This is a genomic window from Shewanella sp. Shew256, from assembly GCF_002196695.1.
Taxonomy (GTDB): domain Bacteria; phylum Pseudomonadota; class Gammaproteobacteria; order Enterobacterales; family Shewanellaceae; genus Shewanella; species Shewanella mangrovisoli.
The window spans coordinates 115,344-173,014 of record NZ_NAJR01000004.1 but is presented as its reverse complement, the minus strand read 5'-3'; the positions used below and the strand labels follow the sequence as shown (position 1 = coordinate 173,014).

45 protein-coding genes (2 of these 45 cut by a window edge) are annotated in these 57,671 nt (G+C 48.6%); 26 read left to right on the top strand and 19 right to left on the bottom strand.

The genetic code is table 11. The features are described from left to right. The 6 genes from hypF to hyaA form a co-directional block, all read right to left on the bottom strand. Window positions 1–2,021, bottom strand: the 5' portion of a protein-coding gene (gene hypF / locus B5P39_RS08865; protein WP_088211237.1) for a carbamoyltransferase HypF. The gene continues 526 nt to the left of window position 1, outside the view; only the first 2,021 of its 2,547 coding nucleotides appear in the window; its start codon is at window positions 2,019–2,021; its stop codon lies beyond the left edge, outside the window. Window positions 2,022–2,092: 71 nt separating this feature from the next. Continuing rightward, window positions 2,093–3,943 carry a NiFe hydrogenase gene (locus B5P39_RS08860; protein WP_088211236.1) on the bottom strand — a complete coding sequence of 617 codons (1,851 nt, stop codon included), beginning with the start codon at window positions 3,941–3,943 and terminating at the stop codon, window positions 2,093–2,095. Next, the gene (locus B5P39_RS08855) at window positions 3,924–4,502 is read right to left on the bottom strand and encodes a HyaD/HybD family hydrogenase maturation endopeptidase (RefSeq protein WP_088211235.1); all 579 of its coding nucleotides are present in this window, start codon (window positions 4,500–4,502) and stop codon (window positions 3,924–3,926) included. The genes B5P39_RS08860 and B5P39_RS08855 overlap by 20 nt, the downstream gene beginning before the upstream one ends. A gap of 7 nt (window positions 4,503–4,509) precedes the next feature. After that, on the bottom strand, window positions 4,510–5,184 hold the full coding sequence (gene cybH, locus B5P39_RS08850; RefSeq protein ID WP_088211234.1) for a Ni/Fe-hydrogenase, b-type cytochrome subunit: 675 nt from the start codon (window positions 5,182–5,184) through the stop codon (window positions 4,510–4,512). 21 nt (window positions 5,185–5,205) lie between these two features. Continuing rightward, window positions 5,206–6,909: a nickel-dependent hydrogenase large subunit gene (gene hyaB / locus B5P39_RS08845; RefSeq protein WP_088211233.1), complete on the bottom strand. Its 1,704-nt coding sequence runs from the start codon at window positions 6,907–6,909 to the stop codon at window positions 5,206–5,208. A 3-nt stretch (window positions 6,910–6,912) separates the two neighbouring features. Continuing rightward, the gene (hyaA, locus tag B5P39_RS08840; RefSeq protein ID WP_088211232.1) at window positions 6,913–8,049 is read right to left on the bottom strand and encodes a nickel-dependent hydrogenase small subunit; all 1,137 of its coding nucleotides are present in this window, start codon (window positions 8,047–8,049) and stop codon (window positions 6,913–6,915) included. A gap of 349 nt (window positions 8,050–8,398) precedes the next feature. Here hyaA and B5P39_RS08835 point away from each other — a divergent pair, with 349 nt between their 5' ends. The 10 genes from B5P39_RS08835 to B5P39_RS08790 all read left to right on the top strand — a co-directional run bounded on the left by B5P39_RS08835 (window position 8,399) and on the right by B5P39_RS08790 (window position 20,566). Then, window positions 8,399–8,866 (top strand): TlpA disulfide reductase family protein, encoded by a 468-nt coding sequence (locus tag B5P39_RS08835; RefSeq protein ID WP_088211231.1) that lies wholly within the window; start codon window positions 8,399–8,401, stop codon window positions 8,864–8,866. A gap of 3 nt (window positions 8,867–8,869) precedes the next feature. Continuing rightward, window positions 8,870–9,091 (top strand): DUF4266 domain-containing protein, encoded by a 222-nt coding sequence (locus B5P39_RS08830; protein ID WP_011716884.1) that lies wholly within the window; start codon window positions 8,870–8,872, stop codon window positions 9,089–9,091. A 93-nt stretch (window positions 9,092–9,184) separates the two neighbouring features. Beyond that, entirely contained in the window at window positions 9,185–10,531 is a 1,347-nt protein-coding gene (locus B5P39_RS08825; RefSeq protein ID WP_088211230.1) for a DUF3570 domain-containing protein, read from the top strand. Between the two features lie 97 nt (window positions 10,532–10,628). Further along, window positions 10,629–11,531: an FAD:protein FMN transferase gene (locus B5P39_RS08820; protein WP_088211229.1), complete on the top strand. Its 903-nt coding sequence runs from the start codon at window positions 10,629–10,631 to the stop codon at window positions 11,529–11,531. A 10-nt stretch (window positions 11,532–11,541) separates the two neighbouring features. Then, complete coding sequence (locus B5P39_RS08815) at window positions 11,542–12,201, top strand: response regulator transcription factor (RefSeq protein ID WP_011716887.1); 660 nt, start codon at window positions 11,542–11,544, stop codon at window positions 12,199–12,201. Between the two features lie 115 nt (window positions 12,202–12,316). Further along, window positions 12,317–13,711: an ATP-binding protein gene (locus B5P39_RS08810; protein ID WP_088211228.1), complete on the top strand. Its 1,395-nt coding sequence runs from the start codon at window positions 12,317–12,319 to the stop codon at window positions 13,709–13,711. Between the two features lie 407 nt (window positions 13,712–14,118). After that, window positions 14,119–15,756: a glucan biosynthesis protein G gene (locus tag B5P39_RS08805; RefSeq protein ID WP_088211227.1), complete on the top strand. Its 1,638-nt coding sequence runs from the start codon at window positions 14,119–14,121 to the stop codon at window positions 15,754–15,756. 23 nt (window positions 15,757–15,779) lie between these two features. Then, complete coding sequence (mdoH, locus tag B5P39_RS08800) at window positions 15,780–17,963, top strand: glucans biosynthesis glucosyltransferase MdoH (RefSeq protein ID WP_088211226.1); 2,184 nt, start codon at window positions 15,780–15,782, stop codon at window positions 17,961–17,963. A gap of 230 nt (window positions 17,964–18,193) precedes the next feature. After that, entirely contained in the window at window positions 18,194–19,894 is a 1,701-nt protein-coding gene (locus B5P39_RS08795; RefSeq protein WP_088211225.1) for a L,D-transpeptidase family protein, read from the top strand. A gap of 123 nt (window positions 19,895–20,017) precedes the next feature. Then, window positions 20,018–20,566 carry a DUF882 domain-containing protein gene (locus B5P39_RS08790; protein WP_011622603.1) on the top strand — a complete coding sequence of 183 codons (549 nt, stop codon included), beginning with the start codon at window positions 20,018–20,020 and terminating at the stop codon, window positions 20,564–20,566. Here the strand turns inward: B5P39_RS08790 and B5P39_RS08785 are convergent. After that, window positions 20,517–20,951 carry a hypothetical protein gene (locus tag B5P39_RS08785; protein WP_011716892.1) on the bottom strand — a complete coding sequence of 145 codons (435 nt, stop codon included), beginning with the start codon at window positions 20,949–20,951 and terminating at the stop codon, window positions 20,517–20,519. The genes B5P39_RS08790 and B5P39_RS08785 overlap by 50 nt on opposite strands. A gap of 312 nt (window positions 20,952–21,263) precedes the next feature. Here B5P39_RS08785 and rplY point away from each other — a divergent pair, with 312 nt between their 5' ends. After that, on the top strand, window positions 21,264–21,551 hold the full coding sequence (gene rplY, locus B5P39_RS08780; protein ID WP_011622605.1) for a 50S ribosomal protein L25: 288 nt from the start codon (window positions 21,264–21,266) through the stop codon (window positions 21,549–21,551). 109 nt (window positions 21,552–21,660) lie between these two features. On the opposite strand, the gene B5P39_RS08775 is transcribed toward rplY, so the two are convergent. Beyond that, window positions 21,661–25,983 carry a translocation/assembly module TamB domain-containing protein gene (locus B5P39_RS08775; protein ID WP_088211224.1) on the bottom strand — a complete coding sequence of 1,441 codons (4,323 nt, stop codon included), beginning with the start codon at window positions 25,981–25,983 and terminating at the stop codon, window positions 21,661–21,663. Further along, entirely contained in the window at window positions 25,980–27,836 is a 1,857-nt protein-coding gene (locus tag B5P39_RS08770; RefSeq protein ID WP_088211223.1) for an autotransporter assembly complex protein TamA, read from the bottom strand. The genes B5P39_RS08775 and B5P39_RS08770 overlap by 4 nt, the downstream gene beginning before the upstream one ends. Window positions 27,837–27,956: 120 nt before the next feature. On the opposite strand from B5P39_RS08770, the gene B5P39_RS08765 reads away from it, so the two are divergent. The 11 genes from B5P39_RS08765 to B5P39_RS08715 all read left to right on the top strand — a co-directional run bounded on the left by B5P39_RS08765 (window position 27,957) and on the right by B5P39_RS08715 (window position 41,281). Beyond that, window positions 27,957–28,988: an isoaspartyl peptidase/L-asparaginase family protein gene (locus B5P39_RS08765; protein ID WP_086903498.1), complete on the top strand. Its 1,032-nt coding sequence runs from the start codon at window positions 27,957–27,959 to the stop codon at window positions 28,986–28,988. 251 nt (window positions 28,989–29,239) lie between these two features. Next, the gene (locus tag B5P39_RS08760) at window positions 29,240–29,656 is read left to right on the top strand and encodes a CBS domain-containing protein (RefSeq protein WP_011716896.1); all 417 of its coding nucleotides are present in this window, start codon (window positions 29,240–29,242) and stop codon (window positions 29,654–29,656) included. A 127-nt stretch (window positions 29,657–29,783) separates the two neighbouring features. Continuing rightward, window positions 29,784–33,665 (top strand): ATP-dependent RNA helicase HrpA, encoded by a 3,882-nt coding sequence (hrpA, locus tag B5P39_RS08755; protein WP_088211222.1) that lies wholly within the window; start codon window positions 29,784–29,786, stop codon window positions 33,663–33,665. 711 nt (window positions 33,666–34,376) lie between these two features. Then, complete coding sequence (locus tag B5P39_RS08750) at window positions 34,377–34,535, top strand: periplasmic nitrate reductase, NapE protein (RefSeq protein ID WP_011716898.1); 159 nt, start codon at window positions 34,377–34,379, stop codon at window positions 34,533–34,535. A gap of 44 nt (window positions 34,536–34,579) precedes the next feature. Continuing rightward, window positions 34,580–34,837: a chaperone NapD gene (locus B5P39_RS08745; RefSeq protein WP_011716899.1), complete on the top strand. Its 258-nt coding sequence runs from the start codon at window positions 34,580–34,582 to the stop codon at window positions 34,835–34,837. Between the two features lie 2 nt (window positions 34,838–34,839). Further along, window positions 34,840–37,329: a nitrate reductase catalytic subunit NapA gene (gene napA, locus B5P39_RS08740; RefSeq protein WP_088211447.1), complete on the top strand. Its 2,490-nt coding sequence runs from the start codon at window positions 34,840–34,842 to the stop codon at window positions 37,327–37,329. Window positions 37,330–37,339: 10 nt separating this feature from the next. After that, window positions 37,340–37,825 (top strand): nitrate reductase cytochrome c-type subunit, encoded by a 486-nt coding sequence (locus B5P39_RS08735; RefSeq protein WP_011716901.1) that lies wholly within the window; start codon window positions 37,340–37,342, stop codon window positions 37,823–37,825. An 8-nt stretch (window positions 37,826–37,833) separates the two neighbouring features. Beyond that, window positions 37,834–38,421 carry a cytochrome c3 family protein gene (locus tag B5P39_RS08730; protein WP_011626281.1) on the top strand — a complete coding sequence of 196 codons (588 nt, stop codon included), beginning with the start codon at window positions 37,834–37,836 and terminating at the stop codon, window positions 38,419–38,421. 802 nt (window positions 38,422–39,223) lie between these two features. Further along, window positions 39,224–39,691, top strand: a complete 468-nt coding sequence (locus tag B5P39_RS08725; RefSeq protein ID WP_088211221.1) for a hypothetical protein — start codon at window positions 39,224–39,226, stop codon at window positions 39,689–39,691. 97 nt (window positions 39,692–39,788) lie between these two features. Further along, a complete protein-coding gene (locus B5P39_RS08720; RefSeq protein ID WP_088211220.1) occupies window positions 39,789–40,727 on the top strand; it encodes an STM4504/CBY_0614 family protein in 939 nt (312 codons plus the stop codon). Between the two features lie 131 nt (window positions 40,728–40,858). After that, window positions 40,859–41,281: a GNAT family N-acetyltransferase gene (locus B5P39_RS08715; protein WP_088211446.1), complete on the top strand. Its 423-nt coding sequence runs from the start codon at window positions 40,859–40,861 to the stop codon at window positions 41,279–41,281. Window positions 41,282–41,654: 373 nt separating this feature from the next. Here B5P39_RS08715 and B5P39_RS08710 read toward each other — a convergent pair whose 3' ends face one another. The 9 genes from B5P39_RS08710 to B5P39_RS08670 all read right to left on the bottom strand — a co-directional run bounded on the left by B5P39_RS08710 (window position 41,655) and on the right by B5P39_RS08670 (window position 49,474). Beyond that, complete coding sequence (locus B5P39_RS08710) at window positions 41,655–41,891, bottom strand: DUF2897 family protein (protein WP_088211219.1); 237 nt, start codon at window positions 41,889–41,891, stop codon at window positions 41,655–41,657. Between the two features lie 28 nt (window positions 41,892–41,919). Next, window positions 41,920–42,657 (bottom strand): 8-amino-3,8-dideoxy-manno-octulosonate cytidylyltransferase KdsB, encoded by a 738-nt coding sequence (kdsB, locus tag B5P39_RS08705; protein WP_011622622.1) that lies wholly within the window; start codon window positions 42,655–42,657, stop codon window positions 41,920–41,922. A gap of 82 nt (window positions 42,658–42,739) precedes the next feature. Continuing rightward, window positions 42,740–43,810: a 3-deoxy-alpha-D-manno-octulosonate 8-oxidase KdnB gene (kdnB, locus tag B5P39_RS08700; protein WP_088211218.1), complete on the bottom strand. Its 1,071-nt coding sequence runs from the start codon at window positions 43,808–43,810 to the stop codon at window positions 42,740–42,742. Window positions 43,811–43,829: 19 nt separating this feature from the next. Beyond that, window positions 43,830–45,017 carry an 8-amino-3,8-dideoxy-alpha-D-manno-octulosonate transaminase KdnA gene (kdnA, locus tag B5P39_RS08695; protein WP_011716906.1) on the bottom strand — a complete coding sequence of 396 codons (1,188 nt, stop codon included), beginning with the start codon at window positions 45,015–45,017 and terminating at the stop codon, window positions 43,830–43,832. Between the two features lie 449 nt (window positions 45,018–45,466). Then, a complete protein-coding gene (gene can, locus B5P39_RS08690) occupies window positions 45,467–46,072 on the bottom strand; it encodes a carbonate dehydratase (RefSeq protein WP_011716907.1) in 606 nt (201 codons plus the stop codon). Between the two features lie 153 nt (window positions 46,073–46,225). Next, window positions 46,226–47,056: an alpha/beta fold hydrolase gene (locus B5P39_RS08685; protein ID WP_088211217.1), complete on the bottom strand. Its 831-nt coding sequence runs from the start codon at window positions 47,054–47,056 to the stop codon at window positions 46,226–46,228. A gap of 65 nt (window positions 47,057–47,121) precedes the next feature. Further along, window positions 47,122–47,934, bottom strand: a complete 813-nt coding sequence (locus B5P39_RS08680; protein WP_088211216.1) for a M15 family metallopeptidase — start codon at window positions 47,932–47,934, stop codon at window positions 47,122–47,124. Then, on the bottom strand, window positions 47,928–49,073 hold the full coding sequence (gene dapE / locus B5P39_RS08675) for a succinyl-diaminopimelate desuccinylase (protein ID WP_088211215.1): 1,146 nt from the start codon (window positions 49,071–49,073) through the stop codon (window positions 47,928–47,930). The genes B5P39_RS08680 and dapE overlap by 7 nt, the downstream gene beginning before the upstream one ends. Further along, window positions 49,070–49,474, bottom strand: a complete 405-nt coding sequence (locus B5P39_RS08670; protein ID WP_140418330.1) for an ArsC family reductase — start codon at window positions 49,472–49,474, stop codon at window positions 49,070–49,072. Before B5P39_RS08670 ends, dapE begins: the two co-directional genes overlap by 4 nt. A 186-nt stretch (window positions 49,475–49,660) precedes the next feature. On the opposite strand from B5P39_RS08670, the gene B5P39_RS24665 reads away from it, so the two are divergent. Continuing rightward, on the top strand, window positions 49,661–49,837 hold the full coding sequence (locus B5P39_RS24665; RefSeq protein ID WP_166485349.1) for a hypothetical protein: 177 nt from the start codon (window positions 49,661–49,663) through the stop codon (window positions 49,835–49,837). Window positions 49,838–49,922: 85 nt separating this feature from the next. Here the strand turns inward: B5P39_RS24665 and B5P39_RS08665 are convergent, their stop codons facing one another. Then, complete coding sequence (locus B5P39_RS08665) at window positions 49,923–52,595, bottom strand: TonB-dependent receptor plug domain-containing protein (protein WP_088211213.1); 2,673 nt, start codon at window positions 52,593–52,595, stop codon at window positions 49,923–49,925. A gap of 770 nt (window positions 52,596–53,365) precedes the next feature. On the opposite strand from B5P39_RS08665, the gene B5P39_RS08660 reads away from it, so the two are divergent. The 3 genes from B5P39_RS08660 to B5P39_RS08650 form a co-directional block, all read left to right on the top strand. After that, the gene (locus B5P39_RS08660; protein WP_088211445.1) at window positions 53,366–54,271 is read left to right on the top strand and encodes a LysR family transcriptional regulator; all 906 of its coding nucleotides are present in this window, start codon (window positions 53,366–53,368) and stop codon (window positions 54,269–54,271) included. 85 nt (window positions 54,272–54,356) lie between these two features. Then, entirely contained in the window at window positions 54,357–55,466 is a 1,110-nt protein-coding gene (locus tag B5P39_RS08655; protein WP_254915738.1) for an efflux RND transporter periplasmic adaptor subunit, read from the top strand. Continuing rightward, on the top strand, window positions 55,463–57,671 hold the 5' portion of the coding sequence (locus B5P39_RS08650; protein WP_088211211.1) for an efflux RND transporter permease subunit. 899 nt of this gene lie beyond the right edge of the window; the window shows 2,209 of its 3,108 coding nt (coding positions 1–2,209); it begins with the start codon at window positions 55,463–55,465; its stop codon lies off the right edge, out of view. Before B5P39_RS08655 ends, B5P39_RS08650 begins: the two co-directional genes overlap by 4 nt.

Sequence of the window (57,671 nt, the reverse complement as noted above, 5' to 3'; positions counted from 1 at the left end):
AGGGCATCGAACAAGCGCCCCACCGAGGAGCTGTTAATCCCATGGCCGTTTTGCCAGATCCGATGCAGATTGCTTAAGGTTAGTGGCGTCAGGCTTTTTAGGATGGGCAAATCTAAGGCTTGTACCGCCGCTAAACTCATTTGTTCAAATAGCAAAGCTAGCAGCAATCGTACAGGCTGCTTAATTGCCTGTTCTCCACCAAGCAAGGGAATGGCCTCGAAATGGGCAAGCCGCTCGGCACCGTTAAGGGTGGTGAGTAAGACTTCGCCGCCCCAGAGGCTGCCATCGTTCCCAAGCCCTGTACCATCGAAACTAAAACCTAACACTGCATCCTGATATTGATTGATGGCCATTACGCTTAATACATGGGCGTGGTGATGCTGCACACTGAAGGTTTGGATTGAACGAGAGTCTCCACGCAGCGTATCAAGGCTTTGCTGTTGCTGCGCCTCAGCCCAGCGCGATGGCGCGTAGTCTGGGTGCTTATCGTGGACAATCAGCTCGGGACTGAAATGATACAGCCGGGCAAAGGTCGCCAAAGTGCGCTCGAAGTACTGCTCGGCGCTCACACTAAAAAGATCGCCAATATGTGGGCTTAAAAACACATTTGAGCCGAAACCTAAGGCAATGGCATTTTTTTGTTGGGCACCCACGGCAAGTATGGTGCGACTCAGCGGCTTGGGTAACGGAAAACTTAAGGGCGCATATCCCCGCGCTAAACGCAGCACTTGCACCTGTGGCGCACAGCCATTTGGCGGTTGGATAAGTTGCACCACGCTGTCATCACAGCCATTGAGGATGGGCCGATTGTGATCGACGATGGCATCCACCACATGGCCGAGTTGACTGATAAGCTCATCGCAATGGGTGATAATCGGCTCGCCCGACAGATTCGCACTGGTCGCAACTAAGGGAGCATTAAATAGCCCGAGTAGTAAATGATGCAGGGGAGTGTAGGGCAAAAAGATCCCAAGTTTGGGAATGTTAGGCGCAATCTCAGGGCTTAGATCGTGCTTATGCTGTGCTTGCATTAGTACTATTGGGCGCTCCTGCGAGCTTAAGGTTTGCCACTCTGCCTGTGTACCCTTTACATAGCGTTTTGCCACTTCGATGTTCGGCATCATCACCGCCAGCGGCTTAGCCTTGCGTTGTTTACGTTCTCTTAATTGACTGACCGCCTGAGTGTTTCTTGCATCACAGACTAAATGGAAGCCGCCAAGGCCCTTAATCGCCAGAATTTGCCCTTGGGCAAGCTTTTCGGCCGCAGCCGACAATACCGCAAGGCTGTTATCTTGCGAAGCAGACGAGAAGTTAGGTGCGAGTAACTCGCCCTGAGGCGATTTTAAACTCAATTGAGGGCCACACTTAGGGCAACTCACTGGCTGGGCGTGGTATCTGCGATTTAGCGGATCTTGATAGGCTTTGGCGCAGTCGGGACACATGGCGAAATCCGCCATGGCCGTATGATGGCGATCGTAGGGTAAGGCATTGATAATAGTGTATCTTGGCCCGCAGTTGGTGCAATTGGTAAAGGCATAGCCATAGTGGCGATCCAGCGGATTGTGCATATCGACTAAGCAATCCTGACAGGTACTCTTGTCGGCCGATACGGCAACCAGCGCGGCTAAGTTATGCTCACCAGAGCCATTACTTTGGCTATCACTTTGGTTATCACTTTCGATAATACCGAAGCTGGCTTCTTCAAGCTTTACCGCTAACGGACTTTGGCTAATCTGATCGATACGCGCCAGTGGCGGCGGATTGGTGGTTAACTCGCGCACAAAGCAATCCAACTGTGCGGCGCTGCCTTGCAGCTCAATCATCACGCCCTTGGCATTATTCAGCACAGTGCCGGTTAATTTAAGCTCACTCGCCCAGCGGTAAACAAAGGGGCGAAAGCCCACGCCTTGGACTATGCCCGTGATATGCAGCTGGCGGCGCTCGAGTCGCTCGGTTTGATTGGCGGGTGAGGTGGCTTTTTTCAATCTCGGTCTTCTTCGCTTATCTGGCAGCATCTGCATGGAAGATAAAACATTTTATCCTCCATGCGTTAGCGCTATCTGAATTTAAGGCTAGCGATGAGCGGGTGTTGTTAAAGGCTATTTAACTGCCGCTGCTTCACATAGAGCGCGCCTACCGCTAAGTTGTCGCCCTCTAAATCCAGACTGCGATTGACTAATAACGGGAAGTTTTTCCCGAGTCGCAAGCTAATACGTTTGCAGAGGGTTTCGTTGGCTAACTCATTGCCTGCTAAGGCAATGTTGTGTACGCCGATATTTAAGTCTATGTGTTCCAGCCAATTGGCGAGGTAGTCGGCGAGGGAGTCTTGCATTGCAAAAGCCAGCTGACTCGGATCGCTGTGCCCCGCGACGCGAAAACTTAGCAAAGTGCCGAGGGTTTTACACCAATTTAGGCTGCGGTGCGCTTCTCCCTTGGTGAGGGGATAGTCGATGCGCGGCGCATTGGCACCATGGTGACGCATGGCCGCGGCGAGCAGGGCATCGCTCAAATAGGCTGACGACTGAGTTTCTTCCTGCGGATTTAATCCAATCAACACTGCGGCAATCGCCCACAGACTCTGAAGATTATCGCGTCTGCCATGCAGTTTTAGGCTCAGCAGCTTTAAGTAATCATCAGGAAACTGGCTTTTAAACTTTTGCGCGACGGCTTTTTGTGGACTGCTGTCGAGGCAATGGAAAATCTCATAACCATTATCGGGCAGGTCGGGCAGGGCAAAAAACAGCGAGGTTTCTCCTTTATTATCACAGGTGACGATTTGGCTAGGATGCGCGTGGCTTAAGTAAATTACCGCCGCATTTTTGGCCTGCTTATGAGTGGTAAACTTGCCATTGAGTAAGGTCGCAAACAGCGCCGCATCAGCAATAGTATGATCTTCCTCATCGCCCTGATATTCAGCTGTATTGTCTGTAGAAGCTAGCGCTTGGACGCTGAGTAAACCTTGGTGTGAGCGGGTTTTCTTATTGGCTTGCCACTTCGCTTTAAAGCCTAAAAAACGAACATCTTCCCGCAGGGGCTCAGGTGCATGGAAGTGTTTTACCTCTTGGTGTTGTGCATTGCCTAACGTTGGGCTAGAAAGCTTTGCCCAGCCACCTTCAACCCATGCCAGTTGTGGTCTATGGTGCTGCCCTTGCAGATAAACCCAGTCGATGCCTTTTTGCCTTAATACCTCGGCAAGTACCAGTACCACACGGCTATAACCAAAGCAGATATCGTACAGCGGCGCTGACAGTTTTTCGTGCGCTTGGGTGGGTCTTGCGCAAATCAGCGGTTTTTCGATACTGGATAGGGCGATGACTTGATGATCTTTCAGGCAAAAATGCGCGTTGAGGGTATTGGGATTACAAATAAGTAGCTGCGGTCTTGCCGATGTTGGATTGGTAAAAGGCGCTAAGCTTAATTGCACGCTTTCGCTGGTTAAATCAAGCGTTCCTTGGCTGATAAGTTGCGCGGCCATGGCCTTAAGATCGGAAAGTGTTAACGCCTTTTGCTCGCTGGTTAAGCGCATCTCACCGTGGCAGCAGGGGCAAGTTAAATCGAGCTGACCAAATTGCGCCGCCTGATTATCACCAAAGCGGGGGTAACACTGTTGGCAAAAGGCTGCGACGGATTTATCCGCTTGCGTCGCTTCTGTAGGCACAATCTCCAATAATGTCCGCTGGCCTTGTGGCTCATCGATCACTTTAATGCCTGAATCGACGAGCCAAACGGAGATTAAAAAGTCGGCGGCGATAGCATCGGCGAGCTGCTCAAGCTGTATTTGCTCGCCCTGCGCCTCAATAAAATAGGTCTGAGGGCCAAAGTCATTTTGGCTGTCGCAGCCGATGCTGATATTGAGCGCATCGTAATTTAGGTATTGATTACATAAATGCGCATACAAAGGCACCTGCCGTGAGCAGGTAAACTCAAATCTGATGTGTTTCATCTTCTATATTTTCACCAGTAGTGACGCCACGTTTGTAAGAATTGGGGATCAGCGAATCGATACTATGCTCGGCAATGCGTGTCGCGGTGAACCCGAGGGAGGCTAAGTGGGATAATAGGGTGCGTTCCATCAAGGGGACGGCTGCGGCCACCTTAGAAGTGAGCCCCAGTGTCATAGGTTCTAACACGGTTGGGGTGACGCCCAGCACAAAGGTTTTGGGTCTGTCGCCCACCATTTCCATCATATTGAGGGTTTGTAGCATTTCGACTTCATGGGCGCTGCCTTGCCAGTCGATTTCCTGTGGGGCCTTATCAAAATCGAAGAAATAGACTTCGCCAGCCTCGACGCCGTTGGCATTAACGGTATCGACTACGATCAAATAATCGTATTGGCAAATAATCGGAATGAGTCCCTGGGCCAAGGTGCCGCCATCGAGCATCTCTAGCTGGTGGGACTCGTGTGTGAACTGATAATTCTCAGTGATGTAATTGACAAAATGTACGCCGATGCCTTCATCGGCGTACAGGACATTGCCAATACCCAGTAGCAATATCTTCATTGGACTCCTAGTGGTGTGAGTCTGGTTTCGGGTAGTCGTAACCAGAGACAATTGAGTCGACAGAGTTATGTTTGAAGCGTATCCCTGACCAAACCGCCATATAGACGTGGATAACCACAAAGATAACGAATGCCCAAGTGAGGTAGTGGTGCCAAATTCTCACCTGTGCCAGTCCACCCATTTGCGCCGTGATCCAAGCTGCGCTGCTCCAAAGCATGCCACCTAAACCTTCATGGTAGACGTTGGCATACAGCACGAGTCCAGTAATACATATCACAAGTGCCACGAAGGAGATTGCTACGTAGGTCACAAATTGTAGCGGTCCATAAACACCGGCTTTATGCAAGTGTCCCATCCAAATGTAGGATTTCAGTTGGGTGATCCAGCTCTTAACGCTCATCACATCACGGAATGAGCGCCGCTCGATATCGCTTCGACTGAAAAAATACAGGTAGAAGCGGGCCAAGGTGACTGCGGTCAGCACAAAACCGCAGATCAAATGGGCAAAACGGATCCAGCCTTGTACCAATACATCCGTGCTGTCGGGCGCCACAAGAAACGGCCAAGCGATATAGAACCCGGTGATCACCAGCACTAAAATGGTCAGTGCCCGTAGCCAGTGGAAAATCCGTATCGCGGGACTAAAAACCAGTGTCCGAATGCGGGTTTCAGAATGGTTCATGTTGCGTTCCCTCCCTCGTTGTTATTGACCATTGGGGCTGACACGGAACTCGCTCAATGCTTGACCTTTGAAATCCATCACGTGTACTGAACACGCCATACAAGGGTCGAATGAGTGAATAATACGTATCACCTCAAGGGGTTTAGTGGGATCTTCCAGTTTTAAGCCAATCAGTGAGGCTTCATAGGGACCAATCTTGCCATTGGCATCCACAGGACCTGCGTTCCAGGTGGTGGGCACGACGGCTTGATAGTTCTCAATGACGCCGTTTTTGATGCGGATCCAGTGGCTTAACATGCCGCGTGGCGCTTCAATCATGGCGTGACCCACATATTCCTTACTCGGATCAATGTGAGGCTTCACATAGGTGGTTTCATCGGATTGAATATTGGTGAGCAGGGCATCGAAAGTTCTGAGGCCTTCCTGCGCCACGATAACCGTTTGCAGCATCCGCGCTGCGGTGCGGCCTAAGGTGGTGAACAGGGCTTCAACGGGCAAACCGGTACGGGCCAATAAGGCATTCACGGCATTGACCACGACTTTATTGCCACGGGCATAGCTCACCAGCAGGCAGGACAATGGACCCACTTCCACGGGTTCGCCCTGGTAACGTGGCGATTTCACCCAAGAGTATTTGCCATCGCCATCTAAGGTCGGCAGTTTGCCGTAAACCGTATCCCGCTCAACAAAGCCTGTGTAGTTAGGAATGGTAGTGCCATCGTAGGGATGCTGCGGCGCATCGGCGGTGTACCATGCATGGCTTACGTCTTCGGCGATAAGCTCAGGGTTAATGTCGCTCACACCCGCTAAGTCGCCCTTCATGATCACGCCTTGGTCGAACAGGTATTCACCATTGGCGAGCACAAAGTCATTGGTTGCCATGAAGTTTTTAACATTCACACCACCAAGTACGCTGGCTTCACCACCAAAGGCTTCCGCCGCCATCACGATATCGGCCTGATAGGCGCGCAGAATAAAGTCGGTCACTATCGCGTGTTTTTGTTTCCATTCCTGTAGGCGAGCAGGACTTAACATATCGCGCACTGAGGTCACACCGCCCACAACCAATGATTGTGGATGTGGCTGTTTACCCCCGAAAATCGCCAGCATTTCTGCGGCAACCCGTTGCACTTCAAGGGCCTTGAGATAGTGCGACAGGGCAATCAGGTTTTGCTCTGGGGTAAATTTATAGGTGCCATTGCCCCAGTAAGCGTTAGCGAAGGGGCCGAGTTTGCCTGTTTCGACAAAGCCTTTCACCCGCTCTTGCACTGCTCTTAATTCACCTTCGCCCGCAGCAATCGGCTTATCGGTATATTTCAGGGCGACCTGAGCCGCTTTTGCGGGATCGGCACTTAAGGCGGAGACCACATCGACCCAGTCTAAACCGTGTAGATGATAGAAATGCACTATATGGTCATGCATATAGAGCGAGGTTTGCATTAAGGAGCGCAGGTATTTAGCGTTTAACGGGATTTGAATGCCTAAGGCATTTTCCACCGCTTCGGTACCACAGCGATAGTGGGAATAGGTACAAACACCGCAGATCCGCTGCACGATAAGACCCACGTCCATTGGCGTGCGGCCCTTGAGGATGACTTCAATACCACGCCACAGGGTAGAGGATGACCATGCCTTGTTGATGACATTATTCTCATCAACTTCGACTTCAATACGTAAGTGACCCTCGATACGGGTGATAGGGTCGATAACAACGCGCTTGCTCATGGGTTATTCCTCCAGCGGCTTGGCAAAAATACTGGCAACGGCGTGGGCTCCAATGCCGACGACAGTCGCGCCTAAAATCACCGCACCGACGGTGTCTGCGGTCGCATCCAATCCATGGAGGAGTTGACGACCAAGGGGTTTCTCAAAATCGGCCATATCATCCCAGAAGTTAGGTTCTGAGCAGCCCATACAACCGTGGCCCGCTAACACTGGCCAGCTAGTGTGATGGTTAAAGCGTTCGGTGGGGCAGTTGTTATAGGTATAAGGTCCTTTACAGCCCACTTTGTAGAGGCAGTAACCCTCTTTTGCACCGTGATCGCCAAACTCTTCAACGAATTCACCAGCATCGAAGCGGCCGCGACGTTCACAGTTATCGTGTACCCGTGCGCCGTAGGCCCATTTTGGACGATTGAACATATCCAGCGCTGGCAATTTGCCGAACATAATGAAATACATCAGGGTGCCGACGATGTTTTTCTCACTCGGTGGACAGCCACCTAAGTTGATCACCGGCTTGCTCACCACTTCGTGTACACCTTTTGCCCCTGTAGGGTTGGGGTAGGCAGCTTGCACACCACCGAAGGAGGCGCAGGTACCCACAGAAATAATCGCCGCAGCGCCATCGGCGGCATGCTTGATGATTTCTAAGCCCGTATGGCCTTTACAGCCCACGGTTAAGAAGCTGCCGTTATTGGCGGTTGGAACCGCACCTTCAACGGCCAGTAGATAACGGCCTTTGTAAGTTTCCAGGGCATGCTCGAGGTTTTCCTCTGCTTGCCAACCCGCGGCGGCCATTAAGGTTTCGTGATATTCCAACGAGATATGATCGAAGATCAGCGAATCTAAGTTCGGTGTATCGGCGCGGACTAAGGACTCGGAGCAGCCAGTACACTCGGCCATATGTAACCAGATTAAGGGTACACGGTCGGCCAGCTCGGCGGCTTCGGCGACTAAATTACTAAATGGCAACGGCAGGGCAAGCATGCCCGTCACCATGGCGCTCCATTTCATGAAATCACGGCGGGTGATTCCATGTTGTTGCATTTTTTCGACAAGAGAGAGCTGTTGACGGGGAGCGAGTTGGCGCAACGCATCTAAGCGCGCCTTTCCCTGTTCATAGAGGGCTGCATGTGTGTCCATGGGTCAACCTTTTTTGTTATTTAAATGTAAATTGGTAAGGGTTTACATAATTGACATAGCCAGTTTAGGCCCTAGGAGATTGATAATTCTTGATGCATATCAAGAATTTTCAAGAGATGTGATGAAACTGATTTTGACATTTAATTAACATGACACAGATCTAATTTCGAATTTGCTAATGGGACAAAATGTCGCACTTTTAACATTTTTGCCGCTAGAGTTCACTTTGTAATCAATTGATGTCGTAGGAATAAGTGGAACAGCAGACTTAATTTATTCTTCTACAGTTTAAGAAAACCTTAAGATTCAGTTAATAGATTCAAACGCAATTGTGATGGGTGGAAGACGTATGAAAAAACTCTTGTTGTTACTCGGATTATTCAGTGTGGGAGCCTATGCCGCTCCGTCGCTCGATCACCAAGTTTTCGATGCGCAAAACCAAGCGGTTTCCTTAACCGAGTTTAAGGGCAAAGTGGTCTATGTGGATTTTTGGGCCTCTTGGTGCGGGCCATGCCGTAAGTCATTTCCTTGGATGAATGCGATTGCACAAAAATATCGTGATCAAGGTTTAGCCGTGGTGGCGATTAACCTCGACACCGATAAGGCGCTTGCCGATGAATTTTTAAAGCAGGTTCCTGCAACCTTTGATGTGCGTTTCAACCCCGAGGGAGATGTAGCACGAAGCTTTGATTTATTGGGGATGCCCAGCAGCTTTATGTTCAATCGCCAGGGGCAACTAGTTAAAAGCCATGTGGGCTTTTACCAAGACAATGCCGCCGATTATGAGCAAGAACTCGTCAGTCTGTTGAAGGAGTAGTGTATGCGTAAAATCGCCTTGATTGCCGTTTCGTTGATGATAGTGGGGTTAACTGGTTGCTCAAGCTTAGGGGTGCAGCCGTGGGAGAAGGGGCAATTCGCCCGCGCCGATATGGCGCTCGATAGTGAAAAGTTAGACCAAGCATTAGACGATCATATCTATTTTAGTAAGGAAGGCAGTAGCGGCGGCCGTGCGTTTGCGGGTGGCGGTTGTGGCTGTAACTAGCCAGGATTGCTTGAACAGGTAGTGCCATAGATTTTCATTTTTATTCGGTTTTTAGTCTAAATAAGCTTCAGTGACATAAAGGTGTTGTCAGCCATGACAAATAATAACAATAAGTTAGACTCAATAGCCCCACAAGTTATCCAAGCTAAACCGCAGACCAAGCACATTGCCAGCGCCTTGGCCTTAGCCAGTTGTGGCTTGTTTGTCTCTAATGGTCACGCCACTGAGCTTGCAAAAAATGCCGATGATTGGAAAGTCGATGCCGCGCTCATGTATTACGGTGAGCAAGACAGGGTGCAGGCAATCGAAGCCATTGGGACGGCGCAAAAAAACTTTGGCGACGATAGTGTGTTGGATTTAAAACTAGTGGTCGACAGTTTAACCGGTGCTTCGGCTTCAGGCGCGGTTGCCCAAAGCGACAGCCAAACCTTTACCCGTCCTTCCGGTAATGGCCAGTATAAAGTGGCGGCGGGTGAGACACCGCTCGATGATACCTTCCACGATACCCGAGTACAGGGCAGTGCTAACTGGTCACAGGCGCTTAATTCCGATTGGAAAGTCAACGGCGGCGTCTATGGCTCTAAGGAATTCGACTATATGTCGATGGGCGTGAATGCAGGGCTTGAGCGTGGCTTTAACAAGGACAACACCACGCTGTTTTTAGGGACATCTTACAGCTTCGATGTGGTCGATCCCGTGGGTGGCAGACCCGTGGCCTTATCCTCTATGGCTATTCGCGACAATTTTACCAGTGATGAAGCTTACCGCACTGCATTCGACGCGACTCGTCAAACGAGCAGCGATGATAAACAAACCGTCGATTTGATGTTAGGTATTACCCAAATATTGAACCAGCGTTGGTTATTGCAGGCGAACTATGGTTTATCCAGTGTCAGCGGCTATTTAACCGATCCCTATAAAGTGTTGAGCGTGGTGGACAATAACGGCACCACTGAGGACATAATCTACGAGAATCGCCCCGATTCGCGCCTGAAACACAGTTTTTATGTGATGACCAAAGGCGCACTCGATGCTGGTGTTGTGGACTTTTCCTACCGCTATAGCACCGACGATTGGGATTTAACTTCGCATACCTTAGAGACCCACTATCGCTATTACTTTAGTGGCAATTTCTACGGACAATTGCACTTACGTTATTACCAACAGTCGGCGGTTAATTTCTATCAGCCGTTCCTGCTTGCCGATACCCCGCTACCCGAGTTTGCCAGTGCGGATTACCGCATTGGTGATATGAGTGCTTATACGATAGGGGTTAAGTTTGGCCACCGTCTGTCTGGCGGCCATGAGATGACGTATCGCTTGGAATATTACCAACAGGATCCGAAAAACAATGGCACAACGATCCCGGGCGAGCTGCAAAACTACGACTTGTTCCCAACCCAAAAGGCGATAACGGCGCAGTTTAGTTATTCATTTTAAAGGTATACTCTGTTACTGAGCCGTAGACAAAGCGCATCAATATGGGGCGTGTTGCCCATATTGAGCGTTACGCGAAGTACAGAATAAGGATACGAAGATGCCAGCAGTTTCCCCTAATGCGCCTTATCGACTCGTGCGCCGTGATTGGGGATTTTTGGGCGAGTTTAGGGCCATGGCGAGTCCCTGTGAGCTATTGATTGCCAGCCATGATGAAGATATCGCCTACGATATGCTCGATATGGCGGCTCGCGAGGCGCAAAGAATCGAGCAAAAGTACAGCCGTTTTATTGAAGGCAATTATCTATGGCGTTTGAATCATGCCGATGGCAAACGTCAGTCAATTGATGAAGAAACCTGGCAACTGTTGGCTTTTGCGAAACAATGCTTTGAGTTAAGTGGCGGACTATTTGATATTTCGGCTTGCCCGTTAATGCAAGTGTGGCGTTTTACGCAGGACGCCAAGATGCCCGCTAAAGCGGATATTGAGGCTGCGCGAGCCTTAGTCGGCTTTGCGCGTATTGAGTTCAATTCCCAAGAGTTGCTGATGCCCCAAGGCATGCAGCTCGATGTTGGCGGTATCGCCAAAGAATATGCGGTCGACAGGGTCGCCTATGAACTTGCCGAGTCCTATGCGGGGATTTCGGTATTGGTTAATTTTGGCGGTGATATCGCCTGTCCGGTGGCCAATGCTGTGCCTTGGCAAGTGGGGATTGAAGATCCACATCAGCTTGACCATGCCGCTAAAGTGCTTGCCATCACCCAAGGCGCCTTAGCTACCAGTGGTGATACTCGGCGGTTTATTGAGGTCGAGGGTAAACGTTATGGGCATATTGTCGATCCGCGTACAGGCTATCCAGTGAGCGGGGCACCGCGCTCGGTGACGGTACTCGGGCCAAACTGTGTCACTGCGGGCATGTTGGCCACCATGGCCATGTTACAGGGTGAGCAGGCCGAAGCCTTTTTAGCCGAGCAATCGGTTCAGTGTAGTATTTTTCGATAGGGCATTATCAATGCGTATCATGTTAGTGGAAGACAACGAGTTATTAGCCCAAGGGATTTGCTTGAGCCTTGCAAAAATGGGGATGCAGGTCGATCACCTAAGTAGCTATCAGCAAGCATTGGTGGGCATTAAGAATGAGACCTTTAGCGCCATAGTGCTCGATTTAGGCTTACCCGACGGTAATGGTAAGGAGCTACTCAAAGCGTGGCGCGCCGAAGGCGTTTCGATCCCAACGATTGTGCTCACGGCCAACACGGATTTTGATACCAAACTCGAGTGCCTCGATATCGGCGCCGATGATTATTTAGGTAAGCCCTTCGATGTGCGCGAGTTAGCTGCGCGTATTCGCGCGATCGTCCGTCGGCAATATGGTTTAGATAATAACAGCTTGAATATCGGTGCGTTAAGCATCGACCTCAACACCCGCGAAGTGAGTTTTCGCGATCAAAATGTGCCTCTGTCACGCCGGGAGTTTCAGCTATTGCTGGAACTGGCGCAATCCGCAGGTCGTGTATTGACCCGTAATCAGTTAGAGCAGTTAACCTACGGTTGGGATGAGGTTGGCAGCAACTCGATTGAGGTCCACATCCACCATTTACGTAAAAAATTAGCCAACGACTTGATTAAGACGGTACGCGGCATTGGCTACACCCTAACCGAAGTCAATTAACCCATTAAAATTAACACTCGTGCAAGGATTTAAGTGACAAACCCGGCGTTTATCGGTATTTAGTAACTGCCTTTTAGGCATGTCTACTCTCACCATAAACGACGGGGACCACAGGGTGAATCGACTCAAGGTGCTGGATGTGTACTCATTACGTTTGTTATTAACCTTGCTGATGCTCTCGGGGATTTCAGTTTCCGTGGGGATTTCAAGCTGGTTCAGCACCCGAGACTCTAAGCATCAAATCGAAGAGTTATTCGATGCGCAGATGCTGCAAAGCGCGAAAATGCTTGAACTGTTCTATCACGACGAGGAAGATTTCAAAGCGCCGCAAGAGTTGCCGCAAGTTCTCCATGTGCCCGACAGTCAAGTGAGCACATTTGCCGAAAAAGCCGATGCGTTAAAACTCGCCTATGAGCATAAACTTGCCTTCCAGATCTGGAGTGAGGCGGGGCAAGCACTGGTCTTTTCAGACAATATTGGCCGCCAACCCATCACTAAGTTTGTCCAAGGCTACAGCAAAAAAGTGTTCGAAGGGGAACTCTGGCATGTGTTTAGCTTTTTTTCGGTCAAACACAAAGTCTGGATTATCACCGCCCAGCAGGATGAAGTGCGCCAAGAGTTGGTCTCACAAATTATGCACAATGCCGTGATAGTGCCGTTGATCGTGGTGCCATTAACCTTGCTTATCGTCAGCTTGCTGTTTTACATCTTGTTCCGTCCGTTGAAGTCCTTCGAGCGCGAGTTAATGGCGCGCTCGCCTAACGATCTTACGCCGCTCACTATGTCACTCCCCAAGGAACTCGTGCCCGTGCGCCGCGCGCTAAACCAATATATCAGCAGCATTGCACACTTTATTGCACGGGAACGCCGCTTTAGTGCCGATGCGGCCCATGAGTTAAAAACCCCCTTATCCGTGATTAAATTACATCAACAGGGTTTAGAAGGCTTAGTGGGAGAGGGGGATGCGGAGCGGATCCACCTCGCCGCCATCGATGCGGGTGTGAAGCATATGAGTCACACAGTGGAGCAGCTCTTGCTGCTTGCACGGATCGATTCGATTGCCGAACTCAATGTGCAGCCTCATGCGTTATTGCCGATGGTGGAGGATGCGCTGAACCAGCTAATGCCACTGATCACCGACTATGAATGGAATATCGAAGTAGACGCAGCATTAACACTCAACTGCGATCGCTTTTACCTGTTGATCGTGCTGAAAAATATCATCGAAAATGCCTGTAAATACAGTCCTGCTGAAACGCAAATTTGCATTAGTGCAGCGCTAACTGACGCTTATGTAGAGATCAACATCGCCGACCGTGGTCAGGGCATGACCCATGAGCAAATCGCCAGCGCGACGGAGCGCTTTTACCGCGTCAATGAAAATGAGGGGATAGGTGCGGGATTAGGGCTCTCCATCTGCCACCACATTATTGATTTGCACCAAGGGCAATTGACGATAACGCCCCGCGAAAATGGCGGTTTAGTGGTTACCCTTTTATTACCTCAATAGTATCATTTGTTTTGTTGGTACGCGCTTGATGCAATAAATTTTGTTGCAACAGGCTCGCGTATTGGCAGGCATCACCTAAGATTATTGTCAGCAGTCAGTTTGCAAAAGAGGCTGATTTTGTTTCTATAATGCGAACTAGATAGCACTTTACTCACATACGTTACTTTTAAAGATCAAATCCGTATGTTAATTCGAATTTGATATTCTTTATTGGTATAAGTATATTGCTAAATAGTATCGTGCAAAAGGAGTTAACTGCATCTTTATTTATGAGTTTTTTACTCCTTCTGATATCTTTCGCGATATGTAACAGCCTGTGTTTTTTTACCATCAAACCGCGGTAAAAAAATTTCACTGTGCAGACAAAAAACGTTGATTTCTTAGTTTATTTTTAGGTTACCTATCCTATGGTTAGCTTGTTGCGTTGCCAATCGTTTAAACCTTCTTCTTCACTCATTTGCTCACTGGCGCTTAGCGCAGCATTTGCGCTGTCGAGCACGGCATTTGCTGAAGAGACAAAGCCTGCTGAAAACAAACCCGCCACACCTGTGGTGAGTCCACCTAAGGCGACGGCTCAGCCGGCGAACAAAAATCAAGTGAGATTTACAAAAACGGGCACCTTTGATGGCGATTCTGTAATGAAACTGGCGCGTAAGCTGGCTTCTAAGCCCTATGTGGCGTTAAAGGATCCGCTGCCAGCAGGACTTGCCAAGTTAACCTACGATGAATACCGCGACATTCGCTTTAACCCGATTTCGTCCATTTGGCGCGATCAAGGTTTACCATTTCAAATGCAAATGTTTCACCGTGGCTTCTATTTCCAAGATTTGATCGAAATTGCCATCGTTGAAGCTAACCAATCGACTCACTTAGCCTACGAGCCTAAGTATTTCACTGCGGGTGAAGTTATCAGCCAAGCGTTGCCAAATGATGACATTGGTTACTCAGGCTTTCGCATCCATAACCAGTTAAACACCAACGGCGTGTATGACGAGTTGATGGTGTTCCAAGGTGCGAGTTATTTCCGTGCCTTAGGTAAAGGTAACTCCTATGGCTTATCTGCCCGTGGTTTAGCCTTGAAAACCGCGGACCCTGAAGGGGAAGAATTCCCGATTTTCCGCGCATTTTGGGTTGAACGTCCTTCCTACGACAGCAACCTAATTGTGGTGCATGCACTGCTGGATAGCCCAAGTGTTGCGGGCGCGTATCGCTTCTCAGTGCGTCCAGGTGATAACACTCAAATCGACGTTGAAGCGACCTTATTCCCTCGCGTCGAACTTAGCAAAGTCGGACTTGCGCCAAGCACCAGTATGTTTTTACATTCACTCAATGGCCGCCACGATACCGACGACTTTAGACCCGAAGTCCACGATTCAGACGGTTTGTTGATGTTTAACGGCCGCGGTGAGCACCTATGGCGCCCACTGGCTAACCCACGCCAATTACAGGTAAGTGCGTTTTCTGACAACTCGCCACAGGGTTTTGGGTTAATTCAACGTGAACGCAATTATGCCTCTTATCAAGATCTCGAAGCCCACTATGAGCGTCGTCCAAGTTTGTGGATTGAACCTGTGGGTAACTGGGGACAAGGTGCGGTCGTTCTGACAGAAATTCCAACAGAATCAGAAATTCATGATAATATCGTGAGCTTCTGGAAGCCGCGTCAGCCTATTCCTGCGGGCAGTGAATATCATTTTGCTTACCGTATGAGCTGGGGCGAGGAGCCAGTGGCGAAAACCAATTCTGTCGTGGTGAGTCGTACTGCCAGTGGTCGTGCTGACATCGCAAAAGCGACCCCAAGACGTTTGTTTGTCGTGGATTATCATCTTAACGGCGCCATGCCCGATGAATTACCGCTCGCGAAGGTTGAGTCTTCCGGTGGGGTGATTTCAAATGTGGTTATTGCGCGTAACGCGGCTAACAATGGTTATCGCCTCGCGTTTGAGTTGGAGCCAGAAGATAAGGAACTTATCGAATTACGTGCCGAACTCAAGTTCTCAACACCGCGTCAGGTTGAAACCTGGCTCTATCGCTGGACGCTTTAAGGTCCATGACGGAGCGACATAATATGACTGTATCCGAGAATTCGGTTCTTGAGACTGAAGTGCTCGTGGGTGGTAGCGCCATGCCTAATGAAAGGCCTGGCGCAATGGAACCCCAAAGCTTAAACCAAATGCCTGAAGGATTTCCGCGCCGTAGCACCGTTGCCAATGGTGTACGTTCTAAGGTATCCCGTCGATTCTTTGTCGTGGGCGGAGCTCTGGCGCTGTCTGCTTTTGCTATCTACGAAATGGGCGCCGTATTCAGTATCGGAGGGATCACCCCCCTCGAATATCTGATGTTGGTGCTGTTTGCGATTAACTTCTGCTGGATTGCCTTGGCGTTTTGTAGTGGTATCGCAGGCTTCTTCATGTTGCTGAAAAAGCCCAAGCCAAACGAGCTTGAGCAGACTGAGCTACATACCCGCACCGCGATTTTGATGCCAACCTATAACGAGTCGCCTGATCGGGTGTTCTCTGCGGTATCTGTGATGGCTGAAGCTTTGTCCCAAACGGGGCATGGTCATGCGTTCGATTGGTTTATCTTAAGTGATACCACAGATCCTGAAATCGCCCTGTTAGAAGAACAGGCGTTTTTAGTGTTACGCCAAGAAACCCATAAACATTCTCGCGTGTATTACCGCCGCCGTCGTAAGAACGTGGCGCGTAAAGCGGGTAACGTGGCGGATTTCTGTCGCCGTTGGGGTTCTCGTTACGATCACTTACTGGTGCTCGACGCCGACAGTTTGATGGAATCATCGACCATCACAGGCTTAGCACAACGTATGCAGGCCGATCCTGATGCCGGACTTATCCAAACCATTCCTTCGCTCATCAATGGCACCACCTTAATGGCGCGTTTGCAGCAGTTTGCGGCGCGTATTTATGGTCCTGTGATTGGTACGGGGCTTGGTTGGTGGGTACAAAAAGAAGGTAACTTCTGGGGCCATAACGCCATTATTCGTACCGAAGCCTTTATGGGCGCGGCGGGTCTGCCAAACCTTAAGGGTAAACCGCCATTTGGTGGCCATATTCTAAGCCATGACTTTGTCGAAGCGGCGCTTATTCGCCGTGCGGGTTGGAGTGTGGTGATTGCTTACGACTTACCGGGCTCTTATGAAGAATGTCCGCCATCGATTGTCGATTTAGCCGTGCGCGATCGCCGTTGGTGTCAAGGTAACTTGCAGCATTCCCGTATCCTGCCGACCAAAGGCTTACACTGGGTCAGCCGTTTACACTTAATGACGGGCATTATGGCGTATTTGTCATCGCCATTCTGGTTGTTATTGATTTTAACTGGTTTGATGCTCGCCTTGCAGGCACACTTTATTCGTCCTGAGTATTTTACCGACCAATTCTCCCTGTTCCCGACATGGCCTATCATGGACTCGGATAGGGCATTAAGATTGTTCTATATCACCATGGGCGTGTTGTTTGGACCTAAGATTTTCGGCGTATTATTGCTGCTAAAAGATGGCAATTTTGCCCGCAGTGTCGGTGGTCGCATCAAAGCGATTTTAAGCGTGATATTTGAGGTAATCCTCTCTGCACTAATCGCACCTATCATGATGTTCATCCACTGCGGTGCGGTGATGTCGATTCTGATGGGACGTGACAGTGGTTGGTCTCCACAGCGCCGCGACGATGGCAGCATGCCTTGGTTAACCCTGATCTATCGCCACCGTTGGCATATGCTGGCGGGCGTGATGTTAGGTTACGCGGCCATTTTGGACTCCTTAACATTGCTTGCGTGGATGAGCCCCGCCTTGATTGGTCTTTGGTTAGCCGTGCCTATTTCGGCGTGGACGGGTTCTATCAAGATTGGTGAGTTCTTCAAACGCATTGGCATTTTGGCCACGCCAGAGGAGCGTAATCCTGCGCCTATCTGTATTCGTGCTCAAGAGGCGCGTGCTGCTTATCAGGCACATATCGAGCAGCCTTGGACATTAGCGCAAGTGTTAAAAGATCCAGCGTTAATGGAGCTGCATTTAGCTATGGTTGATAAGCAGCCACTGCGTGCGGCGGGTACACCCATTGAACCGGTTGAAGCCATTGTGCACGTAAAAGTGCATGAAGCGCAGTGCCAACAGAGTGCCTTGGCGTTATTTAACCGTCAGGAGATGGCGCTGGTGCTAGCCAATCCGCTGATGCTGCGAAGTTTACAAAAACTGCCCGAGCAGTTTGTGCCAGAAGACTTGGTCTCTTTCTGCTAGCTAACACGTTTTTAGGGTAGCAATTCGCCCCGCTTAATGGGCTTAATTGTTGTCAAATAATTGAAATGCCACTGACGTCTGTCAGTGGCATTTTTGTTTTATCCCTTTGCTCGCCTGCATTTCGTCAACGGCTTCAGCTATAGTGAACACAGATTACTGCTGAATTGAGTGCCAATGTTAGCACTTGCGGTAATTTTACGGTCAAGAATCTGCTGTGACAGGGGACGTGTATGATGCCTGTGAGTCGATTAACGCTAAATCCTAATACATCCAACCGCAGCTTTAGTTCACTTAAGCGCTGGCCACTCGGTGCATTGTTGATGGGACTTTCGCTTGCAGTCATAGAATCCTATGCCGCCGAACCATTCGTAACAGCACCTTTAACCGTTGAACCACAAACGGTTGAGCTGCCCGTGCTGACGACCTCCGCTGAAGTCGCTGACCCAGATACTGCAGTTGAGCAAATCCTAGGGCAAACCTTACTCTTGAGTCTTGCCGATGTTAGCCCGGTTTTTAGCGCCAATTATCAACAGTTGATCCAGTGGCAACATAGGGCGCTGAATAACGAGGAGCAATTGAAGCTTCGCCAAATGCAGCTGCAATTGGATAACTATTGGCAGTATCTTGATGCCCCAGCTGAATGCACGACGCCATGCTCATCGGCAGCACTGATCCCTAAGGATACGTATTTTCGCGCTGTGGTCCTCAAGTTGAAGCAATTGATGGCGTTAGCGGAATCTTCTTCGTGGGAGACACTCATCCTTGAAGATAAGCTCAGTCCAGGGCAAGAGAGCCGGCTCATTGCGCCGATTGCGCTGCGCCTTTTCCTATTAGGTTTTCTAGCAGAGATGCCTAGCACGGCTTCCGAGTCTGTAGCCGATAACGTATTGGCGCCAGTATCTGAACTAGGATCTAAGCCAGTCATTAAGTCAGACATTGATCCAAACATTGAGTCAGACCGAATTTCACCAAACGCAACAACTTATGCTGGAACAGTTGCACGGACTGAGCAGGCTGCAACTGATAACAATTCCATGCCTTATGATGATGAACTGGTTCGCGCGATCAAAAACTTTCAAACCCAGCATGGCTTACAGGCAGATGGAGTGATAGGTAAACAAACCCTGTATTGGCTTAATCAATCTCCCTATGCTCGGGCAAAGCTGCTGGCGAAAAATACCCTTAGGCAGCAGCTTTTTACTCGCACCTTACCTGCAAGCTATCTGGTGATAAACATCCCTGCATTTGAGCTGCAATTCGTCGAAGCGGGGAAGGTGATCCTTAATTCAAAAGTAATAGTGGGCAAAGCATCGCGGCCAACACCGTTGCTAAGTAGTCATATCTCCAGCGTGGTGCTCAATCCACAGTGGCGCGTGCCACGCACCATAGTGCGGCGCGATATCTTGCCCCATATACGCCAAGATGGTCATTACCTACAGGACCGTGGGTTTGATGTTTACGACTATGACGGCGCGCGAGTCGAACATTCGCCGCAGGAGTGGCAAGAGTTGGCGTCCAGCCATTTTCCCTATCGATTAGTGCAACGCCCTGGGACGAAAAACGCCTTAGGTCGATATAAATTTCATTTCGACAACAGTTTTAGCGTGTATTTGCACGGAACTTCTGAGCCAAGTCTCTTTAAAAAGACCGATAGGGCCTTATCATCGGGTTGCATTCGGGTTGAAAAGGTCGAGGAGCTGGCCCGCTGGTTTCAAACTCACTTAGTTAAAGATACGCGCCTTTGGGACAAATTAACGCCTAATACCACTCAATCCCAATGGTTTGCGCTGTCAGATACCATGCCTGTCTACACGGTTTATTGGACAGCATGGCTTGATGATGCTGGGCAAATTCAATATCGCAATGATATTTATCACTTGGAAGCTGAGTTTAGCCAGGCGGTGCCTGCATCAATTTTTTACATTCTATAACGACCTGAACTTTTAAGAGATTTTGAAATCTGAAATCTTGTGAGCCAGTCAAGGCTTGATCTGAATGGCGATTCAGTATAATTTGCGGTTTTAGTGTCCAAAAAACGAACAAAAGGTGATGATGTGACGTTACTTTGTCCTGCCCGTAGGCAGTTGTTGTTAGGCCTCAGTGGTGTGGCATTGTGTTCTTTAATTCCTTCTAAAGCGTTTGCAAGTCGGTCAACCAAAGGGGTTCGCGATCTCAGCCTCTACAATCGCCACACGGGCGAGCATAACAATGGTAGTTATTGGATTGACGGCCATTATCAGAGCGAAGTGTTGAATGATTTTAGTCATTTGCTGCGGGATCATCGCCAGAATGTGGCGGCGCCCATGGATAAACGCTTATTCGATCTGCTTTACACCCTCAAGAGTACCCTCAATACGGAGAATGAGATCCATGTGATTTCTGGCTATCGTTCGCCCAAGACCAACGCCATGTTGGCGGGTAAGAGCAGTGGGGTGGCAAAGAAAAGTTATCATATGCAAGGCATGGCAATGGACATCGCTATCCCGGGTGTGAACCTAAAGACCCTTCGTGATGCGGCGTTATCGCTTAAATTAGGAGGAGTGGGTTATTACCCTAAGTCAGGTTTTGTGCATGTTGACTGTGGCCCAGTCCGCCACTGGTAGTCTTATCGTTTTGCACTGAGAGCTGCTGATAAAACTGCAGCTCGAGTGCTTGAATATCCTGCAAATAATGTTTTAACAGCGGCAAAAAGAGTTGCCCAAGCTTGTTCATTTCCCGGTGTTGTTGCCAGTCGTTCACATGCTGATTGAGGCACTGTGAAAACTTAAATTGCCTGAGTCGTTGGCCTTCAACGGCGGATGATTCACAAAGCTGCATCAACATCAGTAAGCTACGATTTTTTTGTTGAGTGCAGGCGAGCAGCTCTAACAGTTTCAATTCGATCGTGGTCTGCTGATAGGGTACAGTTTCGATAAGTGAGACGAGTTCACGGGCTAATTGGCATGAAAGACGATTTTCTTGTTGCAATAAATACAGCTCGTGACGCATGTTTGACAAGACTAAAGTGACAAAATTTGCCCGAGCTTAGCAGGCATCGACTGGCTTAAGTGTGATCAAGATCGCGGGTTTTTTGATTCAGATCAAAGCCGCTTCGGCTATTTAACAGGCTACAAACAAGTTTTCCAATTCAATAAATACTCTTTGTGATTTATAACGATAGCCGCTCGGTATCATTCAGGTTTAAGAGTGGGGCTGTTCTTGTACCTGCCGAGTAACTGTGTTAGTATGCGCGCGCTTTATATGAGTCACCATTGGTCGAAAATGGTGACGGTTTTTACTCTAAATTTAAGTGAGAAACACATGTCTTACACTATCCAAGCACAAACCCGCACTGAAATAGGGAAAGGTTCGAGCCGCCGCCTACGTCATGCAGGTAAAGTTCCTGCTGTTATCTACGGCGCAGGCAAAGAGCCAGTTTCTATTGTTTTTGATCACAAAGACATCATCAACATTCAAACTAACGAAGACTTCTACACTTCTGTTGTGACTATCGTTTTAGATGGCAAAGAAGTAGGTGTTCGTGCACAAGCTATGCAACGTCACGCGTTCAAGCCAATGATCGAGCACGTTGACTTCGTTTACGCTTAATCGCGTGATTGAAGCAAAAAAGCGCCTATAGGGCGCTTTTTTTGTGACTGTTTTTTAACGAACAAGAACATAAAAGTATCCCCGCGCAACCTAGCTACGCGGGGGAGTATTACTTGATATTGAAGTTGTAATAGATATCAAGGGATTGGCCTAAGGTGCCTGATACCGTTTCCAGATAGAGTTGCGATAACAGGTAGTATCTGACCGTCATCTCATACCCTGGGTTAAATACCCCAACACCATATTTCACCATCAGGTTATCACCGATAAAGCCACTGATCGCCACTCGGCCCTCATCGTTGGTGTCCAGTTGTACGTTCGAGAAGCCAAACTCTTCAATAATCCCCGTGGCGGTACTGCCAATGTTATTGATGGCGCCACCGCCGCCGACTTGTGAACCTAAGCCCAGCGCCGCCCCCATCATCAACGAATTGTTCTGCTCGTTATTACTGCTGTTAAAGCCGCTGCCTTTGATAATGTAAGACAGGATCTCTGCTTGCTCCTTAGCAGGGTTAGAGAACAGGGTTACCACTGGGCGGGCGGGCGTGCCCGTGACACGGACACCCGCGACTAGATCTTCACTCTTAATTTCACGAATAGCTTCGATATTTAAGTTAGGCACGGATGTTGGGCCGACAAACTGCACTTCACCTGTGCGGATTTTCAGGGTTTGTCCCATAAACTTATAGCTACCTTGTTTGACTTTAATATCGCCAAACAGCAATGGTGGGCGGAACGCCTGTTGCTGCAGTTTTAAGGTTCCTTGCAGTTTACCTTTAAGGCCCATGCCATCTACTTTTAAGTCGTTACCGACATTAATGTTCAGGTCCGCCACAATGGCATTGGGGCTGGCTTTAGGCTGCGCCGCGGCAATCGAGTCATCGAAGACCACATCTTCCGACAGGGCAACACCGCCTTCGGCGAGTTGGACTATCTTAATATTACCCGAAGGCACATCGACAACCCCTTTGACTTCGAGTTGTTGGCTGCTAAAGGCGATGGTGAGATCGGGCGAGACATCAAGTAGCGCAAGTGGCGGTTGGATCACGGCTAATTTGTCGCCCTTAATCGCAAGCTCGCCACTGAATTGTCCCTGAGGCCAGCGCATATCACCCGTAACACGGCCCAAACCATTGCCCATCATCCAGCGGCCTTTGAGGGATGCCTGTTGGCCGCCCAAGTCCATCGACATGTCTATTTTATTGATAAGCGTTGGGTTGACAGTCAACGCGAGGGCGCCTTGGGTTAAGGACACATTGCCCGACACTTCTGGCGCATCCAAGGTGCCAGCAAAGTTTAATCTGCTGGTGAGCAAGCCTTCGAGAGTATTGAGCTGCGGGAAAAACTCACCTAAAGGTTGCAGGTTAATTTGCTTGATATTGGCGTAACCCGACAAGGTTCTGTCCGGCGTTACGTTGACCGTGACCTCACTCTGCCAACTGGCGACATCTTCCGATTCAAAGCTAATTGACGAGAGGAGTCGTTTAGCGTCTAAGTTAGCTTTGAAATCAAGTTGTTGATAATTAATGGTGACTTCACGGTTTTTGGCTCGTTTAAGCTTGATGCTACCGGGAGTAAAATTAAAGTCGACATTGGCCGTGGGTTTACGTCCCGCCGCCCAAGCAAAGTTTGCCAACAGTGAAGAACTGCCATCCCACTGCATATTGTTGGGTAATACAGGCACTAATAGCTTGCCTAGATTGCCCGCATAACTGAGCTGAGCCTCGCCAGTTTTGCCAATAGTCACTTGATTATCGAGGCAAACCTTACTGTTGGGATTCACTAGACAGAAGGGGCTGATATTGCCTTTGGACTTATTTTGATCCCAGCCGACAAGAATATCCTTATCTATCTCCCAACGTCCGACGGGGGTTGCCAAGTTGATTTTATTCACCTGCGCCTGCAGTTGGGATTTTTTCATATCGTATTGGCTAGTGACGCCAAGCTCGAGCACAAGATCCCCTGTGGCGCTGAGAGTCAGTTTTTGGTTTTGAATATCGCCTTTACTGCCCAAGGTCACGGTATCTAAACTCTGTGAGCCAAGTTGCAGCGCCTTTGACTTGAGTGATAGGGCAAACTCATGGGCATCCAAAGGCTTATAGTAAGCCTTGAGTGTGGACTCCCTGAGCTTAATATTTTGATGCACCAGATCGACCAGTTGCGCGGTTAACTCGACTTGTGGATGTTTCTCTTCCCCAGTGACATTGATGTCGGCCTGCAATTGACCACTGGCCTGGGGCAACCATAAACCGAAATCGGGGACTTGCAGTTTACCCTCAAGGTTCCAGGTTTTGTTGGTTTCGCCCGCTAAGGTTAAGGTGGAACCCAATACCTTGGCATTGACACCTTTTGCGCTGATATACATTTTATCGTTGATGCTGACATCGGCTGTGATATCAAACGGATAACCCTGCATTGTGCCTGACAGTTGGGTGTCCGTTAGAGCCACTTGCCACTGTTTATCTAACAGGCGCCCGGTGGTCTGCAATTGGCCTGAGATTAAACTGTTTGGCAAGCTGCTCGTTGCACTTGCACTTGCACTTGCACTTGTAGTTGCTTTTGCATTTGTAGTTGCAGCTGCAGTTTTTGTCGCAGGAGCAGGAGTTGGAGCATTTGCTGTGACAGGCGCCGACTTATCGGTATTTGTGCTCCGTGCTTTAGAGTCTTTTTTGGGTGTCGATTCTGGAGTCTGTGCAGTTTCCGGCAGAGTGATTTCCTGTAATTTCAGGTTATCGAGCAGTACCTTGGCTTTCCAAGTGATCGCCTTAGCGTAATCTAGCTCACCAGTTACATCGACTGAACCTAGTTCGCCCTTCGCAGTAAACTGCTTAATATCGAGCTTTGCATCCTGATGATGAAGCTCACTGCTAATCGTTAACACTTTATGGAAAGGTGTGATGACATTTCCATTGAGCGTCGCGGTCTGTTGAGTGAGGGAGCCTTGGCTGTCGAGATTGAGGTCGCTCACAAGATACTCGGCATGTTGCAGCGGCCACTGTGCGCGCACTTTTTCCAGTTTGACCTTGTAGGGCAGCGTGGGATCTTTGAGGGTCAATTGTCCATTGAGACTAAAATCAACATCCCCTTTGGCAAGGGCGTGGATCCCCAGCTGTCCGATACTTTGGCTAAGGGTTAGGCTTAATTGTTGATGGGTCAGTTCTGGCAACTCGGCAACCTGAGTGACATTGGCCTGAACCTCAAGCGCGAGCGGATAGTCCTGTTCGAGGGCGAGTTGACCCACCACAGACACTTCGCCATAACTATGGGCAAGCAGCAGTTTTTCTAGAGTTAACTGATACTTGGCAAATTGACCTTGAAGCTCAATATGACTAAATAGATCTTCGCGCGAACCAATCTGTAAACGGCTGTTGTCTAAACTGAGGTGCTTGACATCCACCGGGAAAGGCATAAAAACCTGTGGTAAATGGGCAAGTGCCCATTCCTCTGTAGATGCTTGCTTATCGGCGTTTTCATCCGTTTGTTTATCCGCTTGAGGATTTACGGCAATTTCCGTAGAAGGTTGCTTTTCGACACTGGGCTTGTCCGCTGAAGCTTTAGCACTTGCTGTCGCCACTGAGGTTGCTGATTTTTCGGTCTCAGGCTGAGTTGTCGCCGCTGCGGTCGTGGTTTTTGCCGCTGCAGTTGCAGCTGTCTCGGCTGCCTTGGTGTCAGTGGCTTGAGTACCTGTAGCTTGAGTGCCTGCGCCTTGAGGATCTGTGCCCTGAGTGTCTGGCGCAGGGCTATCGTCGGTTGGAATTAATACAGCCAAGCCTTCACTGCTAAGCTGCTCGACCGTCAGTCCTTCGGCAAACCAAGTGGCAGCGGTCTGAATATGATTTGCCGAAAAGCGCATCTTATCGACCGCAATATTGATGTTGTTCAGTTCGGCGCTGTCGAGCTTTATGCCAAAGGGCAGAACCAGTTCACTCGGCTCATCATTTTCGGGGGTAACGTCGGCTTCAGCGCCGCCTGAGCTTAAGGCCTCGGTATCGATATTGACATCGATTTGGCTCGCCGTTAAGGCATTCACGCACAGCTGCTTTTGTAGCAGACAAGTGGGTTGCCATGCCAAATGTAAATCCTTGAGCTTGACCTTAATCCCATCCATCGACCAACTGGCGTGGGCTAAGGTGAGATCTTTATTTAACGAGCCCGAAGTGTAGGTGAGCGCCAGATCGGGCACAAACTTATCGGCTAAACCCACAGTTATCCGCGAGCCAATTTCAGTCCCGAGCAGTAATGCAGTTAACACCAAAAGACTTAAGGGAACGTAAACAATAATCCGCGTGCAGAGTTTAAATATTTGCCAAATGCGCAGCTTAAGTGTTTTGGGCTGCACGCACGTTGGATTTTGTTCCAAAGACAATTGCTCTGGGGGTTGATTCTCTTGTTGGGCCGTTGCATTAGGCTCATGAATAGGGGGCTTGCTCATAGCTCTGTCCCCATGGTTAAGTGAATGCGCCATGAACGGTCAATGGTGTCTGTCTCTTTCAAACCAACCCCTAAATCTAACTTAATTGGGCCAATGGGGGAGATCCAATGGATACCGCCACCCACTGAGACTACGGGTTCAAACTGATTGTTATCAAAGGCGTTACCCGCATCCACAAAGGTAGCAACACGCCAAGTCGGGGTGACGTAATATTGATATTCCAAACTGCCGACCATGAGATAACGACCACCGATAACTTCACGATTGACTTTGCCATCGGCATCGATGTAATCGAGATAAGGCCCAAGTTCTTGATAGCCATAACCACGTATGGTTTGGTCGCCACCGGCAAAATAGCGCAGTGATGGTGGGATAAAGGCCAGCTCATTTTCATTGGCTAGGTTGGCGGCGAGATCCATACGCGCCACGATTCTGTGGTTATCAAAAAAGGTGTCAATCCACTTAAACTTGGCCTGTAAGCGGGCAAGGCGTGTCTCGGAGCCAAGATAAGGATCGGCATAATCTAGGCTATACATTTGCCTGAAACCAGACTTGGGATCGAGTGAGTTATCCCCACGGGTCGTTTTAGAAAAGTTAATCCCCGCAAGATAAAAACTGGGGCTGTAATCGGTATCGGACTGAGTATATTCCTCGCGAATTGCATCGAGGGAATAGGTCATCAGCCATTGATTATCTAAGCGTTGCTGCCTGAGTAGCCCGAGCAAATACTTAGTCGACTCCAATTGGCCTGTGTTACGAAAATCGCGGTTCTCGGGCTCGTAAATCTGGGTTACTCCGTATTTATCCCGCAGCAAGCCTAGGCGAATTTTCAGTTGATCGTCTAAGGGATGAGTCAGCGGAATCGTATAAGTGGTTAAAAACTTAGGTCTGTCAGGCGACCACTCCAAACTGGTTTCTTGGGAGTGACCGTATTTATTGATTTGTGGCGTACGCCAAGTAACCCGTACTCGCGGATCGAAGGTTTTATCTGCGCTTTGACCTATGTCGCCACCGAGACCTAATTCAATCGAGTGGCTGGCCTTATTGGTGAGCTCAACCTTGACGGGCAACTGGTTATCCTTTGCCTGATCGATCTGCGGTATGACCTTGATATTGGCGAAATAACCCGTATCCAACAATTGGCGGTTTAGAGCGCTGACCCGACGGGTCGAATAGGCGGCATCTTCCTTGAAGGGGATAAGCTTAGTGAGAATATCCGGTTCTAAGGTGTGGCCTTCAAAGCTCACTTGTCCAAAATGGTAACGTGCGCCTGAGTTAAAATGCAGGCTAATTTGCGCCGTGTTTAAATCGCGGTTGATTTTGATTTGCGACTCGGTGAATTCACCATCGAAATACCCCCTTGCCAAGGCAAGCGTCACCAGTTGGGATTTCACATCGGAATACACCCCATGGTTGAGCGTATCCCCAGGCTTGATATTGACCTCCGCAAGCCACTTATCGAAGGCGCGATCGTCGAGCATCTCACCAGAGAAATTAATATCAACCCATTGGATCTTTACCGGTTCGCCCGCTTTGACCGTGAGCTTTAATTCCCATGGGCCTTTTTCTTTTTCGACTAACTGTTCTTCCACTTCGCCATGGTAATAGCCCATGGACTCGAGGGCGGTGGAGACATTGTCTTCCACGTTAAATAAGAAGGCTCGGCGCTGCACTTCGGAGTCGGGCATAGCACCTAAGTGGGCGAGAATATTACGCTTTAGGGCTTCGTCGACCCCGTTCACTGAAAGCGTTAAAAAGTTATCGGCGGCCATCGCCCCCGATGTCACTAAACTCAGGCCAAGTAGCAAATGAAGACGAAAAGATAATGACGTTATTTGCAAGTATCGCTGCACTTTATAATCCCTGTGATGTGAGTTCATTGTCGCCAGAATAGGCGCAACAGGCAAGGAGATGATTGAAATTAGTCATTGAAATGGTTACAAAGGACGTTACTGTTTAAGGGGATGTAAATAATGAAAATAAAATTAGCCACCTTTAGTTTAATTCTCTCGAGTGCACTTTTTATGTCACAAAATACCCAAGCGAATGAAAAACCTTTTGCCATTGCGATCCACGGTGGCGCTGGCACTATTTCTAAGGCTAACCTCACGCCAGAGCTGCGTCAGGCCTACAAAGACAAGCTCAAAGAAGCCGTCGATAAAGGCTCAAAAGTGCTTGAGCAGGGCGGTGATAGCTTAGTTGCGGTGCAAACCGCTATCAATGTATTAGAAAACAGCCCGCTGTTTAACGCCGGTGTCGGTTCGGTTTACACCTATGATGGCGGCCACGAGTTAGATGCGTCCATTATGGATGGTAAAACCATGAATGCGGGCGCCGTAGCAGGCGTGCGCCATATCGCTAATCCCATCGATTTGGCCTTAGCCGTGATGAATAAGTCCGAGCATGTCATGCTGTCGGGCGCAGGCGCCGAGGAGTTTGCCTTAACCCAAGGTTTTAAACTGGTACCTAACAGCCATTTCGATAGCGATGCCCGTTATCAACAATTACTCGATGCCAGACAAAAACTGCAGGCGGCTGAAAAATCAGATCAAATTGCGGGTATTGAGATGAAAGATCTCGATTATAAATTTGGTACCGTTGGAGCTGTCGCCTTAGATAAAAACGGCAACTTGGCGGCCGGTACTTCGACTGGCGGTATGACGGCCAAGCGTTTTGGGCGCATTGGTGACTCGCCCGTGATTGGGGCAGGCACCTATGCTGAAAACGGCGTTTGCGCTGTGTCGGCCACGGGCCACGGCGAGTTTTTTATTCGCTACCAAGTGGCGGGCGATATCTGCGCTAAGGTGAAATACCAGCAAAAATCCATTATTCAAGCGGCAGATGAAGTGATTAATCAACGCCTTATCACCGCTGGCGGCTCTGGTGGTGTGATAGCGGTCGACCACAGGGGCAATATTGCCACGCCATTTAATACCGAAGGCATGTACCGCGCCACCCGTAGTAATGGTGAGCCTGCCCAAGTGATGATTTGGCAGGACCAATAAGGATACCGCCTATTGCCTTAGCGCATGCTTAACATGCGCTAAGGCAATACCTCTAAGCCATCCCTTTCAAAATGGGGTTTGTAGGCCCAATGTTATCCCTCTAAATCACCGCTTTTATCCGCCCAATTTCCTTTCCGCTGAGTAAATAGATAACTCCAATCGATATTAATCGCTTACCACTTGCGAGATTTTGACTAGACTCAAAGCGTAAGCCGAGTTGAGTTGGTAAAGGATAGATTGGGGAGATTGCTATGGATTCAATAAAAATACGCGACCATATGGATCGTCAACCCGTATTGCTACGCGCCAATATGTCGCTGGCCACTGCGGTTGAAAAACTGTTAGACAATAACAAGATGGGTGCCGCTGTCGTGGATGATAACGGCGATTTAGTGGGCTTTTTATCCCAGCAAGATTGTTTAGCCGTGATGCTAAAGAGCAGTTATCACTGTGATATGACCTCAGTGGTAAAAGATTGTATGCGCACCGAAGTCTTGTATGTCGGTCCCGATGACAGTATTTTGCAATTAGCAGAGCAAATGCTTGGCTCTAAACCTAAGATTTATCCCGTGGTCGAGCAGGGCAAAGTCGTCGGCACCATTAACCGCACGAACGTGCTGCGCGCCATGAATGTGTATATGCAGCAATGTTACTTAGCACCCGCCTAAGCTCTAAGCGCTAAGCCCTTCAAAGGTGATTAATTTGCCTATTTTTCATCCTTTTGAGGCCAAATTAGTCGTACCAATACGTCCCGTTCCTTGCTAGGATCGCTGTTTTCGATGCTAGCAATGGAATTTGGTTTTGAACTCTGACAAACATCCGCTATCGAGCGACTTTCTCAAGCAGTGCTTTCAAAGTGATGCCTCGCGGATCCGCCGCCGTTTATTTAAGCTCAATAAAGAAGCCGATTCTGATAAGAAAACCCAAGAGTTAGCCAAACTTGCAGAGCAGGCGCAAGCAGCGTTCGAAAAGGTCGAGCAGCGTCTTAAGGCGCGCCCGAAAATCCAATATCCAGATAATCTGCCCGTTAGCGGCATGCGCGAAGAGATCGCTAAAGCCATCGGTGAAAACCAAGTGGTGATCATTGCGGGTGAAACCGGTTCGGGTAAAACCACTCAGCTCCCGAAAATCTGTTTAGAACTGGGCCTTGGTAGTCGCGGCTTTATTGGCCATACCCAGCCGCGCCGTTTAGCGGCGCGCAGCGTGGCGACACGTGTTGCTGAAGAATTACAAAGTCCGCTCGGTGAAGTGGTGGGCTTTAAGGTGCGTTTTGCCGATGCCTTAAAGAGTGAATCCTATATCAAGCTGATGACTGACGGGATTTTACTGGCGGAGCTCACCTCGGATCGCTATTTAGATCAATACGATACTATCATCATCGACGAGGCGCACGAGCGCAGCCTCAACATCGATTTTATCTTGGGTTACCTCAAGCAAATTTTAAAAAAACGCCCCGATCTTAAGATCATCATCACCTCGGCGACTATCGATGTTGAGCGTTTTTCTAAGCATTTCAATAATGCACCTATTATCGAAGTCTCTGGCCGGACGTATCCGGTGGAAACCCGTTATCGCCCGTTGGTGCAAGATACCGAAGCGGATCTCGACCAAATCGAAGGGATTTTTGCTGCCGTAGATGAGTTAGTCGCCGAAGGTTTGGGCGATATTCTGATCTTTATGAACGGCGAGCGCGAAATTCGTGATACTGCCGAGCAGCTTAATCGTCGCAATTACCGCGATACCGAGATTTTGCCGTTATATGCGCGCCTTTCCTACGGCGAGCAGTCCAAGGTATTCAGCAGCCATACAGGGCGTCGCATCGTGCTTGCCACTAACGTGGCGGAAACGTCGCTCACCGTCCCTGGTATTCGTTATGTTATTGACCCAGGGACTGCGCGGATCAGCCGTTACAGTTATCGCACTAAGGTGCAGCGCCTGCCCATCGAGCCCATTTCACAGGCCAGTGCCAATCAGCGTCAAGGCCGCTGCGGCCGTGTTGGCCCGGGTATTTGTATTCGTTTATACGATGAGGCGGATTTTAACAGTCGTCCCGCATTTACCGACCCCGAAATCCTACGCACAAACTTAGCCTCGGTGATTTTGCAGATGCTCGCCATCGGCCTTGGCGATATTGCGGCGTTCCCCTTTATTGAGCCGCCCGATCCGCGCCATATTCGCGATGGTTTCTTACTGCTTGAGGAATTGCAAGCCGTTAAGCAGCAGAAGGGTAATATTGTGTTAACGCCGCTTGGGCGTCAGTTATCGCAGATCCCGGTGGATCCGCGTTTAGCGCGTATGGTGGTGGAGAGTCATCAGCTGGGCTGTTTGCAGGAAGTGTTAGTGATTGCCGCGGGTCTGTCGATTCAAGATCCCCGCGAGCGTCCCATGGATAAAAAGCAGGCGTCCGATGAGGCCCATCGCCGTTTTGCCGATCCCCATTCTGATTTTGTCAGCTGGGTGAACCTATGGCAGCACATAAAAGAGCAGCAAAAGGAATTATCCGCCAGCCAGTTCCGTAAAAAATGCCGCGACGAGTACTTAGCCTATCTGCGTGTGCGTGAATGGCAGGATTTATATACTCAGCTAAAACAAGCGGTTCACGATTTAAAGTGGCGCTTAAACGAGACGCCAGCCAACTACGATGCGCTGCACCGTGCGTTGTTATCGGGTTTGCTGAGTCATATCGGCTTTAAGGATAATAACAACGAGTACTTAGGCGCGCGCAATCGTAAGTTTTTTGTGTTCCCAGGTTCACCGCTGGCGAAAAAAGGCCCGAAATGGATCATGGCGGCGGAGCTGACCGAAACCTCTAAGCTGTTTGCCCGCTGCTGCGCCAAAATTGAACCAGAGTGGCTCGAGCCGTTAGCGGCGCATCTGATTAAGAAGAATCACTTAGAGCCGCATTTTGAGGCAAAACAGGGCAGTGTAATTGCCTTTGAAAACCAAGTGCTTTACGGTTTGACCGTCGTACATCGCCGCCGCGTGCAATACGGGCCGATTAATCCTGTTGAAGCGCGCGAAATCTTTATCCGTAGCGCGCTTGCCGAAGGGCAATTACAAACCAAAGAAGCCTTCTTTATCGCTAACCAAAAGTTACTAGAGGATGTCGAAGCGCTCGAGCACAAGTCCCGTCGCCGCGATATTTTGGTCGATGAACAAGTGTTGATGGACTTTTACGAGCCGCGCATTCCCGAAGGGATCTATAACGCGCCTAAGTTCTTTAGCTGGTGGAAGGAAGCGCGCCGAACTCAACCCGATTTACTCGATTTTAATAAGTCACTATTGATGCAGCGCAGCGCCGATCACATATCGGCGCTCGATTTCCCCGACACTTGGCATAAGGGCAATATTCGCTTGCAACTGAGTTATCACTTTGATCCTGCGGCGAGTGATGATGGCGTTTCTGTGCATATTCCAGTGGCACTACTCAATCAAATCGATGATACGGATTTCGATTGGCTGGTGGCGGGAATGCGTGAGGAGAAATGCGTCGCCCTGATAAAGTCTTTACCTAAGGGACTAAGACGTAACTTTGTGCCTGCGCCCGATTATGCCCGAGCTTGCGTACAGGCGATGCAGCCCTTTAGCGCCAGTTTACTCGACGCTATGTGCAAACAGCTGCTGCGTATGAGTGGCACCCGCGTCAATCCCGAAGATTTTGATGTCACGCAGATGCCCGCGCATTTGCAGATGAACTTTAAGATTGAGGACGACAAGGGCAAGTTAGTCGCACAGGGGCGAGTACTCGATACCTTAAAGGCCGAGTTACAGGGCGTGGTCGCTAAGGCGATTCGTCAAGTGGCGGATAAGGGCATTGAGAAAGATGCGCTCACCGAGTGGTCCTTTGGCGACTTACCAAAACAATTTGAACAGCGTAAGGGCAACTATCAAGTGCGGGCATTCCCCGCGTTGATTGATAATAAAGACTCAGTTGCCATCAAATTATTTGATGATGAATTTGAGGCGCAGGCGGCGCATCGTCAAGGTCTACGCCGTCTGCTGTTACTTAATATTCCATCGCCGGTAAAACACCTGCAACAGGCACTGCCGAACAAGGCAAAATTAGCAATGTATTTCAATCCATTTGGCCAAGTGCAAATTCTGATTGATGACATCATTGCCGCAGCGGTGCAGCAATTGCTTGATGAAAAGGCGCTGGATGTACGAGATGCCGCTCAGTTCGAGCAAGCCAAGGATTGGGTGCGCCAAGAGCTGAACCCTACAGCCGAGCAAATTGCGCTTAAGGTGGAACAAATCCTGACGCTCTATCAAGGTATTAAAAAGCGGACTAAGGGTAAAATTAGCTTAGATATCGCTTTTGCGATGAGTGATATTCAAAGCCAATTAGACCAATTAGTGTTCAAGGGATTCGTCGAAGCCTGTGGTTGGAATCGCTTAGCGGATGTTGCGCGTTACTTAAAGGCGATTGAGACCCGTATCGATAAGTTGCCCGTGGATCCGACCCGTGACCGTTTGCATATGCAGAGTATCACTAAAGTGCAGGAGGCCTTAGCGGCGCAACTTGCCAAGGTGCCGCGCGCTCAGCCCGTGCCTGCGGCACTGATTGAAGCCCGTTGGATGATTGAAGAGTATCGGGTGTCTTGCTTTGCACAGGCGCTGGGAACGGCTTATCCCATCTCGGAGAAGCGCATCTTAAACCATATCCTGCTGAGTTAATGATGTTGATGCATTACTGATTGAATCTGTAGATTCAGTGAGTTGAGCGTAGCGTTATCTTTAGCACTAAAAGCCGAACCTTTGGGTTCGGCTTTTTTATTGCTCATTTTCACCTAACTACCATTAGCCGCGACAGACTTGCCCCTTACTGCATAGACTTTCGCTTTGGGCTATCACAGGCTAACCCCAAAGGACAAAGTCGGTGGCGAATGAATGGGTCTTAATGGCGATATTAAGAACCTCAAATTTGCGTGGTCAATTAGCCAATACGGTAGGGGATTTGGCTGTTTCTTGAGTGAGTTAACAAGTTGACGAAGAGGTTAAGCCAATTTCGCCGTGGATAATCGGTCATTCGCGCCTTCCTTTACCATCCCCTAATACTCCTTAAGGAATATTTTGTTTAAATCTTGTGCGCTTTACTTGCTGAACACCTATCTTTTTTCCATGCTTTAGCAATTGGTTAATAAAAAAACATAACCAATCAATCTATTTACAATCTAAAAAAACGCTTAAAAACCATGATCTAACTAAATCTATCGCCAAATTGATGATCTGGATCAAGCATCAAAGGGTTTACCGATTTGGAGGTATACAGTTTGTTAACACCTTAACGCTATGATCATTTCGTGGATCAAAGATGCAATTGAGATACCTATAAATCCTGCATTGGTCAGAGCAATCCATCACAGGAACGAACCTCTTGGAGGACGCATGAGTGCTAACAGCGCAGCAGAAAAATCCTTAGAACTGAAAATTTTTATCTTTTTAACCGTATTTCTCGCCCCCCTCTTATCCGTGTTGTTGGTGAGTGGATTGGGATTTGCCATATGGTTTAGCCAAATCTTCACCGGCCCACCGGGTGCAGGTTGAGGCCAAAAGAACAATAACAACAGCATGAATAAGCGGAGTGTCGGATGAGCAAAGAGCTTCATATCACGAGTCTAGTGGTGCAAGTCATGCCACAAAAAATGGCGGATGTTAGGCAACACATTATGGCGATTGAAAATGCCGAACTCTCTGTTAATAACGAAGTGAAACTCGTCGTCGTACTTGAAGGTGACTCCCAACGTGCCTTGATGGACGGTATCGAACAGATTAATGCCATTCCTGGCGTCTTGTCCGCCACTATGGTTTACCACCAGAGTGAAGAGCTCGAAGAGGGTGAAGAATGAACATGAATAGACGTGACTTTATCAAAGCCAATGCGGTGATTGCAGCAGCGGGCGCGGCAGGCTTAGCACTGCCGGCGTCGGCGAGCAATTTAATCACCAGCTCAGAACAAACTAAATTAGAGTGGAACAAAGCCCCATGCCGCTTCTGTGGTACGGGCTGCTCTGTGATTGTCGCGACCCGCGAGGGCAAAGTGGTTGCTACCCACGGCGATGCAAACAGTGAAGTGAACCGCGGCCTTAACTGTATTAAAGGTTACTTCCTGTCGAAAATTATGTACGGCAGCGATCGTTTGACTACGCCAATGCTGAGAATGACCGATGGCAAGTATGACAAGCACGGTGAGTTTACTCCCATCAGCTGGGACAGTGCCTTCGATATCATGGCGCAAAAATGGAAAGAAACCTTAAAAGCTAAAGGCCCGACCGCGGTTGGGATGTTTGGCTCGGGTCAGTGGACCGTTTGGGAAGGCTATGCCGCCGTTAAATTGATGAAGGCCGGTTTTGGCTCTAACAACATCGACCCGAATGCGCGTCACTGTATGGCGTCTGCCGTTGTCGGCTTTATGCGTACCTTCGGTATCGATGAGCCTATGGGCTGTTACGATGATATGGAAGCGGCCGATGCCTTTGTGCTTTGGGGCTCCAACATGGCCGAAATGCACCCGATCTTATGGACTCGAGTGACTGACCGTCGTTTAAGCGCATCCCATGTGAAGGTGGCTGTACTCTCGACGTTTGAGCATCGCTCCTTCGATCTCGCGGATTTACCGATAGTATTTACGCCACAAACCGACTTAGCCATCCTAAACTTTATCGCCAACTACATTATTCAAAACGATAAAGTGAACTGGGACTTTGTGAAGAAGCACGTTAACTTCCGCCAAGGTACCACGGATATCGGCTATGGTTTACGTCCAACCCATCCGCTGGAGCAGAAAGCCAAAAACGTGAAAACGGCAGGGGATTCGACTCCAATTGATTTCGACACCTTTAAGGCTTTTGTCGCCGAATATACGGTGGAGAAGGTCAGCAAGATGTCGGGCGTACCTGAAGCTAAACTTATCGAGTTAGCTAAACTCTATGCCGATCCCGAGACTAAAGTCACGTCCTTCTGGACCATGGGCTTCAACCAACATACCCGTGGTGTATGGTGTAACAACCTGATTTATAACATCCACTTACTGACAGGTAAGATTTCAACGCCCGGTAACAGCCCGTTCTCGTTAACCGGTCAGCCTTCTGCCTGTGGTACGGCTCGCGAAGTGGGAACCTTCTCACACCGTTTACCTGCCGACATGGTGGTAACAAACCCTGAGCATAGAAAACACGCCGAAGAAATTTGGAAGATCCCCAGTGGGATTATTCCGCCAAAACCCGGTTATCACGCCGTCGAGCAAAACCGCCGCTTAAAAGATGGCGACTTGAACTGCTATTGGGTGCAAGTGAACAACAATATGCAGGCGGGGCCGAACATCAACGAGGAAGGCTTACCTGGCTATCGTAATCCTGCCAACTTTATTGTGGTGTCCGATGCGTATCCCACTGTCACGACTCAGGCCGCGGACTTAATTCTGCCAACCGCCATGTGGGTTGAGAAAGAGGGCGCCTATGGTAATGCCGAGCGTCGTACTCAATTCTGGCATCAAATGGTGCAGGCGCCGGGCGAATCCCACTCGGATCTGTGGCAGTTGATGGAGTTTTCTAAGCGCTTTACGACCGACGAAGTCTGGTCGAAGGAAGTCTTAGCGGCGAATCCACAATTTAAGGGCAAAACCTTATTTGAAGTGCTGTACAAAAACGGCAATGTCGATAAGTTCCCGCTGGCCGATACCGATCCTAAGTATTTGAACAACGAGGCGAAACACTTTGGCTTCTATGTCCAAAAAGGCCTGTTTGAAGAATACGCCACCTTTGGCCGTGGCCATGGTCACGATTTAGCACCTTTCGATGCCTACCACGAAGCCCATGGTATTCGCTGGCCGGTGGTTAATGGTAAAGAAACCAAATGGCGTTTCCGTGAAGGTAGCGATCCTTACGTTAAACCTGGCTCAGGCTTTGAGTTTTACGGTAAACCCGATGGCCGCGCAGTGATTTATGCCTTGCCTTTCGAGCCGCCTGCAGAGTCGCCAGACACTGAATACGATATGTGGTTATCCACTGGACGGGTGCTCGAGCATTGGCATTCAGGTTCGATGACTCAACGTGTGCCAGAGCTTTACCGTGCCTTCCCGGATGCCGTGTGTTTTATGCACCCAGAAGATGCGAAAAAACGCGGTTTACGCCGTGGGGATGAAGTGCGCGTGGTGTCTCGCCGCGGTGAAATTAAAACCCGTGTTGAAACCCGTGGCCGTAACAAACCGCCAGTGGGACTCGTGTTTGTACCTTGGTTCGATGCCAGTCAGCTCATTAACAAAGTCACCTTGGATGCGACAGATCCACTGTCAAAACAAACCGACTTTAAGAAATGCGCCGTGAAAATCGTCAAGGTATAAGGAGTACAGGATGAAAACATTCAAATTAGTCTCAGCATTCAGTGTGCTTGCCTTCTCCACCCTGATGATGACCAGCGTGACTGCGGCAAGCATTCCTGAGGACAGAATTGATACTTTGCGCCAAGCGCCAATCAACGTTGAGCCAACCCCGCCCGCGATGCAGGCGGTGCTGAACAAAGATATCAAAGAGATGCGAAACTACCCGATGCAGCCACCGGTGATCCCGCACAAGATCGACGGTTATCAGCTCGATCTTAAGGTCAACAAGTGCATGTCATGTCATGCCAGACACCGTACAGGGGACTCCCAAGCGCCTATGGTCAGCGTGACTCACTATATGGATAGGGATAACAACTTCTTAGCCGAGCTTTCGCCAAGACGTTACTTCTGCACTCAGTGCCATGTGCCGCAACTGGATGCCAAATTACTGGTCGAGAACGACTTTGTGGATATGGATCATCTGATTAAAGCCAACACTGAGCAGAAAACACACTAGGAGTCAGCATGTTAGATAAACTCAAAAAAATCTGGCAAGTTCTCAATCGTCCGAGTGTGCACTACAGTTTAGGGTTTTTAACCTTAGGTGGCTTTGTGGCGGGGGTGATCTTCTGGGGGGGCTTTAACACTGCGCTTGAAGCCACCAACAAAGAAGCCTTCTGTATCGGTTGCCACGAAATGGAAAATAACGTCTATCAAGAGTTACAGTCGACTATCCATTTCACAAACCGCAGTGGTGTGCGTGCGACTTGTCCTGACTGCCACGTGCCGCACAACTGGACCGATAAGATTGCCCGTAAGATGCAGGCATCGAAAGAAGTGTGGGGTAAAGTGTTTGGTACCATCAATACCCGCGAAAAGTTTGAGAACAAACGTCGCGAGTTGGCCGAACATGAATGGGAACGGTTAAAGGCAAACGACTCGCTTGAGTGCCGCAACTGCCATAACTTTACCTATATGGACTTTACCAGACAGTCGCCACGCGCCGCACAGATGCACTCGACATCCTTGGCCAGTGGTGAGAAAACCTGTATCGATTGCCATAAAGGGATTGCTCACCATCTTCCCGATATGGCAGGGGTTGAAGGCTTCTAAACTCGACTCACATTCCATCTCCAGCCAAAGGCCAAGTGCTCTCCACACTTGGCCTTTTTTATGGCGAAGATAAATCGTATGCCGCATAAGGTGGGATTTTGTTCGCTATCGCTTTTTCTGGCTTGTTTCAGCCCCCAAATTGTGTTTCTCAGTTCAAAGGGGAATTGGACAAGTAAAGCTCTGCCTATAGAAAAGTTGATGGTTCGACTTAGAAGTTATGCATCCCTTCTTTTTTGTAGCCTCAATGCTTAATCAAAGTCAAAGTCAAAGTCAAAGTCAAAGTCGTGGGGCTTCACCCCACACCCGACCAAGGAGGACTGCTCGTCCTATCCTCCTTGGATGCTCCAAGACGCCCCAAACGGAGTTGAAAACCCCTTGTGCTCATTGCCAAATTTGCTATCGCTTCCGAAGGATGTGTCCCTGCACCTGCGAAAGCTAGCTTGCCATCCATGGCAAGACTCACGCAATTTGTCTATTCGCCCTGCGGCAACTCCGAGGGGAGGTGTATTCCTTGGCGTTTGGAGTCGTTAGATAGCGATTCATCAGCAAAAAATAAGCGTGAAAGAATGAGAAAGGTAAAACGATATCAAGTGATTACCCTCTAAACTGTATAAAAAACCGCTACCGCAAAAAAGCAAATTCCTATAGCATCATTTATACCAATTGACATGGATGTGGCAGTGGCTGTAGCCAAGTCCAACAAGCTATTTATGTCCTGCAAACAGCGCCGAGCATAAATACTAAAGCGTTATAAGCTCAAATTATCATTACACACCCTTATAAAATGGAGTTTACTTTTACAATGAAATTACTTGCTCTTGTTACAGCTTCTTTATTGTCAGCCTCTACATATGTGAATGCTATGGATAACTATACAGTGACATTCAAATTGTATGATAAAGAAAAAAATGAAATTCTTACTACCTCTTCTCTGTTGGCAGATGTTGGACGTGGTAGCAATGTAAATAGTAAGACTTACGCAATAACAGAGTGTTCAAAAACAGGCGAAAAAGAAACGAAGTCATTTAGAGGTAAAAAATTCTTAAGTGGATATAGCTATTCAGTAAATCCTAATAGTGGGGCTTTCGAGTTTGTTGAATATGGAATTGATGATTCAAAATACAATGCTTACGATAAAGCAATATGTTTCAACGATGAAGTAAAACAATTAAAATCATCAATTACCCAAAAAGTTATCGTTGGAAAGAAAGAATTTCAGGATTTTGTATTACCTAATGGGAATACTTTAAAAGTAGCAATTTATAATTGACACGCTTATAACAAGTTATTTCAGGTGGCACCTACTGCGCACCTGAATGTGACATTAGGCGATTTCACATGGTGCAGAGTAATAAAAGGAAAAACGAATGGGTGTATTTAACCTTTTCTCAAAACGACAAAAAAGATTAAGAGGCGAGGTGCCAGATGTATATACATATGACACATTGCCTAACCCACTAAGAGTACAAATCATTCATATTTGGATCGATACACTCGGGCAAGAAAACCAATACTGGGATTATGATGATGTTAAGCAAGCTTACAAGTTTGTTGTCGAAACTTTGTGTCGTGAATATGGTTTTTTTAAACTCCCACATACTGAACAGTATGGAGATCGTCATTACATTGAGGAGCTTGCTAATTACTTTTTGTGTGAAGAGAACGTTGAAAAGCAACTAGATATAGTTGAGCTTACTTTCAAAGTTATAAATAAAGTTACTCGTGAGTACCGATACTTACGTCGCCAGAATGCCACCGATATTGCCGATCAAGCGATAGACGAGTTAAACAAGCGATTTAAAGAGCATGGAATAGGCTTTCAATTTACTGGAAATGAAATTATTAGGGTTGATTCAGAACTGCTTCATTCAGAAGCTGTTAAACCAGCTTTAAAGCTTCTGAATCAAAAGCATTATGAGGGCGCTCAAGAAGAGTTTTTGGTTGCATATGAACACTATCGTCATGGTAGATACAAAGAATCATTGAACGACTGTTTAAAGTCATTTGAAAGTACAATGAAATCAATTTGTGATAAGCAGGGATGGAAGTACCAACCAAATGTAACGTCTAAAGGTTTAATTCAAATATGCTTTGATAACGGACTAATACCAGCTTTTTGGCAGCAGCAAATGACCTCATTAAGAAGCTTGCTTGAAAGTAGCATCCCAACAGGTAGGAATAAACTGAGTGGTCACGGTCAAGGCTCAGAGTCTGTTGAAATACCTGAATACTTAGTTGCATATATGCTACATATGACTGCTTCAACGTTAGTTTTTCTTACAACAGCAGAGCCAAAAATCGCATAACAAACTGTTCAAGAGGGATTTGCAACGCGTGGCATTTTTCATTATGCGTTGGTTTAAGTGTTTAAGGTGTTATGCGGCGGCATCGGTATTGTGTTGCTCACACCTTAACAGGGCGTTAGGAGACTAGATTGGTGGTTACATTTAGACCGGCTAAGGATTTAGCAAAAGCAGCACATTTTACTCTGTCGAATATGCGGCCATATTATGAACAATACTCTGTAGATTGGGATGAAGCTCAGATTGAGCAAATGACACAAGAGCTTGTGAACCTAGATATTTTGTTTGAAGAAAAGCTTGTTGGTGTCGTTAGATTATCTTTTGACATTGAAGAGTGCTGGTTACGAGATTTGCAAGTGGATCAGAGTTACCAGAATCGTGGGATTGGCTCAATCGCTATTGCTGAGACGGAACGTCTGGCTAAAGAACATGGCTCTCACATTTTGAAGCTTAAAGTGTTTAAAAATAGCCCTGCCGTTTATTTGTACAAGAGACAAGGGTTTGGTTTAACAAGTGAAGATGATCGGTTTTACTACATGAGCCGTGCCGTCTGCTAACAATCAAATTTTATCGCCAGCAAAAATCGCTGGCGACGACGTCAAGCCGCAGCGCGGCATTCCGCGCTAAATTTGGGCGTTAACCCATAGACATTTTTACCTGAAATTCACTTGATACAGCAGACCTCCTGACACGCCTTTTTCCCTTTCCACGCGCTCTTGCTTCGGTTTGTATAAAACTTGAATACGTGAGGCACGTGCTTATCCAACGCATTTTAGTGGCGAGTATTATTCTTGATAATTCAATGCGTCATCTTTGCTGTGAAAGATTGGGCGTATATGCCAAGCTAGGCCGAAACGTTATTTCTCTCCCACAAAAAAGGCGCTATTGCGCCTTTTTTGAGGAATAAATCTGCGGAGTAAAACTGCTCGCTTAGCGTTTATCCTGCTCAACTTGGGTTGATTTATCGCAATTCTCATTCGCCGCATCCGCGGGCTTATCTGCATCGGGTGAGGGATTGGCGCGATTATCGGTCTTTAACAGTTTCTCTTTATCGTGCTGACCAAACTGTGGCAGTTTGAATTTGGCACTGTATTTCAGTGCGGCAAGATTGCTGGCAATCACCCCGACCACCAAAATAATAATGATCCACACTTCTAAGCTCGACATGGCAACTCCTTATTGAGCAAGGCCCTGATTAATCAACGGCTAAACGCTGCTCACACTTACGAATATCTTCCGGCGTGTCAACTTCGATAGAGTCGAAGGCGCTGATGGCGACTTTGATCTTATGGCCATGTTCTAGGGCGCGTAGCTGCTCTAACTTTTCCAGGTCTTCGAGACGACCTAAGGGTAGGGCGGCGAAGGCTTGCACGAATCTGCGGGTGTAAGCATACACGCCTAAGTGCTTGTAAACTGGATAATCTTTGGTATCGCGACCGAAGGGAATACGTGCACGGGAGAAATACAGCGCGTAATAGTCGTTATCGAACACCATCTTCACATGCATAGGATCGTCGAGTTCGGCTTTGTTGACAATTTCATAGCCGAGGGTCGCCATTTCAAACTCGCCTGGGTGACGTTCGAAGAGGCTGATCACTTGCTCGATGGAAGTCGGGTCGATAAGCGGTTGGTCGCCTTGAAGGTTGATGACCAGATCGTCATCCTTTAAACCTAATTGGTTAATCGCATCATTGATACGGTCTGTGCCCGATGCGGCATCAGGGCTGGTCATGACCACTTTGCCACCGAAACCTTCTACGGCGCTTTTAATACGCTCATCATCGGTTGCAACATAAATATTGGTGAGGCCTTTGGCTAACGACGCGCGTTCGTACACGTGTTGGATCATAGGCTTGCCGTTAATCGGGGCTAAGGGCTTGCCCGGGAAGCGGCTTGAACCGTAACGCGCCGGGATTAACAGAGTCACATTCATTAAATTATCCTAATTTATCAAAGATATGCAGTGTAGATAGACAAAAGGGCTCACAATGAGCCCTTGTCATCTGCTTGAGAGCTTAAATGCGACGGAACAGAGCAGTCAACATTTCGTCAGTGACTTTCTCTTCCCATGTTGGGCCGTACACGTTTGCCCATAATGGACCCATGCTCTTAGTCACGGCAACCATTTTCGCGATGGTTTCATCTGGCAGATCTTTACAGATGTTCTTCGGCAGAGTGATGTTGTGCTTCTTCATCATCAGACGGAATTCAGCTACACCTTCTGGGTAGAATTCTTCTAACACGTCGAAGGCGATACAGTTACCGATACCATGGTGGTAGCCGAGGATGTAAGACAGACCATAAGATACCGCGTGGCATGCACCCACTTGGCTGTAAGCGATACTCATACCGCCCATAAATGACGCCATCATCAGCTTGTCGTCTTTTTCTGGGTGATCTTCTAAGTACACTTGGCGGCAAAGCTCCATGGCTTTTTCGGCGTATGACTTAGAGAATTCATTTAAGAAGGTACCTTCTAATGATTCAACGCAGTGGATATAGCAATCCATACCTGTGTAGAACCATTGGTCAGTTTCAACACCATCGATTAACTCAGAGTCCATGATGATTTGGTCGAACACAGTGTAATCTGAGTTCAGACCCAGTTTACGCACTGGACCACATAATACTGCGGTGCGTGACGCTTCTGCACCGGTACCAGAAATCGTTGGAATACCAATGTGGTGAACCGCTGGGTTTTTGATTAAATCCCAACCTTGGTACATGGCAGAGCCGCCTGGGTTAGTCAGCATCAGTGATACCGCTTTTGCCACGTCCATAGTAGAACCGCCACCTAGACCGACGACGCTAACAGGTTGTTTGCCGTTGAAGGCTTGCACTTGTTCGGTCAGGGTATCGATTTGCACTGTGCTTGGCTCATCATCTACGTTAACCCAAATCAGTAAGTCTTGGGCTTTGACAGGGATGCGTGCTTCGAGTGGTTTGCCTTGGTGAACGTCATCGACTAAAAATACCACGAAGTCATCGTCGGCCTTACGCTGTGCAGCTAATACTTCGTCTAATTGTGCGAAGGAGCCACGACCGAAGATCATCTTTTCAACTACTTTAAAATTTTTAAAACTCATTGCAAAAACTCCCGTTTAATTATTGGGCAAATGCTTTCTTAATGTTTTCAATACGCTCGGCAATCTGAGCATCGGTCCAAGACAATTTAATGAGCATGGAAATAGTGCGGCTCATAATGGCATCAGATTTCGGCACAGAAATTTGAGTATAGTCAGGTCTGTCGGCGATTAATGTGATTGGCAACGCAGCAGGGGCCTTAAGCTCCTGAATGTGTTTCCAGTTTTTCAGATAATGCCAGTTGTTCACGTACCAGTAGAAGCAACCGTCAACGCCATTCTCAGCCAGTTTTTTGCTGATCTCTTGGGTACGCGCTTCTGTTGGTAACATAAAGCTTAAGAAGCCAGCTGAATCACCCTCTGGATCGGGGATTTCGCGGAAGCTGACTTCAGGAATACTCGCCATCGCTTCTTTAATGACTTTTTTGTTTTTACGTTGAATGTCGATAATGGTATCGAGTTTACGTAGCTGGGCTAAACCTAAGGCCGCGTTCATTTCAGAGATACGGAAGTTCAGACCCATAATTGGGTGTGACTCGGCGCCACGGTCTTTACCAATATGGTCATGGCCATGGTCGGAGAACATATGGGCGTGATCGTAGATTTCGGTGTTATTGGTGATCACCGCGCCGCCTTCACCACAGGTGATGGTTTTAACAGAATCGAAAGAATAACAACCGACATCACCGATAGTGCCTAGGGCTTGGCCCTTGTAGCTGCCGCCAATGGCTTGGCAAGCATCTTCTAACAATACGATGTTGTGCTTGGCGCAGACAGCTTTGATTTCGTCCATCTTGGCCATAGAGCCACACATATGCACTAAGTTTACCGCTTTAGTGCGTGGGGTGATCGCCGCTTCAATGCCTTCTGGTGATAGACACAGGGTTTCGTCGATTTCGGCAAAAATAGGTACTGCACCGGCCATGAAAATCGCTTCTACAGAAGCAACAAAGGTAAAAGGTGGCACGATAACTTCGTCGCCAGCACCAATGCCTGCCGCCATTAAGGCTGTTTGCAGCGCAGCAGTACCGCTAGATAAGAGGTGAGCATGCTTAACATTCATTTTCTCGCAGAGCAGTTGCTCCATATCGCGAGTCTTCCAGCGATCATTACGCATATGGTCGAAGTTATAACGGAAGGTAAAGCCGTGCTCCATCACATCGGCGACTTCTTGCTTTTCTTCTGGACCAAATAATTCAAAACCGGGCATGGACGGTATCTCCTTAGAATTTGTGGCGCATGGTCGCGCTGCAATTAACTGGCGGATTATAACTGGGCTAAAGATCCCTTGCGATGTTTTATTGATGAAAATAAGGTCATGTTGACGTTTCGAGCTTAGATTTTGCTCACTTAACCCTGTGTTATTGCGTGTGTTCGTGCTTGTTAGCCTTTGCGAGCCGTTGTATTTGAGGCATACGAGTCCATTAAGCGAGGTTTAGCTCGTGGTTTAGCTCAATTGCGTGAGCTTAACGGCGTTATGCAGAGTTGATGGGGCGAGTGGGGAAGACCTTGGCGTTTATCTTTGCAGGTTCAATTTTGCGGGTGGATCTTGTATTTGGCGTGCGATAGATGTTGCTAGGGATTAAAACAAAAACCTGCACTGGGCAGGTTTTTGGCGGAGAAAACGTTGCGCTTATGGCGCGCTTCATTCAAACCGATTTAAATCTTTTGCGCGCGGTCTACAGTCACATCAAGGTCGGTTAACAGACCATTATCGATACCGTAAATCCAACCGTGGATCGCTAGTTCTTGGCCGCGAGCCCAAGCTTCTTGCACTATGGTGGTGCTGGTGACGTTGGCCACTTGCTCAATCACGTTGAGTTCACACAGGCGGTCGAAACGCTTGGCTTCATCCATTTGCATTAGTTCATCGTGGTAGATGCGGTAAATATCGCGTAAATGGCCGAGCCAGTTGTCGATAAGGCCTAAGCGCTGGCTGCCCATCGCCGCACGTACACCGCCACAGCCGTAGTGGCCTACCACCATAATGTGCTTCACCTTAAGCACATCGATGGCGTATTGCAGTACTGACAGGCAGTTAAGATCGGTGTGGATCACCATGTTGGCAATATTGCGGTGAACGAAGACTTCGCCCGGCATTAAATCGATGATTTGGTTTGAAGGTACTCGGCTGTCGGAACAACCAATCCAAAGATATTCAGGGTTCTGCTGTTTTGCCAGTTGCTCAAAAAAATCAGGGTGCTCTTGGCGAATGCGTCCGGCCCAGCGGCGGTTGTTATCGAATAAGGGTTTGAGTAATTTCATTTTAACCTATTGTTTTATTGACATATTAAAATGTCTTTATTGCCCTAAGTGATGCAAGCAGCACATTTTTAGCAAGAGTATACCAGTAAATTTACGCTTGCTGGTCTATCCAATGTGCCACAGTGTAGTGACACATTGATGATAGGTGCGCAGTTACAATACCTTCGCTAAAAACCGAGTTAAATGCTCAGTGACGAAGTCAGCTTGCTCTAGGCTGGAAATATGCCCAGCGTTAGGAATATGCACTAATTGACTACCGTCGATGGCATCGCTCATCAGATAACTTTCGAGCACGCTGCGGGCCTTGTCCTCAACGCCGACCATGACTAAACAGGGCAGAGTAAATTGCTCGGCAAATTCCATGGTATCGCGGCGGCCAAAAATAATCCGCCCAAGCTTAACTATGCTGGGGATAGTCTCTGGCGTTTGCGCGGCCAAGTAGGCTTCAAAACGCTGCACTAATTCGGGGTTATGTTCTTTAGCATTATCGGCGAAAAACAGCGGTGAAATGGCGCTGATAAGTGGTGCAGGAATACTGCCGGCGGCTTGGATCATGTCTAACATGCCAAAATATTTGGCGCGGGTGATCTCGGGTTCAAACCCAATAAAACTGTCGAGCATCACCAGTGCATTGACGCGCGCCGGCGCTTTAAGCACCAACTCTGCGCCCCACATGGCGCCTACGGATAAACCGATAATCGCAAATTGTTCGATATCAAGGGTATCCATCAGGGTCAGCATATGCTCGCTGATGTCTAACAGGCTGTTGCAGCTGTCTGGAACGGCGCCCGATTGGCCGTGTCCCCAAAGATCCGGCACGATGCAGCGATACTGTTGACTTAAACTGGCAATTTGCGGCGCCCACATGGCGCTATCCCAGAGGTAACTGTGGCCAAATAATAGCGCTGGGCCTGAACCTATATCGAGGTAACTGAGTTGGCTACCGGCGATGTTGAGTTGTTTTCTGTATGAAGAAAAATCCATAAAACCTACTTTTTAAAGATAAGCGCCGAGTGTAAGGCGCCATCAAGTTGTTGAATAGCTAACCCTTAAGGCTTTGCAATTCGATGTACATATTCCGCCACAAGCATAGGTAAGCGGGCGAGCACCGCTTCTTTAAGCAGCATATCGCTGTGCTGGATAACCTGCGCTAAGGCCTGCACCTCAAATTGGGGTAACAGGGTTTGAGACACGGGGAAATAGCTGATATGCCAAGGCTCGGCGCTGACGGCGCTTTTACCGCGCTGAAAAGGAAAATAAAACCCAAAATCTTTGCCGTGCTGGAGAAGCCACTGGTGCAAGTGGGCGCAGGGGCCGCCGTCAATGTATTCGGCTTCCACTAACCGCAGGGATTTCACCTCGATTTGCTTGGCATCAAACACATCGATATCCGTACCCCAGTGATGACGTGACGCGCCGGGTAGTGCCGACCAGAGCAAAATCAAATCGACTAATTCATCATCGTTCAGTGAACTGATATCCACTGGCTGCTCGTTGATATCCAGCACTGCACGCTTACCGCTGGCCTTAGCGTTCCAAATGGCGAGTTGCCGGTCAAAAGGCCGATAGGCCGAGCAAATCGCCAGCTTAATCCCATCTTTGGCAGCGCTGTCCACCATCGCCTTAAAGGCGAGGGCGGTTTGGGCTTCCAGCATAAAGCGTGTTTCATTTGGGTGATGGGGACTGAGCAGTTCGACTAATTGCAGTCTCTGCGCTGACTCTTGGGTTACAGCAGCGGATAAGTCGGTATTTAAGCTTGTGTCGAAACCGCTAGCTACAGCATTTTCTACCCCACTCTCTATTCCGCTCTCTATTCCATAGAGCTGGGCAGTGTTCCTCAAGCGTGGCGTCGTGTTTAACACAGTAACTGTTCCAAAATCACTTCGTAGCACAGGGCTAACTGCTCGAGATCGTCGATTTTCACGCACTCGTTCACTTTATGGATAGTGGCGTTCACTGGACCGAGCTCCAACACTTTGGCGCCCGTTGGCGCAATAAAGCGTCCATCCGAGGTGCCGCCCGTGGTTTGCGGATCGGTATCATAGCCAGTGACCTGACGGATCGCATGGCGAGTCGCGTCTAACAGTGGGCCTTCGCCGGTTAAAAAGGGTAGGCCGTTGAAGGTCCAGCTGAGGTCATAATCCAGTTCGTGGGCAGTTAATAAGGCTTCCACACGCTCGATTAATATCTCGGCGGTCACTTCGGTCGAATAACGGAAGTTAAACATCACCTCTAGGGTGCCTGGGATCACGTTCGATGCGCCCGTGCCGCCGTTAATATTGGCAATTTGCATGCTGGTGGGCGGGAAGAATTCGTTGCCATTATCCCAATGGGTTTGGCTTAACTCGGCTAAAAACGGCGCGGCTTTGTGAATTGGGTTATCCGCAAGGTGCGGATAGGCCACATGGCCCTGAATGCCCTTAACGGTCAAGTTGGCGGTCAGGCTGCCACGGCGACCATTTTTGACCACATCACCGAGTTTTAGGGTCGATGAGGGCTCGCCCACCAGCGCCCAAGTGATTTTTTCATTGCGGGCTTCTAGGGTGTCGATTACCCGTGTTGTGCCATTGATAAAGGGGCCTTCTTCATCGCTGGTGATCAAAAACGCAATTGAGCCGGGATGATTGGGGTGTTTAGCCACAAAACGTTCGGTCGCAACGATCATCGCCGCCAACGAGCCTTTCATATCGGCGGCGCCGCGGCCATAAAGATAACCGTCGATAATGGTGGGCTCAAAAGGCGGGGTATGCCAGCGGCTTAAATCGCCCGCGGGGACCACATCGGTATGGCCGGCAAAACAAAATACGGGGCCTTCATTACCGCGACGCGCCCACATATTGGTGGTGTCTTCAAAGACCATGGGCTCAATATTAAAGCCAATGGCGGCAAGACGTTCGGCCATCAGGGTTTGGCAGCCTTCATCCAGCGGGGTGACCGAAGGACGGGCGATCAACTCTTTAGTGAGTTCGGTTACTGGGCCAGCTTTCGAAGCGTGCGTCATAGGGAAAACACCTTCTTATATTCGGCTTCGTTAAAGCCCACCAGCACTTGTTCACCCACGGTGAGCACAGGGCGCTTGATCAGCGTCGGGTGAGTGAGCATCAGTTGAATGGCTTTGGCTTGGTCGATATTGGCCTTATCGGCATCACTCAAGGCGCGAAAACTGGTACTGCGTTTGTTAAAGACGGTTTCCCATCCTGCAATTTGACACCAATGCTGAAGATCCTTTTCTGCTAATCCATCTTCCCTAAAGTCATGGAAGTTGACCGAAAGTTGATGGGCTTCAATCCATTTACGTGCTTTACGCACTGTATCGCAATTTTTAATACCAAAAAGGGTCAAGATGATGCTCCTATCGCGGGGCGCCGTTGGCACGCATTGATTTTGCTCGCATTGTGGCATTGTGTGCTGGATGCCACAAGGGGGATATAAGCTTGTGTGGGCGGTAACTATTCAGAATGCGACTAGGAATAGCAGGGCGAACTGAGAGGAAAAGCTTAAGCGTCAGTTAAGTATTGGCTTCTAGTCTAAGTTTTGAGCCTGAGTACTGAACCTGAGTATTGAGCTTAAATCGACAAGGGGATCGCGATGAATATCAGTGCAAGCAGCCCAATGTTAGCGCATAGCTATACCGCCAACCGTTCGTCTTCACCCACAGCGTTACCCGCTCAGCCAACGCCAGCCAAAGTGGAAGAGCAGAGTGAGTCTGCCAAGGAGCGCGCCCGTGAGGCGAGTCAAGGCGAATCGATTGATACCTATGCCTAACTGAGTGTGAAGCCTATAGATAAAAGCCGAGCAACAGCTCGGCTTTGTGTTTTAGGAAGTAATGCTAATCAAAACATGAGGTTGATTAGAAGTTCATCTCTACCGCTAAATAATATTCACGCCCAACAACGTTGTAGTAAGAACGTGGATAATGCGGCCAAGAGTTTTGGGTTTCGTCAATTTCAGGGCCCGCATCGAAGATATTATTAATACCGCCGGAGAACTTAATCGCACCGGTTAACATATAGCTGGCGGCCCAGTTCACTTCGACATGGCTGTCGATAGTGACGGCGTACTTGTCCGCTAAACCGTTGTTAATAAATGCCTCTTTACGCTGGCCATTCATGCTGTCGGTATACTTGATCAGCAGATTAGTGGCGAAGTCATCGTAGTTCCAACCCAGATTTAAGTTCCCCCGGATTTGCGGAGCAGAGCCGTCACCATCGATCAGATCTAAAGGCTCAGAGTCTGGGGTTAATTGCTCTTCCCATTTCAGCAAATAGGTGCCCTCTAACCGTGCGGATAAATCGCCGTAGCCTGAAGTTTCATAGCGATAGCCCACCGAGAAGTCGATACCTGAGGTTTCTTGGGATGACATGTTGATGGCTTGGGTATTCACTTGAATTAACTTGCCGCTGGCATCGCGGAAAATCTTATCGGCGAAGGCGTCTGAGTGATCCAAGATATACTGGGCGCTTGGGCTGTTCACTAGGTTATCGATTTCAACAATCCAGTAGTCCAAGGTGAGGTTGAGATCGTTATAATCCCACACCATGCCGAGATTATAGTTTTTACCGGTTTCCGCTTCCAGCTCTGGGTTGGCACCGATGGTAATTGGCAGTGAGTCAATCTTCTCACAGGCGGGGCCCGTGCCACCCGCGGCTTCACAGGTTGGGGTATCGATCACTGTGCTATAGGCGGCCGTTGGCTCACCAAATAAGCGCTGCATATCCGGCGCACGGAAGGTTTCCGCATAGAGACCGCGTAACAATAGATTATCAATCGGGCGATACTCGACCGCGACTTGTGGGCTGAACTGACCGCCGACATCGGATAAATCGTCATAGTAGTCGTAACGGCCCGCAAGGGTGACAGTGAGGTTTTCGATCACAGGCACGGCGACTTCGGCATAACCAGCATATTGCTCACGCTCACCTTGGGCGCTGCTGCCACCTTTACCAATCACGCCACCATTGCTGGTAAAGCTATCGGACTTATCGTAGAACCATTCTTTACCGTATTCCACGCCCACGGCATAAGCCACTGTGCCAGCTGGTAATTCAAAGGCATCGCCACTGATCCCCGCGTTGAAGCTCGATAGGGTGGATTGCCCCTTCTTGCCACCTTGGAAATCCAGCAATGCTGCATCTTCTGCCGAGATAACATCTAGTAGCGAATTGCCGTTAGTGCCCGCGGTGAGGTAGTTCCACATGCTCTGGTAGGTTGGCGAGCCTGCGGTGGTGGATTCCACCGTTTGGCGTGCAATCGACCATGAGGTGTCGTACTCGATTGAATCTGTGAGGTAACCTTTGCTGCCTAATAAGAAGGAGAAATTGTTAGTCTCAAAATCAGAGGTGCGCGGACCTAACTCAGACATACGGCGAGTGTAGTAATAGTCCCCATCGGCGGCGCCGGCAAAATCTCCGCCGAAGGCGGTATTTTTATCGAAAACTTGGGATAACCCATTAAGTTCATCGACTATAGTGACGTTATTGCCCGATACGTTGAACATAAAATCTTCGCCGACCGTTGCCGATTCAATCTCAGTGTAGGTCGAGGCATGGGTGTAATCGAGGCGCGAATACAGCTGATGATTGTCGTTTAAGTCTTTGGTGAGGTTGATCATCGTTGAATAACGTTTTTGCTCAGGCGAGAAGTCACGCTGTGCGGAGCGATCGAACCCACACTTACCATTGGCCATCATCACATAGCCGCGCGCATCACATTCTGCGGCGCTTAAGGTCTTGAGTAATTTACCATTGCTATCCACAAGGTTGGCGCCATAGGAGCTGTAACTGGAATAGTAGTTACCCGGAACAATATCGGTTCCCCATTCAGGACGATCCGAGGCTTTTAACGCTTGGCGGTCTTCATACTCGGCGAAGAAGGTCAGGTTCGCTTTATCACTGCTGACACCCGTCATAAAGGAGAACTGGTTATTTTGCAGACCACCATCGAAGGTATCGGAGTGACGGTATTTGAAGGTGCTTTGCTCAACGTCTTTTTTCAAGATGATGTTAATAACACCACCCATCGCATCTGAGCCGTAAATTGCCGAAGCGCCCGTGGTTAAAATCTCGATACGTTCAATGGCTCCTAGCGGAATGTTGGCTGTATCGACAAAGCTGTCAGTACCACCTGCACCAAACGGATATTTAGGCACACGTTTGCCATTGATTAATGTCAGTACGCGGCCAGCGCCCACACCACGCAGGTTGACGGCCGATGCCGCTGGGGTAAAGCCGTGCACTTCCTGCTGGGTCATCGATCCACCAGAGTTTTGCGACAGGTTACCTAGCACGTCTTGCACTGAGTTAAAGCCGCCTTTTTCGATATCTGCTGCGCTCACCACCACGATAGGGGAGGCATTTTCAAGATCGGTACGTTTAATACGTGAACCCGTGACTTCGATACGCTCCACTTTATCATCGACAATAGCCGCTTCATCGGCGGCAAATACCAACGGCGATAAGGATGTTGATACTAAAGCGAGTAAACTAAAACGAACCGCGCGTGCCACGGTTGTTTGCGTAGTCATATTTTCATTCCCTTTGTTATGCCTTGATGATCAGGAAGGTTTTCATCATGGCTTATATTTATTTGCAACTGCCCTCCATAGCCGGAAAATTATCATTAACAACTTTAATATCAACCGCTTAATTGTTACTCGATGGATGCAGTATTGTTGCATTTGTAATCTTCGAAAGGCTAATTAAGTGTGCTGAAAAATAAAGAATGGCGGTATGGCGTGCGAAAATAACTAGATGTATCTCAATGTAACTAAACATTGTCTTTACAATGTCAATTCTGTTATTAAAGAGTCGAGGGTAAGTAGTTTTAAATAATGTGATCTGCGTCAGGTGAGTGTTGAAGTTGCAAATTAAATAAGCGTTAGTAAGTGCTTAAAAATAAACCTTAAATAAGTCTTAAAAACATAATTTAACATTTTATTTTTGTCAGAATGGTCAAAGTTCTATATTTCAAAACTCTCAGTTTTAAAATAGTCGAATTTATCGAGGGATTTGAAACATCCTGTCACCAATAAAGATAGGTTGTATTTAGTGGTGTTGGTATTGTGTCTAAACTAGTCGTTTTATTCTTAACCTGCTTAAATATTATTCGGTCAATTTACCGCTTCTAAAAAGCTGTTTTATTGCTCACGCCTTATCCTGATCTAGCGAGATGCAAAAGGTCGATAAATCAATTTGCTATCCTGTATAGTGAGCAGCATTGCGGCGATAAGATTCGAGGCTAGCGGATCGTCACAAGAGCGCTACGCTGATGGCGGGTAAAAAGAACGAGGTGAATGTGAGAATTAATGATCTTAGACTGTTTTTGTTGGTCGTTGAGTTAGGCAGTTTTGCTGCTGCGGCCAGTTCGATTGGGATCCCGCGGGCTTCGGTCAGTCGCCGTATCGGTGAGTTAGAGGCGGATCTGGGGACTAAACTGTTTACCCGCACGACACGCCAATTGTCGCTGACACCCACAGGTGAAAACTACCACCAGCAGTTGATGGAGATTATTCCAAGGCTCGAATCCCTCAATGAGTCGGTTAAAAATCAACGTAATATGCCAACGGGATCGGTCAAGCTAGGTTTAGTTGGCGATGCCGATGTTGTGACCCATCATTTATTGCAGGACTTTTTAAAAAATTACCCTCTTATTACCTTAGAAACCCATGTAAGTAATCTTGGGTATCACGATATTTTAAATTATGGTTTGGATGCCTGTATTCATATCGGGAATATCAAAGATAATTCTTTTGTCGCTCGACCGTTAATGCGCGTGTGTCGCAAATTATATGCAAGCCCTGATTATATTGCGGCCCATGGCATGCCAACATCGCTGGATGATCTTAGTCAACATGCATTAATGATCTATCGTTTACAAAATGGTGAATTAGAAGATCGTTGGAAATTTAATTTAGGTGAATATCGAGTAAAAAGTCGACTGGTTTCTAACAGTAGCCAATATATTCGTCATGCCATTTTAAGTGGTGCGGGGATCAGTTTATTATCCGAATTAAGTGTGGTTGAACACTTGCAATTGGGTAATTTGGTTGAAGTTTTACCCGAATATGAGGTTTACGTTGATGATGCCTGGTTAGTCTATCCTAGCCGCAAAGGCATGACCCATGCGGCTCGGCTGCTGATCGATAGCTTAATTCATGAGGCGAGTAAGACACCGGATGTCACATTGTCACAAAATTCGTGACATTGATGTACCTTTTTTGATTATTGTCCAATAAATTCACCTCCTTTACTCTGTGCCGCCTTAGTCCTAGTTACAGGAAATTGTGGTGAACAGAGTAAAACCAATCAAAATCGGAACGGGTTTGTGTTGTGCGGGCATTGCATTAGTGCTCGCAGGCTGTGGCAGCAGTGAAGACCAAACCCTCACAACCTCAAAACGTCCGTTAGTACAAGTGATGGAACTGCCTGCACCTGTCACGGATAAAGGTTACAAGTTTAGCGGCGTGTTGGAGTCGGAGAATCGTGCGGATTTGTCCTTCCGAGTCCAAGGCGTACTCGCTGAACTGTTGGCCGAAGAAGGAGTAGAGGTTACCAAGGGACAAGTGATTGCAAGGCTCGATCCCCATGATTTTCAAGTCAGTGTTCTGGAGCTGACGGCTAAGTTGGATGAGGCGAAAACCGCCCATCAATTGGCAAAAATCGAACTACAAAGGGTTAAAAGTGCGATTAATGATCGTGCGATTGCCAGCGTGAAGTTAGACCGTGCCGTGGCCGCCGAAGCGCGCGCGAAAGCGGGCGTCGAATTAGTCAGCCAGTCGCTGAAAAAAGCCCAGGACGCCCTGCGTTACACTGAGCTGACCGCGCCCTATGACGGCGTGGTGGGTAAAACCTTTGTCGAACAACATGAGCAAGTTAATGTTGGCACAACAATCCTGACCATTCATCGCCCCGAACGACTCAATGCGGTAGTGGATGTTCCCGAGAGCCAGATCTGGAACCTAAAACTTGGCACCGAAGGCCAAGTGACTTGGTTTAAGGGCACGGAAGCCGTACCCGCAGTGGTTGCCAAAATCGCGTCAGTACCCGATCGCCTAAAGCGCACCTATGAGGTGACCTTTAACCTAGCGCATGTTCCAAAACAGTTAGTCGCGGGCAAGGCGGTGAGTGTGGACGTCGCTCTGCCTTATGCCAGTGATAAACCTATCTATTGTATTCCTGCCATGGCGGTTACGAGCCGCGAGAGCCAACTTTATGTCAATCGCGTCATTGCCGAGCATGTGAGTGCGACTCCCGTGGAATCAGTGAGTCAGACCGACGATTCTTTATGCGTGACAGGCGGCTTAACCTATGGTGAGTCAATCGTGATTGCAGGCGGCGCTTTTGTCGAAGAAGGCCAAGCCGTCACCATTTTGCATGGGGCGTCGGTTAAATCATGAGTCTTTCAACCTTTGCGCTAAGGCAAAAAACCTTCGTTATTTTCTTCACTGTGCTGTCGATCATCGCGGGGATTTATTCCTACTTCGACTTAGGCAAGCTGGAAGATCCGTCTTTTACCGTAAAAAGTGCGGTGATTGTGACCCTCTATCCCGGCGCGAATGCCAAGGAAGTCGAGCAGTTGGTTACCGATAAAATTGAAACTAAGCTCGAGGAGATGGAATCCCTGTGGAAGTTACGTTCACTCTCCCGTCCGGGGAGTTCGATGATCTTTGTCGATCTGAAGGAAAAAGTGAACTCGGAGGCCTTGCCACAACAGTGGGATTTGATGCGCCGTAAAGTGGAAGACGTCAAATTAGAGCTGCCCGTACAGGCGCAGATCAGCATAGTTCAAGACGAATTCTCTGAAGTCTACGGTATGTTGTTCGCTGTCTATGGCGACAACATGGAAATGGCGGAGCTAAAGGACCATGCGCGGGAATTGCAGCGCCGCATTAAAGCCGTCGATGGGGTGAAAAAAGTTCAGCTGCACGGCATTAACGAGCAGGAGGTGAATATCCGCATCTCCGAGGAGCGTTTGGCGGAAGCTAACCTCACCATGCTGCAATTGATTGAGCAGTTGCATAGCCAGAATATGCCGATTGTGGCGGGGGATTTTGATCTCGGTATCGAAAACCTACGCGTGGAGCAGGGCGATACCTTTAAAAGTATTGAGGATATTCGCAATCTCAGCATTCAGACTGGTTTAAATGGACTGCAATCGGCGGTGATCCGCTTAGGGGATATTGCCGATGTGACTATGGCGTATCAAGATCCTGCCTCAACACTCAGCCGCTATAACGGCCAACAGGCGATTACGTTGGCCGTGAGCCCAGTGAATGGCATAAACGTGGTCAGCATCGGCGATACCTTAAAGGCGGTGCTGGCTGATTATCAAGCCAAGTTACCAGATGGTGCGGGCATTGGGGTGATTGCCTATCAACCGGAAGAAGTTCAAAAGTCGGTTAACAACTTTATCGTTAACTTAATTGAGAGTGTGGTGATTGTGGTTGTCGTGCTGCTGATTTTTATGGGATGGCGCAGCGCCGCGATTGTGGGGGTGAGTCTGCTGCTCACTATTTTGTTCACCTTGATTTATATGAATCTAACCAGCGTAGATTTGCAGCGGGTGTCCCTCGGCTCCTTTGTATTAGCGCTAGGGATGCTGGTGGATAATGCCATTGTGATCGTTGATCTGTTCCAAGCCAAGATCAAGCAGGGCATTGAGCGTACTCAGGCGGTTATCGATAGCATTAAAGAAATGGCCATGCCGCTCCTCGGTGCGACTGTGATTGCCGCTATGGGCACGGCGCCCGTGCTGTTATCACAAACCGACTCGGCAGAGTTTTCACTCTCGATTGTGCAGGTGTTGTGTAGCTCGCTGCTGCTCTCATGGATTATTGCCATGGTCGTCACACCGCTGATGTGTTGGTACTTCTTAGGAAAAACCAGCGAAGTTGATACTGAAAATGCGAAACCGCCTTCTCGCTACACGCTGATGTATCAGCAAGCGGTGGAGTGGGTTGTAGAAAACCCGAAGAAGACCATTCTCTTTACCGTGCCTTTACTGCTGGGCACCTTACTGGTCGCACCGTTATTGAAAGTGAATTTTATGCCGTCGTCCGATCGCGCCATCGTGTTCCTCGATTATTGGCTGTCCAATGGCGGGCGTATCGAGCAGACCTCGACGGATATGCGTAAGGTCGAGCATTGGTTGCTGGCGCAACCTGAGGTGGCAAGCATCTCCAGTTATGTGGGTGAGAGCGCACCGCGGTTCTCGGTCACGGTTGAGCCTGAACCTTTAGATGCGAGTTATGGCCAGATCCTCGTCAATATGCGCAGTTTCGATGATATCGACACCTTAGTGCAGCGTGGCGATGCTTGGTTAGCCAAGGAGTTTCCCTATGCAGAGCCAAGATTTAGGGAGTTAAAGCTGGCGACTAAGGATAAATATTCGATTGAAGCGCGTTTTATCGGGCCGGATCCCGAGGTGCTGCATAGCTTAGCCAATCAGGCTAAGGACATCATGCGCCAACATCCGAACTTAAAATACGTTCGCGATGACTGGCGACAAGAGAGCAAAGTCATGACGCCACAGGTGGATATGCATGCCGCCCGTTTAGCCGGCGTGACGCGCACCGATATTGCCAATGCCATCAATCGTGTCA

Bases quoted from the DNA above. Each gene is read 5' to 3' on its own strand.
- B5P39_RS08795 (WP_088211225.1), top strand. From the start codon at position 18,194: ATGATGCCTGTGAGTCGATTAACGCTAAATCCTAATACATCCAACCGC.
- mdoH (WP_088211226.1), top strand. From the start codon at position 15,780: ATGACTGTATCCGAGAATTCGGTTCTTGAGACTGAAGTGCTCGTGGGT.
- B5P39_RS08750 (WP_011716898.1), top strand. From the start codon at position 34,377: ATGAGTGCTAACAGCGCAGCAGAAAAATCCTTAGAACTGAAAATTTTT.
- cybH (WP_088211234.1), bottom strand. From the start codon at position 5,184: ATGAACCATTCTGAAACCCGCATTCGGACACTGGTTTTTAGTCCCGCG.
- B5P39_RS08775 (WP_088211224.1), bottom strand. From the start codon at position 25,983: ATGAGCAAGCCCCCTATTCATGAGCCTAATGCAACGGCCCAACAAGAG.
- B5P39_RS08805 (WP_088211227.1), top strand. From the start codon at position 14,119: ATGGTTAGCTTGTTGCGTTGCCAATCGTTTAAACCTTCTTCTTCACTC.
- B5P39_RS08665 (WP_088211213.1), bottom strand. From the start codon at position 52,595: ATGACTACGCAAACAACCGTGGCACGCGCGGTTCGTTTTAGTTTACTC.
- B5P39_RS08830 (WP_011716884.1), top strand. From the start codon at position 8,870: ATGCGTAAAATCGCCTTGATTGCCGTTTCGTTGATGATAGTGGGGTTA.
- B5P39_RS08725 (WP_088211221.1), top strand. From the start codon at position 39,224: ATGAAATTACTTGCTCTTGTTACAGCTTCTTTATTGTCAGCCTCTACA.
- rplY (WP_011622605.1), top strand. From the start codon at position 21,264: ATGTCTTACACTATCCAAGCACAAACCCGCACTGAAATAGGGAAAGGT.
- kdsB (WP_011622622.1), bottom strand. From the start codon at position 42,657: ATGAATGTGACTCTGTTAATCCCGGCGCGTTACGGTTCAAGCCGCTTC.
- B5P39_RS08825 (WP_088211230.1), top strand. From the start codon at position 9,185: ATGACAAATAATAACAATAAGTTAGACTCAATAGCCCCACAAGTTATC.
- B5P39_RS08735 (WP_011716901.1), top strand. From the start codon at position 37,340: ATGAAAACATTCAAATTAGTCTCAGCATTCAGTGTGCTTGCCTTCTCC.
- B5P39_RS08730 (WP_011626281.1), top strand. From the start codon at position 37,834: ATGTTAGATAAACTCAAAAAAATCTGGCAAGTTCTCAATCGTCCGAGT.
- B5P39_RS08785 (WP_011716892.1), bottom strand. From the start codon at position 20,951: ATGCGTCACGAGCTGTATTTATTGCAACAAGAAAATCGTCTTTCATGC.
- B5P39_RS08855 (WP_088211235.1), bottom strand. From the start codon at position 4,502: ATGAAGATATTGCTACTGGGTATTGGCAATGTCCTGTACGCCGATGAA.
- B5P39_RS08765 (WP_086903498.1), top strand. From the start codon at position 27,957: ATGAAAATAAAATTAGCCACCTTTAGTTTAATTCTCTCGAGTGCACTT.
- B5P39_RS08685 (WP_088211217.1), bottom strand. From the start codon at position 47,056: ATGGATTTTTCTTCATACAGAAAACAACTCAACATCGCCGGTAGCCAA.
- B5P39_RS08820 (WP_088211229.1), top strand. From the start codon at position 10,629: ATGCCAGCAGTTTCCCCTAATGCGCCTTATCGACTCGTGCGCCGTGAT.
- B5P39_RS08720 (WP_088211220.1), top strand. From the start codon at position 39,789: ATGGGTGTATTTAACCTTTTCTCAAAACGACAAAAAAGATTAAGAGGC.
- B5P39_RS08815 (WP_011716887.1), top strand. From the start codon at position 11,542: ATGCGTATCATGTTAGTGGAAGACAACGAGTTATTAGCCCAAGGGATT.
- B5P39_RS08710 (WP_088211219.1), bottom strand. From the start codon at position 41,891: ATGTCGAGCTTAGAAGTGTGGATCATTATTATTTTGGTGGTCGGGGTG.
- can (WP_011716907.1), bottom strand. From the start codon at position 46,072: ATGAAATTACTCAAACCCTTATTCGATAACAACCGCCGCTGGGCCGGA.
- napA (WP_088211447.1), top strand. From the start codon at position 34,840: ATGAATAGACGTGACTTTATCAAAGCCAATGCGGTGATTGCAGCAGCG.
- B5P39_RS08860 (WP_088211236.1), bottom strand. From the start codon at position 3,943: ATGAAACACATCAGATTTGAGTTTACCTGCTCACGGCAGGTGCCTTTG.
- B5P39_RS08835 (WP_088211231.1), top strand. From the start codon at position 8,399: ATGAAAAAACTCTTGTTGTTACTCGGATTATTCAGTGTGGGAGCCTAT.
- dapE (WP_088211215.1), bottom strand. From the start codon at position 49,073: ATGACGCACGCTTCGAAAGCTGGCCCAGTAACCGAACTCACTAAAGAG.
- kdnA (WP_011716906.1), bottom strand. From the start codon at position 45,017: ATGCCCGGTTTTGAATTATTTGGTCCAGAAGAAAAGCAAGAAGTCGCC.
- B5P39_RS08745 (WP_011716899.1), top strand. From the start codon at position 34,580: ATGAGCAAAGAGCTTCATATCACGAGTCTAGTGGTGCAAGTCATGCCA.
- B5P39_RS08760 (WP_011716896.1), top strand. From the start codon at position 29,240: ATGGATTCAATAAAAATACGCGACCATATGGATCGTCAACCCGTATTG.
- B5P39_RS08670 (WP_140418330.1), bottom strand. From the start codon at position 49,474: ATGCCACAATGCGAGCAAAATCAATGCGTGCCAACGGCGCCCCGCGAT.
- B5P39_RS24665 (WP_166485349.1), top strand. From the start codon at position 49,661: ATGAATATCAGTGCAAGCAGCCCAATGTTAGCGCATAGCTATACCGCC.
- kdnB (WP_088211218.1), bottom strand. From the start codon at position 43,810: ATGAGTTTTAAAAATTTTAAAGTAGTTGAAAAGATGATCTTCGGTCGT.
- hyaB (WP_088211233.1), bottom strand. From the start codon at position 6,909: ATGAGCAAGCGCGTTGTTATCGACCCTATCACCCGTATCGAGGGTCAC.
- hyaA (WP_088211232.1), bottom strand. From the start codon at position 8,049: ATGGACACACATGCAGCCCTCTATGAACAGGGAAAGGCGCGCTTAGAT.